The sequence below is a fragment of the Domibacillus enclensis genome, assembly GCF_900156125.1.
GTDB lineage: Bacteria > Bacillota > Bacilli > Bacillales > Domibacillaceae > Domibacillus > Domibacillus enclensis.
Window position 1 is genome coordinate 1 of record NZ_FTLX01000003.1, and the last position, 56,533, is coordinate 56,533.

General features: G+C 46.0%; 65 protein-coding genes, 1 other RNA gene and 1 riboswitch (1 of these 67 cut by a window edge). Of the genes, 51 read left to right on the forward strand and 15 right to left on the reverse strand.

Going from position 1 to position 56,533, the window contains the following annotated elements; translation table 11 throughout:
* From BW952_RS06710 to BW952_RS06765, 12 genes are all read left to right on the forward strand, one after another.
* Positions 1–1,278 (forward strand): thiamine pyrophosphate-dependent enzyme (locus BW952_RS06710; protein WP_076496236.1); only part of this gene is annotated, 1,278 nt, incomplete at its 5' end.
* 15 nt (positions 1,279–1,293) lie between these two features.
* Positions 1,294–2,187, forward strand: a complete 894-nt coding sequence (iolE, locus tag BW952_RS06715; protein ID WP_045851659.1) for a myo-inosose-2 dehydratase — start codon at positions 1,294–1,296, stop codon at positions 2,185–2,187.
* Positions 2,188–2,204: 17 nt separating this feature from the next.
* Positions 2,205–3,623, forward strand: coding sequence for a sugar porter family MFS transporter (locus BW952_RS06720; protein ID WP_045851658.1), 1,419 nt, complete (start codon positions 2,205–2,207; stop codon positions 3,621–3,623).
* Between the two features lie 30 nt (positions 3,624–3,653).
* A complete protein-coding gene (iolG, locus tag BW952_RS06725; RefSeq protein WP_045851657.1) occupies positions 3,654–4,685 on the forward strand; it encodes a bifunctional inositol 2-dehydrogenase/D-chiro-inositol 1-dehydrogenase in 1,032 nt (343 codons plus the stop codon).
* A gap of 29 nt (positions 4,686–4,714) precedes the next feature.
* Entirely contained in the window at positions 4,715–5,593 is an 879-nt protein-coding gene (locus BW952_RS06730; protein ID WP_045851656.1) for a sugar phosphate isomerase/epimerase family protein, read from the forward strand.
* A 4-nt stretch (positions 5,594–5,597) separates the two neighbouring features.
* On the forward strand, positions 5,598–6,443 hold the full coding sequence (gene iolI / locus BW952_RS06735) for a 2-keto-myo-inositol isomerase (RefSeq protein WP_045851655.1): 846 nt from the start codon (positions 5,598–5,600) through the stop codon (positions 6,441–6,443).
* 76 nt (positions 6,444–6,519) lie between these two features.
* Positions 6,520–7,668, forward strand: coding sequence for an MFS transporter (locus BW952_RS06740; RefSeq protein WP_045851654.1), 1,149 nt, complete (start codon positions 6,520–6,522; stop codon positions 7,666–7,668).
* Between the two features lie 89 nt (positions 7,669–7,757).
* Positions 7,758–8,780 carry a LacI family DNA-binding transcriptional regulator gene (locus BW952_RS06745; RefSeq protein ID WP_045851653.1) on the forward strand — a complete coding sequence of 341 codons (1,023 nt, stop codon included), beginning with the start codon at positions 7,758–7,760 and terminating at the stop codon, positions 8,778–8,780.
* 161 nt (positions 8,781–8,941) lie between these two features.
* Positions 8,942–9,919 (forward strand): substrate-binding domain-containing protein, encoded by a 978-nt coding sequence (locus BW952_RS06750; RefSeq protein ID WP_231581457.1) that lies wholly within the window; start codon positions 8,942–8,944, stop codon positions 9,917–9,919.
* 18 nt (positions 9,920–9,937) lie between these two features.
* Positions 9,938–11,683, forward strand: a complete 1,746-nt coding sequence (locus BW952_RS06755) for a methyl-accepting chemotaxis protein (RefSeq protein ID WP_045851652.1) — start codon at positions 9,938–9,940, stop codon at positions 11,681–11,683.
* 30 nt (positions 11,684–11,713) lie between these two features.
* On the forward strand, positions 11,714–12,103 hold the full coding sequence (locus tag BW952_RS06760; RefSeq protein WP_045851651.1) for a tautomerase family protein: 390 nt from the start codon (positions 11,714–11,716) through the stop codon (positions 12,101–12,103).
* 116 nt (positions 12,104–12,219) lie between these two features.
* Entirely contained in the window at positions 12,220–13,119 is a 900-nt protein-coding gene (locus tag BW952_RS06765; protein ID WP_052698496.1) for an S-layer homology domain-containing protein, read from the forward strand.
* Between the two features lie 52 nt (positions 13,120–13,171).
* Here BW952_RS06765 and thiT read toward each other — a convergent pair whose 3' ends face one another.
* A complete protein-coding gene (gene thiT / locus BW952_RS06770; protein WP_076496262.1) occupies positions 13,172–13,708 on the reverse strand; it encodes an energy-coupled thiamine transporter ThiT in 537 nt (178 codons plus the stop codon).
* 35 nt (positions 13,709–13,743) lie between these two features.
* Positions 13,744–13,842, reverse strand: a riboswitch (TPP riboswitch).
* Positions 13,843–13,887: 45 nt separating this feature from the next.
* Here thiT and BW952_RS06775 point away from each other — a divergent pair.
* The 4 genes from BW952_RS06775 (at position 13,888) to BW952_RS06790 (ending at position 16,936) form a co-directional block, all read left to right on the forward strand.
* On the forward strand, positions 13,888–14,181 hold the full coding sequence (locus tag BW952_RS06775; RefSeq protein WP_045851650.1) for an HNH endonuclease: 294 nt from the start codon (positions 13,888–13,890) through the stop codon (positions 14,179–14,181).
* Between the two features lie 136 nt (positions 14,182–14,317).
* Complete coding sequence (locus BW952_RS06780; protein ID WP_052698495.1) at positions 14,318–15,283, forward strand: lysozyme inhibitor LprI family protein; 966 nt, start codon at positions 14,318–14,320, stop codon at positions 15,281–15,283.
* Positions 15,284–15,459: 176 nt separating this feature from the next.
* Positions 15,460–16,275, forward strand: a complete 816-nt coding sequence (locus BW952_RS06785) for a DUF368 domain-containing protein (protein WP_045851649.1) — start codon at positions 15,460–15,462, stop codon at positions 16,273–16,275.
* A 178-nt stretch (positions 16,276–16,453) separates the two neighbouring features.
* Positions 16,454–16,936 carry an HXXEE domain-containing protein gene (locus BW952_RS06790; RefSeq protein ID WP_045851648.1) on the forward strand — a complete coding sequence of 161 codons (483 nt, stop codon included), beginning with the start codon at positions 16,454–16,456 and terminating at the stop codon, positions 16,934–16,936.
* Between the two features lie 127 nt (positions 16,937–17,063).
* Here the strand turns inward: BW952_RS06790 and BW952_RS19355 are convergent, their stop codons facing one another.
* On the reverse strand, positions 17,064–17,225 hold the full coding sequence (locus tag BW952_RS19355) for a hypothetical protein (protein WP_156149429.1): 162 nt from the start codon (positions 17,223–17,225) through the stop codon (positions 17,064–17,066).
* Positions 17,226–17,421: 196 nt separating this feature from the next.
* Between BW952_RS19355 and BW952_RS06795 the strand changes: the two genes are divergently transcribed.
* From BW952_RS06795 to BW952_RS06835, 9 genes are all read left to right on the forward strand, one after another.
* Positions 17,422–18,057 (forward strand): hypothetical protein, encoded by a 636-nt coding sequence (locus BW952_RS06795; RefSeq protein ID WP_139325427.1) that lies wholly within the window; start codon positions 17,422–17,424, stop codon positions 18,055–18,057.
* Between the two features lie 41 nt (positions 18,058–18,098).
* A complete protein-coding gene (locus tag BW952_RS06800) occupies positions 18,099–18,359 on the forward strand; it encodes a hypothetical protein (protein WP_045851646.1) in 261 nt (86 codons plus the stop codon).
* Positions 18,360–18,517: 158 nt separating this feature from the next.
* On the forward strand, positions 18,518–19,378 hold the full coding sequence (locus tag BW952_RS06805) for a glycine-rich domain-containing protein (RefSeq protein ID WP_076496238.1): 861 nt from the start codon (positions 18,518–18,520) through the stop codon (positions 19,376–19,378).
* 78 nt (positions 19,379–19,456) lie between these two features.
* A complete protein-coding gene (locus BW952_RS06810; protein WP_045851644.1) occupies positions 19,457–20,113 on the forward strand; it encodes a TVP38/TMEM64 family protein in 657 nt (218 codons plus the stop codon).
* A gap of 300 nt (positions 20,114–20,413) precedes the next feature.
* Positions 20,414–20,851: a MarR family winged helix-turn-helix transcriptional regulator gene (locus BW952_RS06815; RefSeq protein ID WP_045851643.1), complete on the forward strand. Its 438-nt coding sequence runs from the start codon at positions 20,414–20,416 to the stop codon at positions 20,849–20,851.
* A 38-nt stretch (positions 20,852–20,889) separates the two neighbouring features.
* Positions 20,890–21,525, forward strand: coding sequence for a nitroreductase family protein (locus tag BW952_RS06820; RefSeq protein WP_045851642.1), 636 nt, complete (start codon positions 20,890–20,892; stop codon positions 21,523–21,525).
* 20 nt (positions 21,526–21,545) lie between these two features.
* Positions 21,546–21,845, forward strand: a complete 300-nt coding sequence (locus BW952_RS06825; protein WP_045851641.1) for a putative quinol monooxygenase — start codon at positions 21,546–21,548, stop codon at positions 21,843–21,845.
* A gap of 170 nt (positions 21,846–22,015) precedes the next feature.
* Positions 22,016–22,960 (forward strand): oxygen-dependent tRNA uridine(34) hydroxylase TrhO, encoded by a 945-nt coding sequence (trhO, locus tag BW952_RS06830; RefSeq protein WP_082084648.1) that lies wholly within the window; start codon positions 22,016–22,018, stop codon positions 22,958–22,960.
* A 278-nt stretch (positions 22,961–23,238) separates the two neighbouring features.
* Positions 23,239–24,807 (forward strand): Vga family ABC-F type ribosomal protection protein, encoded by a 1,569-nt coding sequence (locus tag BW952_RS06835; protein ID WP_045851640.1) that lies wholly within the window; start codon positions 23,239–23,241, stop codon positions 24,805–24,807.
* Between the two features lie 53 nt (positions 24,808–24,860).
* Here the strand turns inward: BW952_RS06835 and BW952_RS06840 are convergent, their stop codons facing one another.
* Genes BW952_RS06840 through sspK form a run of 3 tightly spaced genes read right to left on the reverse strand, consistent with a single transcriptional unit; the run spans position 24,861 to position 25,409 of the window.
* Positions 24,861–25,049, reverse strand: coding sequence for an H-type small acid-soluble spore protein (locus tag BW952_RS06840; protein ID WP_045851639.1), 189 nt, complete (start codon positions 25,047–25,049; stop codon positions 24,861–24,863).
* A gap of 4 nt (positions 25,050–25,053) precedes the next feature.
* Entirely contained in the window at positions 25,054–25,236 is a 183-nt protein-coding gene (locus BW952_RS06845; RefSeq protein ID WP_045851638.1) for a hypothetical protein, read from the reverse strand.
* A gap of 17 nt (positions 25,237–25,253) precedes the next feature.
* Complete coding sequence (sspK, locus tag BW952_RS06850) at positions 25,254–25,409, reverse strand: small, acid-soluble spore protein K (protein WP_045851637.1); 156 nt, start codon at positions 25,407–25,409, stop codon at positions 25,254–25,256.
* 224 nt (positions 25,410–25,633) lie between these two features.
* Between sspK and BW952_RS06855 the strand changes: the two genes are divergently transcribed.
* Entirely contained in the window at positions 25,634–26,077 is a 444-nt protein-coding gene (locus BW952_RS06855) for a HEAT repeat domain-containing protein (RefSeq protein WP_045851636.1), read from the forward strand.
* A gap of 55 nt (positions 26,078–26,132) precedes the next feature.
* Here the strand turns inward: BW952_RS06855 and BW952_RS06860 are convergent, their stop codons facing one another.
* Complete coding sequence (locus BW952_RS06860) at positions 26,133–26,849, reverse strand: gamma-glutamyl-gamma-aminobutyrate hydrolase family protein (protein ID WP_052698497.1); 717 nt, start codon at positions 26,847–26,849, stop codon at positions 26,133–26,135.
* Positions 26,850–27,117: 268 nt separating this feature from the next.
* On the opposite strand from BW952_RS06860, the gene BW952_RS06865 reads away from it, so the two are divergent.
* Entirely contained in the window at positions 27,118–27,453 is a 336-nt protein-coding gene (locus tag BW952_RS06865) for a YflT domain-containing protein (RefSeq protein WP_045851634.1), read from the forward strand.
* 48 nt (positions 27,454–27,501) lie between these two features.
* On the opposite strand, the gene BW952_RS06870 is transcribed toward BW952_RS06865, so the two are convergent.
* The 4 genes from BW952_RS06870 to BW952_RS06885 all read right to left on the reverse strand — a co-directional run bounded on the left by BW952_RS06870 (position 27,502) and on the right by BW952_RS06885 (position 32,397).
* Positions 27,502–29,475 carry a sensor domain-containing protein gene (locus tag BW952_RS06870; RefSeq protein WP_045851633.1) on the reverse strand — a complete coding sequence of 658 codons (1,974 nt, stop codon included), beginning with the start codon at positions 29,473–29,475 and terminating at the stop codon, positions 27,502–27,504.
* A gap of 196 nt (positions 29,476–29,671) precedes the next feature.
* Positions 29,672–30,625 carry a sensor domain-containing diguanylate cyclase gene (locus BW952_RS06875; RefSeq protein WP_045851632.1) on the reverse strand — a complete coding sequence of 318 codons (954 nt, stop codon included), beginning with the start codon at positions 30,623–30,625 and terminating at the stop codon, positions 29,672–29,674.
* A gap of 15 nt (positions 30,626–30,640) precedes the next feature.
* The gene (locus tag BW952_RS06880) at positions 30,641–31,441 is read right to left on the reverse strand and encodes an alpha/beta fold hydrolase (protein ID WP_045851631.1); all 801 of its coding nucleotides are present in this window, start codon (positions 31,439–31,441) and stop codon (positions 30,641–30,643) included.
* A gap of 74 nt (positions 31,442–31,515) precedes the next feature.
* On the reverse strand, positions 31,516–32,397 hold the full coding sequence (locus BW952_RS06885; protein WP_052698494.1) for an exonuclease domain-containing protein: 882 nt from the start codon (positions 32,395–32,397) through the stop codon (positions 31,516–31,518).
* A gap of 118 nt (positions 32,398–32,515) precedes the next feature.
* Between BW952_RS06885 and BW952_RS19360 the strand changes: the two genes are divergently transcribed.
* From BW952_RS19360 to ssrS, 18 genes are all read left to right on the forward strand, one after another.
* Positions 32,516–32,692, forward strand: a complete 177-nt coding sequence (locus tag BW952_RS19360; RefSeq protein ID WP_169714089.1) for a hypothetical protein — start codon at positions 32,516–32,518, stop codon at positions 32,690–32,692.
* A gap of 13 nt (positions 32,693–32,705) precedes the next feature.
* Positions 32,706–33,641, forward strand: a complete 936-nt coding sequence (locus BW952_RS06895; RefSeq protein WP_045851629.1) for a TRM11 family SAM-dependent methyltransferase — start codon at positions 32,706–32,708, stop codon at positions 33,639–33,641.
* A 124-nt stretch (positions 33,642–33,765) separates the two neighbouring features.
* Entirely contained in the window at positions 33,766–34,791 is a 1,026-nt protein-coding gene (gene desA, locus BW952_RS06900) for a Delta(5) desaturase DesA (RefSeq protein WP_045851628.1), read from the forward strand.
* A 67-nt stretch (positions 34,792–34,858) separates the two neighbouring features.
* Positions 34,859–35,992, forward strand: coding sequence for a sensor histidine kinase (locus BW952_RS06905; RefSeq protein ID WP_045851627.1), 1,134 nt, complete (start codon positions 34,859–34,861; stop codon positions 35,990–35,992).
* Positions 35,989–36,588, forward strand: coding sequence for a response regulator transcription factor (locus BW952_RS06910; protein WP_045851626.1), 600 nt, complete (start codon positions 35,989–35,991; stop codon positions 36,586–36,588). The genes BW952_RS06905 and BW952_RS06910 overlap by 4 nt, the downstream gene beginning before the upstream one ends.
* Before the next feature lie 94 nt (positions 36,589–36,682).
* A complete protein-coding gene (locus tag BW952_RS06915; RefSeq protein WP_045851625.1) occupies positions 36,683–36,976 on the forward strand; it encodes a hypothetical protein in 294 nt (97 codons plus the stop codon).
* A gap of 301 nt (positions 36,977–37,277) precedes the next feature.
* On the forward strand, positions 37,278–37,907 hold the full coding sequence (locus tag BW952_RS06920) for a GTP pyrophosphokinase (protein WP_045851624.1): 630 nt from the start codon (positions 37,278–37,280) through the stop codon (positions 37,905–37,907).
* Positions 37,908–37,962: 55 nt separating this feature from the next.
* Complete coding sequence (locus tag BW952_RS06925; RefSeq protein ID WP_231581455.1) at positions 37,963–38,850, forward strand: peptidylprolyl isomerase; 888 nt, start codon at positions 37,963–37,965, stop codon at positions 38,848–38,850.
* A 154-nt stretch (positions 38,851–39,004) separates the two neighbouring features.
* Complete coding sequence (locus BW952_RS06930) at positions 39,005–40,231, forward strand: molybdopterin-dependent oxidoreductase (RefSeq protein WP_231581453.1); 1,227 nt, start codon at positions 39,005–39,007, stop codon at positions 40,229–40,231.
* Positions 40,232–40,328: 97 nt separating this feature from the next.
* Positions 40,329–41,132, forward strand: coding sequence for an SGNH/GDSL hydrolase family protein (locus BW952_RS06935; protein WP_045851623.1), 804 nt, complete (start codon positions 40,329–40,331; stop codon positions 41,130–41,132).
* Between the two features lie 45 nt (positions 41,133–41,177).
* Complete coding sequence (locus tag BW952_RS06940) at positions 41,178–41,798, forward strand: TerD family protein (protein ID WP_269430741.1); 621 nt, start codon at positions 41,178–41,180, stop codon at positions 41,796–41,798.
* 462 nt (positions 41,799–42,260) lie between these two features.
* Complete coding sequence (locus BW952_RS06945; protein WP_045851622.1) at positions 42,261–42,680, forward strand: organic hydroperoxide resistance protein; 420 nt, start codon at positions 42,261–42,263, stop codon at positions 42,678–42,680.
* A gap of 16 nt (positions 42,681–42,696) precedes the next feature.
* Positions 42,697–43,176 carry a glutathione peroxidase gene (locus tag BW952_RS06950; protein WP_045851621.1) on the forward strand — a complete coding sequence of 160 codons (480 nt, stop codon included), beginning with the start codon at positions 42,697–42,699 and terminating at the stop codon, positions 43,174–43,176.
* The gene (locus BW952_RS06955; RefSeq protein WP_045851620.1) at positions 43,173–43,631 is read left to right on the forward strand and encodes a MarR family winged helix-turn-helix transcriptional regulator; all 459 of its coding nucleotides are present in this window, start codon (positions 43,173–43,175) and stop codon (positions 43,629–43,631) included. The genes BW952_RS06950 and BW952_RS06955 overlap by 4 nt, the downstream gene beginning before the upstream one ends.
* A gap of 144 nt (positions 43,632–43,775) precedes the next feature.
* A complete protein-coding gene (gene asnB / locus BW952_RS06960; protein ID WP_094031956.1) occupies positions 43,776–45,593 on the forward strand; it encodes an asparagine synthase (glutamine-hydrolyzing) in 1,818 nt (605 codons plus the stop codon).
* Between the two features lie 59 nt (positions 45,594–45,652).
* Complete coding sequence (locus BW952_RS06965; RefSeq protein ID WP_045851618.1) at positions 45,653–45,952, forward strand: hypothetical protein; 300 nt, start codon at positions 45,653–45,655, stop codon at positions 45,950–45,952.
* An 84-nt stretch (positions 45,953–46,036) separates the two neighbouring features.
* Positions 46,037–46,351, forward strand: coding sequence for a pyrimidine/purine nucleoside phosphorylase (ppnP, locus tag BW952_RS06970; protein ID WP_045851617.1), 315 nt, complete (start codon positions 46,037–46,039; stop codon positions 46,349–46,351).
* Positions 46,352–46,390: 39 nt separating this feature from the next.
* Positions 46,391–46,592: non-coding RNA, 6S RNA (ssrS, locus tag BW952_RS06975), on the forward strand.
* A gap of 44 nt (positions 46,593–46,636) precedes the next feature.
* On the opposite strand, the gene BW952_RS06980 is transcribed toward ssrS, so the two are convergent.
* Positions 46,637–46,798, reverse strand: a complete 162-nt coding sequence (locus BW952_RS06980; RefSeq protein WP_076496240.1) for an aspartyl-phosphate phosphatase Spo0E family protein — start codon at positions 46,796–46,798, stop codon at positions 46,637–46,639.
* Between the two features lie 211 nt (positions 46,799–47,009).
* Between BW952_RS06980 and BW952_RS06985 the strand changes: the two genes are divergently transcribed.
* Positions 47,010–48,221 carry an ATP-binding protein gene (locus BW952_RS06985; protein WP_052698492.1) on the forward strand — a complete coding sequence of 404 codons (1,212 nt, stop codon included), beginning with the start codon at positions 47,010–47,012 and terminating at the stop codon, positions 48,219–48,221.
* A gap of 39 nt (positions 48,222–48,260) precedes the next feature.
* On the opposite strand, the gene BW952_RS06990 is transcribed toward BW952_RS06985, so the two are convergent.
* Complete coding sequence (locus tag BW952_RS06990; RefSeq protein WP_045851616.1) at positions 48,261–48,638, reverse strand: nucleotide excision repair endonuclease; 378 nt, start codon at positions 48,636–48,638, stop codon at positions 48,261–48,263.
* A gap of 67 nt (positions 48,639–48,705) precedes the next feature.
* Between BW952_RS06990 and BW952_RS06995 the strand changes: the two genes are divergently transcribed.
* A complete protein-coding gene (locus BW952_RS06995; protein ID WP_045851615.1) occupies positions 48,706–49,188 on the forward strand; it encodes a DUF456 domain-containing protein in 483 nt (160 codons plus the stop codon).
* 25 nt (positions 49,189–49,213) lie between these two features.
* On the opposite strand, the gene BW952_RS07000 is transcribed toward BW952_RS06995, so the two are convergent.
* Positions 49,214–49,444, reverse strand: a complete 231-nt coding sequence (locus BW952_RS07000; protein WP_045851614.1) for a cold-shock protein — start codon at positions 49,442–49,444, stop codon at positions 49,214–49,216.
* A 78-nt stretch (positions 49,445–49,522) separates the two neighbouring features.
* Complete coding sequence (locus BW952_RS07005; protein WP_169714090.1) at positions 49,523–51,208, reverse strand: methyl-accepting chemotaxis protein; 1,686 nt, start codon at positions 51,206–51,208, stop codon at positions 49,523–49,525.
* A gap of 342 nt (positions 51,209–51,550) precedes the next feature.
* Between BW952_RS07005 and BW952_RS07010 the strand changes: the two genes are divergently transcribed.
* From BW952_RS07010 to BW952_RS07025, 4 genes are all read left to right on the forward strand, one after another.
* Positions 51,551–53,710 carry a malate synthase G gene (locus tag BW952_RS07010; RefSeq protein ID WP_045851613.1) on the forward strand — a complete coding sequence of 720 codons (2,160 nt, stop codon included), beginning with the start codon at positions 51,551–51,553 and terminating at the stop codon, positions 53,708–53,710.
* Positions 53,711–53,760: 50 nt separating this feature from the next.
* Positions 53,761–54,528 carry an IclR family transcriptional regulator gene (locus tag BW952_RS07015; protein WP_045851612.1) on the forward strand — a complete coding sequence of 256 codons (768 nt, stop codon included), beginning with the start codon at positions 53,761–53,763 and terminating at the stop codon, positions 54,526–54,528.
* Positions 54,529–54,884: 356 nt separating this feature from the next.
* Positions 54,885–55,373 carry an amidase domain-containing protein gene (locus BW952_RS07020; protein WP_045851611.1) on the forward strand — a complete coding sequence of 163 codons (489 nt, stop codon included), beginning with the start codon at positions 54,885–54,887 and terminating at the stop codon, positions 55,371–55,373.
* A 230-nt stretch (positions 55,374–55,603) separates the two neighbouring features.
* On the forward strand, positions 55,604–56,272 hold the full coding sequence (locus BW952_RS07025; RefSeq protein ID WP_045851610.1) for a CAP domain-containing protein: 669 nt from the start codon (positions 55,604–55,606) through the stop codon (positions 56,270–56,272).
* Between the two features lie 22 nt (positions 56,273–56,294).
* On the opposite strand, the gene BW952_RS07030 is transcribed toward BW952_RS07025, so the two are convergent.
* A protein-coding gene (locus BW952_RS07030) for a lysine N(6)-hydroxylase/L-ornithine N(5)-oxygenase family protein (RefSeq protein WP_045851609.1) crosses the window boundary here: on the reverse strand, positions 56,295–56,533 show its end. It continues 1,039 nt past the right edge of the window; only the last 239 of its 1,278 coding nucleotides appear in the window; the start codon falls outside the window, past its right edge — the gene reads right to left on this strand; the stop codon is at positions 56,295–56,297.

Consider the following 56,533-nt stretch of genomic DNA (forward strand, 5'->3'; position numbering starts at 1 on the left):
AAGCCGGCGGTGGACCGTGAGCTGCAGGGCGCAGCGGAGCGCATCAAGGCAAGCAAAAAGCCAATGATCATTGTCGGCGGCGGTGCCCGCTATTCAGGCGCACGCGACATCTTAAAGCAACTTTCGGAAAAACATAACATTCCGCTCGTGGAAACACAGGCAGGCAAGTCAACGGTGGAGTGGTCGTTTTCGAACAACCTGGGTGGCGTTGGCATTTTAGGCACCGCGGCAGCGAACAAAGCGGCACGCGAGACCGACTTGATTATCGGGATTGGCACACGCTACACTGATTTCACTACATCGTCGAAAACACAATTTGATTTCGAAAAAACATCATTCTTAAACATTAATGTGAGCCGGCTGCAGGCATACAAAATGGATGCCTTCCAGGTGGTTGCAGATGCCAAAACAGCTCTTGAACAGCTGGCGCCGTTTTTAGAAGGTTATGAGACGGAATATGGCTCTCTCTTGACTGAGTGGAAAACGGAGTGGCTGAACGAACGTGACCGCCTGGCTGGCATCGAATTTACGCGTGACGGCTTTACACCTGAAATTAAAAACCATTTCACTCAAGAAACGATGAATGAATATGCCGATGTGCTCGGAACGCAGTTTACACAAACAGCGGCATTGATCGCAGCGAATGAAGCGGTAAGCGACGACAGCATCGTTGTCGGCTCAGCCGGCTCGCTTCCTGGAGACCTGCAGCGGCTCTGGAATTCCGATGTGCCGAACACGTACCATTTGGAATACGGCTATTCGTGCATGGGCTATGAAGTAGCGGGTACATTTGGAGCGAAACTGGCACACCCGGACCGTGAAGTATACTCTGCCGTTGGAGATGGGAGCTTCCTTTTACTTCACTCGGAGCTTGTGACAGCGATTCAATACGATAAAAAAATCAACATTCTTTTATTTGATAATTCTGGCTACGGCTGCATTAACAACCTGCAAATGGACCATGGCAGCGGTACCTATTTCTGTGAATTCCGTACGCACGACAATCAGATTATGAACATTGATTACGCCAAGGTGGCTGAAGCATACGGGGCGAAGACGTACAAAGTGAACAATGCGGAGGAGTTAACCGCCGCGATTGAAGATGCGAAAAAGCAGACGGCATCAACATTGATCGATATTAAAGTGCTGCCGAAAACGATGTCAGACGGCTACGATGGCTGGTGGAACGTCGGAGTAGCGGAAGTATCGGAATCAGACAGCGTGCAAAAAGCATACGCTGCGCGGGCAGAAAAATTAAAAACAGCGAAGATTTATTAAGGAGGCGCATCGGTCATGAAAGATCTGTTATGGGGCATTGCTCCAATCGGCTGGCGGAATGACGACATTCCGGAAATTGGCGCAGAAAACACGCTGTCGCACTTGTTAAGCGATATCGTTGTGGCAGGATTTGACGGGACAGAAGTCGGTGGCTTCTTCCCGGAGCCGGCCATTTTAAACAAAGAGCTAAAGCTGCGTAACTTGAAAATTGCCGGCCAGTGGTTTTCAAGCTTTATTATCCAGGACGGCATCGAGCAGGCAGCAAAGGACTTCCATGCGCACTGCGCGTATTTAAAGGAAGTGAACGCAGCAGTCGCGGTTGTTTCCGAGCAGACGTACAGTATTCAAGGAACCGACCGAAATGTCTTTGCGGACAAGCCGCATTTTACAGATGCAGAATGGGACACATTGTGCAGCGGGCTGAATGAGCTCGGCCGGATCGCCGATGAATACGGCTTGAAGCTCGTTTTTCACCATCACCTCGGTACAGGCGTGCAGACGCTGGAGGAAATCGACCGGCTGATGGAAGGAACGGACCCGAATCACGTTCACCTTTTGTACGACACCGGACACATTTTCGTCTCAGATGGCGATTATATGGCGCTTCTTGAAAAGCATATGAACCGGATCAAGCACGTTCATTTCAAGGATGTTAGAGAACAGACGATGACAGGCTGCCGATCAAAGAATACGTGCTTTAGAGATGCTTTCTTAGCGGGTATGTTTACAGTGCCTGGAGATGGATGCATTGATTTCAGACAGCCATTTGCTTTTCTACAGGAACACGGCTATAAAGGATGGATTGTGATCGAGGCCGAGCAAGATCCGGCCGTTGCCCATCCGCTTGAATACGCATTGATCGCAAGCCGCTACATTAACGAATCATTGCTCAAGCGCGTGGAGAATTAAAAAGAGGTGTATGGAAAATGAACGATACAGCAGCTCCAACATCATTTTTACGTAAAATTATTATTATTTCAACATTAGGCGGCCTTTTATTCGGTTACGATACAGGCGTCATTAACGGCGCTCTTCCTTATATGACAGAGGAGCTTGGATTAACGTCTCTCACTCAAGGTCTCGTGGCCAGCTCGCTGCTGTTTGGTGCAGCAGTCGGTGCAGTGTTTGGAGGGCGGCTGTCTGATTACAACGGACGCCGGAAAAATATTTTGTATCTCGCCATTTTGTTTTTCGTGGCAGCACTCGGCTGTACATTGGCGCCGAATGTCACGATCATGGTCATTTCCCGCTTTTTCTTAGGACTTGCGGTAGGTGGAGCTTCGGTCACTGTTCCAGCGTACCTGGCTGAAATGTCACCGGCTAAACGCCGCGGACGCATTGTGACTCAGAATGAATTAATGATCGTCAGCGGCCAGCTGTTGGCTTTTGTTTTAAATGCCATCCTCGGCACAACAATGGGGCATATTGACGGCGTATGGAGAATTATGCTGGCAATTGCGGCTCTTCCTGCTATATTCTTATTTATCGGCATGCTGAAAGTGCCGGAAAGCCCGCGCTGGCTCGTATCGAAGCAGCGGAATGAGGAAGCGCTGCAAGTGTTAAGCAAAATCCGTACAGAAAGCGAAGCAAAAGCAGAGCTTGAAGAAATTAAAGCGAATTACGAAGCGGAAACAGATGTAAAGCAAGCTGGATTTAAAGATATGGCAACGCCCTGGATTCGCCGTATTATGTTTATCGGCATCGGGATTGCGGTTGTTCAGCAAATTACAGGCGTCAATTCTATCATGTATTATGGAACGGAAATATTGAAGGACGCGGGATTCACAACGGAAGCAGCCCTTGTTGGGAATATTGCAAACGGTGTCATTTCGGTTTTGGCTACATTTGTCGGCATCTGGCTGCTTGGCAAGATCGGACGGCGCCCGATGCTGATAGGTGGTTTAGCAGGCACAACGATTTCGTTGCTCCTAATGGCTGTTTTTTCTTCAGCTCTTGAAGGATCACCTGCACTTCCATTTGTCGTCCTGTCTTTAACAGTTACATTCCTTGCCTTCCAGCAAGGAGCGATCTCACCGGTTACCTGGCTGATGATCTCCGAAATCTTCCCACAGCAGCTGCGTGGATTCGGAATGGGCTTAACGGTATTTTGTCTTTGGATTGTCAACTTCTTTGTTGGGCTTTTGTTCCCAATGATGCTGTCAGGTGTTGGGCTGTCAGGAACATTTTACATCTTTGTGGCGCTTGGGATCGGCGCAATTGCCTACGTCGCAAAATACTTGCCAGAAACAAAAGGCTTATCGCTCGAACAGCTTGAGCAGCAATTCCGCAACCACGGAAAAAAGCCTGAAGAGAAAAAGGCAGAAGTATACAGCAAGCGCGCGTAAACCATTTATTATTTGAGGAGGAAACAGATCATGACATTAAAATTTGGCGTAATCGGCACAGGTGCAATCGGCCGTGAGCATATTAAACGGATCACTGACAAGCTTGCAGGAGGGAAAATTGTAGCGGTAACAGACGTAAATCTCGATTCTGCCAAGCAGGCTGTCGAGCAATACAGTCTTGACGCAACCATATACGAGGATGATCAGGCGCTTTGTCAGGATGAAAACGTCGACGCGGTTTTGGTCACAAGCTGGGGTCCGGCTCATGAGCAAAACGTATTAAACGCGATTGAAGCAGGGAAATATGTTTTCTGTGAAAAGCCGCTGGCCACAACGGCGGAAGGCGCTATGCGAATCGTTCAAGCAGAAATGAAGCATGGAAAAAAACTGGTACAGGTCGGCTTTATGCGCCGGTACGATCCTGGCTACGTTCAGCTGAAGAACGCGATTGACGCCAATGAAATCGGTGAGCCGCTCATGGTCCGCTGTGTGCACCGCAATCCGGAAGTGCCTGAAACATACGGGACAGAAATGGCGGTTGTCGATACGCTCGTTCATGAGATTGATGTGCTGCACTGGCTAATCAACGATGACTACAAATCGGTGCAGGTGCTGTACCCGAAAAAAACATCTCGTGCGCATGCAGGGTTAAAAGATCCGCAAATCATTATTTTGGAAACGAAATCAGGCATCATCATTAACGCAGAAGTATTTGTCAACTGCCATTACGGCTATGATATCCAGTGCGAAGTCATCGGTGAGGACGGTGTCGCGTATTTGCCGGAGCCGGCTAGCCTCGTGACACGAAAAAGCGCGCAGCTTTCCCAAAGCATTATGACAGATTGGAAGGTCCGTTTTATTGATGCTTATGACGTCGAGCTGCAGGACTTTATGGATTCAATCAAGCAAATAGGCGAGCCGAACGGTCCAACTGCCTGGGACGGCTATATTGCTGCTGTGACAACAGATGCGTGCGTGAAAGCACAGAATTCCGGTCAAAAAGAAGACGTGGCGCTTGAAGAAAAACCAGCGTTTTACGATAACAAAGCAGCTGTGAATTAATTCGAAAAAAGAGACAGGAGGAACAAACGATGAAACTAGCACTTGACCCGACCATGTATGCCGATCTTTCGTTAAAAGAAATGGTGGATAAAACAGCCGAGCTCGGCTATGACTATATTGAGCTGTCTCCGCGCGAGGACTTTATTCCTTTTTACAAGTATCCAAAAGTGGACGCTGCCAAAATTAAAAATCTGAAGCGCTACTGCCGTGATGCCGGTGTTCAAATTTCTTCTGTCCTTCCTGTACATTATTGGGCAGGACCTGAAGAAGACCGCCGCCAGGCTGCGGTTCGCAACTGGAAACGGGCCATTGAAGTCGCTGTTGAGCTGGAAGTGGATCTCATGAACAGCGAATTTAGCGGATCGAAATACAATCCGGTTGTGTGTGAGGAAATGTTTATCCGTTCCATGGATGAATTGCTTCCTATTTTTGAAAAAGAAGGTGTGAAGCTGAATCTGCAGGCACACCCATACGACTTTATTGAAACAAATGCCGGCGCAATGGACATGATTCATGCGCTTGATAAAGACTGGATCAACCTTGTGTATTCAACGCCGCACACGTTTTATTACGATGAAGGAAAAGGCGATATCGACAAAATGTTTGATGAAGCAGGCGACCGCCTGACGCATATCCTGTTTGCAGATACGTTTAACCACATTGCTTCTGACGGGCTTCGCTACATTTTAAATCCGCCAGCTGTAGAAGCAACTGTTCACCAGCACTTGAACATTGGCGAAGGAGAAGTAGACTTTGACGCGGTTTTCCGCAAGCTGAAGGAAATGAAGTTTGATGGCATTGCAACGAATGCCGTGTTCGCCTGGAAGGATAAAGCGGACTGGTCAAGCAAGCTGATGCTGAACAAAATGAAAGAAGGTCTCGGTTTAACTGAGAAAGTGGAGGGATGATCAGATGAAACTATGCTTTAACCAAGCGACGACGCTTGAAAACTCAAACCTGGCAACGGATTTAGCACTTTGTGAAAAGCACGGCTACGATTATATTGAAATCCGCACGATGGACAAGCTCCCGGAATATTTGGAAACGAACTCTCTTGATGATCTGGCGGACTTTTTCCAAAGCAATCATATTAAGCCGTTAGCGTTTAACGCGCTTGTGTTTTTCAACAACCGTGACGAAAAAGGCTATAGCGCGATTATTGCGGAGTTCAAAGATATGCTTGAAAAAGCAAAGGTTCTTGGCGTTCAGTACATTGTGGCTGTGCCGCTTGTAACCGAAGAGAAGTTTTTGAAAGAAGACATTAAAAAGAGCAGTGTGGACGTTTTAACGGAGTTGTCCGATTTGGCTGCGCCATATGGCATTAAGATTGCAGTGGAATTCGTCGGACATCCTCAGTGTACGGTCAATACGTTTGGACAGGCGTATGAAATCGTTGAAGCGGTGAACCGTGACAATGTTGGACTCGTTTTTGACTGCTTCCACTTTCATGCAATGGGCTCCAAGCTTGAGGATCTTCAAAAAGCGGACGGCAAGAAAATCTTTATTTTGCACGTCGATGACACAGAAGACTTCCCGATTGGCTTTTTAACGGATGATGACCGCGTCTGGCCGGGACAGGGTGCGATTGATCTGGATGCCCTTCTTTCCACGCTGAAGGAAATCGGCTATGATGGTGCAGCTTCTGTTGAGCTGTTCCGCCCGGAATATTACCAGCTGGAAGCTGAAGAGACGATTCGCACAGCCAAGGAAACAACAGTCAACGTCGTAAGCAAGCATTACGCTTTTCAAGAAGCGTAAATAAGCGTGATGATGGCGCGATTTCAACGAATCGCGCCATCATTCTATCCTTTGTTCAACGAGTGGAAGTGGTAAAGTGAAACGGTGGAATCAGCTGCTTTTTCTACTAATTTCGTTTTTATTTTGGTTTTCTCATTTTATTTACATTCCTATGCTGTCTCCATACATTGAACGCATCGGCGGCACGTATTCGATGACAGGCATCGTCCTGGCAAGCTATGGACTCATGCAGTTTCTTTTCCGTCTTCCGATCGGCATTGTCTCGGATCTGCTCGGGAAAAGAAAACGATTCATTGTACTTGGAATGGCCATCAGTACCACAAGCTGCCTGGTCTTTGCGTTAACTGAAAGTGTGGGATGGGTGCTGTTTTCCCGATCGCTCGCCGGTGTCGCTGCTGCATTCTGGGTCGTCTTTACGATTTTGTTTTCAAGCTATGTGACAGAGGACAAGCTGCATCGTGCAATGGGGAGTTTATCATTTGCTGTTGTGTTTGCACAGCTTCTTGGCATGGCGATGAGCGCTTGGATTGTGGAGGAATGGGGTGATCATGCTCCTTACTGGATCGGAGCCGTTTTAGGCGGACTTGGATTGTTGCTTTCTTTTTTTATTGAGGAATCGAAAGGACAGGAGAACCGCAAGCCGCTTAACGTACGGGAAATGGTTGTTGTGCTGAAGGAGCCTGCTCTGCTGAAGGCATCAAGCTTGTCTATTTTGGCACATGGCATCATGTTCACGACGATCTTCGGTTTTACAACCGCTTACGTGCTGTCTGTTGGATTCAAGCCCGGAGACGTTACATTACTCGTCTTCGCTTTCATGATTCCGCACGCCCTTTCCACGATTTTAAGCGGAAAGACGTTCGTCCCGCTTTTTGGGGCATGGCGGACGCTTCAGGGCGCATTTCTTGTTGCGGCCATGTTCACCTGTCTTATTCCTTTTGTCGAATCGCTGGGGGTGATGCTGCTGCTTCAGATAATGAACGGTTTTGCTCTTGGCCTTTTGTTTCCTTTGTTTCTCGGAATGGCAGTCGAAAAGATAGAGCATGAAAAACGGGCAACCGCTATGGGAGCCTATCAAGCACTTTATGCGGTTGGCATGTTTACAGGCCCTTTTCTTGCAGGTCTTCTTAATTCTATTTTTGGCCTGGAGGCAAGCTTTTTCTTTTCTGGCTTCATGGGCGGAGCGGCGTTTCTTCTTTGTTTGCTGTGGGAAAAACAGGAATAAGTAAGCGATTTGTTATCCGTACAGCAGGTTGTTCGCTATAATAGAAAGAAAAGAGTTCTTGTTCAGAAGAAAGTGGGTGGGCAATCAGAATGAAAATGAGTGATGTAGCAAAAAAAGCAAGCGTTTCACCGGCCACGGTATCACGGGTGCTGAGGCAGCCGGACCTCGTCAACAAGAAAACAAGAGAAAAGGTTCTTCGAGTCATTGAAGAACTGAATTATAAGCCGCACATGATCGCCAGCCAGTTCCGGACACAGGAAACAAAGACAATATTGGTTATTGTTCCGGATATTACCCGTCCGTTTTTCTCGGAAGTGCTGCGTGGCATTGAGCATACAGCGGTGAAAAATGGCTATCAGGTTATTCTTGGCGATACGGAAAACAATATTGAAAGAGAAAAAGAATATGTGGAATTAATGTACAAAAAGCAAGCGGATGGTGTCCTTCTTTTAACAGCCCGGATGGACAGCAAAAGCCTGAAACAGCTGGCGGATTCCTTTCCGATGGTGCTTGCATGTGAGTATGTGGATGAGCTGGACATTCCGACGGTGTCTATTGACAACATAAGCGGTGCCCGGAAGCTGACCGATCATTTAATCAACACGGGTCATAAAAAGATCGCTTATATTTCCGGCCCGATGAATGTCATTTTAAGCCGTGACCGTTTGCGTGGCTTTCAGCAGGCAATGGCTCAATATGATCTTCCAGTAGATCCTTCTTATATTCAGGAAGGCGATTATGAAATTGAATCCGGCTACAATCAAATGGTCAAGCTTCTTGCTCTCGAGGATCCTCCAACTGCGGTATTTGTCTTCAATGATGAGATGGCTCTTGGAACAATTAAGGCTGTCCAGGATCATGGTTTAAAGGTACCGGAGGATATTGCGGTTGTCGGCTTTGATAACTTGAAAATGGCGACCATTTTCAGTCCGCAAATGACGACCATTGACCAGCCCAAGTACGAAATTGGCCAGCGTGCAACGGATATGCTGCTGACATTAATGAAGGGCGGTTCTTTGAAAAAGAAAAAAATTGTCATGAAGGATGAGCTGATCATTCGTGAATCATGCGGATTTTTACAAAAAAACGCTATGATTAAGCCGCTGAATTAATTTGTCAGCTGGTTCGCTGCTGAGCCATGGAAAAATGAAATCGATCACATTTTTTGATTTTCTGGTTTGTAACAGGCTGCGCTTATACAGTGAAAAGTGCAGCCGTATTTTCACAATTTAGGACCCCTTTAAGTAAGCGCTTACTTAAAGGGAGAGAGGTGATGTTTATGCGGCTTACTGGCAGTCAATCGATTACAGCGTTCTTTTTTCTTCTTTTATTTTTGCTTTCCGGATGCGCGTCTCATTCTGCTTTACCTGCTGTAGAAAAAGAGGAGAAAGAGACAACGAAGCTGCAGATCGGGGCTGTTTTTGCTGATGGTCAAGATCCATGGCTTAGCTTCCTTATGAATGGCGTAAAAGAGTATGAAGACGGGAACGAGGAAATGGAAGCGGTGTATACGGATGCTGAAAACGATTCGAATAAACAAATCGAGCAGGCAGAGGAGCTGATTGCACGAGGCGTTGATTCCTTGATGGTCACGCCGGTGGATATGGTAGCGGCTGAATTAATTTTAGAAAAAGCAGCCAGAGCTGACGTTCCGGTTGTGCTGGTTAACAGGGAAAGTTTAGAAACAGAAAGTGTTTATGTAGGATCAGATGCCTTTTCTTTCGGCGTTATGCAAATGGAAGAGGTCGCAAAACAGCTTGGCGGCAAAGGAAATATTGCGATTATGAACGGCCAAATTGGCCACCCGGCCCAAAAGCAGCGGACAGAAGGAAATAAAAGCGTGATTGAGCAGCACAAAAGCATGAACATTGTCCTCGAAGGAACAGCGGGCTGGAACCGGGAGCAGGGAAAAGAGCTGATGAAAAACTGGCTTGAATCCGGTCAAAACATTGATGCGGTTGTTGCAAACAACGACGAGATGGCGATTGGAGCGATTCAGGCCGCCGAAGAAGCCGGTGTGCTTGATCAGATCGTCTTTGCAGGAATTGACGGGACACCGGATGCCTTGTCGTTTATTCAGCAGGGCAAGCTCGCAGCCACTGTTTTTCAAGATGCAAAGGGCCAGGGGCAAGGTGGAATCGACGCAGCCTTGCAGCTTGCGAAAGGAGAGAAGCCAGAGGCAACAACCTATATACCGGGTGAATTAATTCTCAAGGAAAATGTAGATGTATACGTGGAGAAATGGAAATAGGGGCCGAGGGGGGAGGACATGCGTAATCTAAAAAAAGAACGGCTATCCGGCAGGCAGGGATGGTCCATTAAAAAGAAAATAACGGTGAGTTTTGCGGCAATCGGGCTTCTTTTTATCGCGGTCATGGGCATTTTTTGGAGTCAATTAAAGGAGCTGGAACGTTCAAGTTCAACGCTTTTAAATGAACAGGTACAAATATTGCGAAGCACCGATCAAATCCAAATACAAGCCGCTTCACAAATTAATCTGCTCCGTTCCTTTCTTTTATCGGGAAATGAAGAATTAATTGAACAAATGGAAGCAGCCAATGCATCTATTCAGGAAATGATTGATGAAGCCCGGTCCTTTTCTTTGAATGAGAAAGACCAAGACTCTCTCAGGAAAATAGAAATTATGAATAAGTTGTTTTTAGATGCGGCGTACATTGCGATTCCGTATCAAAATGGGGATTTGCCGGTGAAGCTCGTTTCCTCCTTTGCGGACATTTCAAGCGAGATGGCGGTGAGGATGGCGGAGGAGTCAAATGTACTGGCTGAATCGATGAATGAATCCGTTCAGGCTGAAATAACAGCAAACGAGAAGTTAACGGATCGGCTGCTGGTCGTGATCACGGCGGCCGCTTTATTGACGCTGACTGCTCTTTTGTTGGTGGGCATGGCCGTGTCTAAAATGATTGTTCGTCCCATTACCCGCATTTCCGCAGCAGCACGAAGAATAGCGGCAGGGGATCTTGGAGATGAGCCGATCAGCATTCACAACAAGGATGAAATGGGCGAACTAGCCGATTCATTCAATAAAATGAGAGAAAACTTGCGTCACGTGCTGCAGCAGCTGAGCAGCAACGCCGGACAGCTGATGACCATGAGTGACGAAATGCGTGCCGGGACAGAACAGACAAGCAAGGCTGCTGAACAAATTAGCGAGTCTGTTCAAGACATTGCGGCCGGTGCAGAGCAGCAGGTCAGCAGCACCGCAAAAGCGGCACAGGTGACCAAAATGATGGCTGGAGGAATGGACCGGGCCTTCCATTCCATTTCGGCTGTGACCACTGTCACATTGCAGGCGAACGAAAAAGCATCTGACGGGAAAAGGGTCGTTCATTCGACCGTGAACCATATGCAGCAAATTCAAGAAAAGGTGTCACAAACATTTCAAACTGTTCATTTGCTGAGTGAAAAGTCGAATGAAGTCGGAGCGATCTCAGAGATGATCACCCAAATCTCAAATCAAACAAATTTATTAGCTCTAAACGCAGCCATTGAAGCAGCGCGGGCAGGCGAGCATGGAAAAGGGTTTGCGGTCGTAGCCGATGAAGTGCGGAAGCTCGCCGTTCAATCGGGGGATGCGACAACGAGTATACGTCTCATTATTGAAGAAATTCAACGCGAAACGAAAAAAGTCGTGGACTCGATGAAGCAGGGCAAGGAAGCGGCGGATGAAGGTATAAGTCTGGTGAATGAAACGGGTGAAACGTTCGGTGAAATTGTCGGGATGGTAGAAACAGTCGCCAAACAGTCGGAAGACGTTTCATCCGTCATAAACGACATACGGCAAGATTCAGCGCGGATGGTCGAGCTCGTCAACAGCGTCGCCGCTGTATCTGTCCAGTCCGCTGACAGCAGCCATAATGTTGCCGCCGCTTCAGAAGAGCAAACGGCTTCAATGGAGGAAATTGCTTCTTCAACTGAATTGCTGCGGAATATGGCGTCAGAGCTGCAGGAAACAGTTCAAAAATTTAAGCTTGAAAAAAGAAAATTCACTTAAACGGTAACCAAATGAAACGGAGGAATACGTATGCCATTATTGCGTTTTGATCTAATTGAAGGAAGAACCGAAGAAGAGGTAAAACAATTGCTGGATGCAGCGCACCGGGGAATGCTGAAGGCGTTTAACGTGCCGGAGCGCGACCGTTATCAGATCGTGCATCAGCACCCCGCACACGAAATGATTGTCGAGGACACCGGCCTTGGATTTGTACGCTCAAACGATGTGGTGATGATCAGCATAACGAGCAAGCAGCGGACAGAAGAACAAAAACAAAATCTATACACGTATATTGTGGAGGAGCTGCAGACAAGCTGCGGCATTGATCCAAAAGAAATAATGATTTCGATTACTGTTAATGGCGACGCCGATTGGAGCTTCGGCTTCGGAAAAGCACAATTTTTAACGGGAGATTTGTAAGGAGTGAGCCCGCCTTCTTCAGGCTAAACGAAGAAGGCGGTTTTTTTAAATAGGACTGAATTTGTCTTGAGACAGCGTTCTCCATGTTATAATTTAATCAAAGGAGGCTGTTTGGCATGAATAATTGGAAGCGCTTTAATTTAGCGGCAGTTATTGTGCTGGTCTTGAGTTTGTTCGGAGCTTCTGCATCAGCGGTTACTCATCCGTTTACAGATGTATATGCAGCGGAGGATCGTTATGGAGAAGCAGTCGGGTTCCTGTATGAAGCGGGTATTGTGAACGGCAAAACGAACACCGTGTTTGATTTGTACTCACCCATTAGCAGAGGGGACGCTGCGGTGATGATTGCGAAAGCTTTGTCACTTGACCCGGCGTACGCACCTGATTCCGGATTTACGGATGTCAACCCTCGGATCAAGGGCTACGTTGATGCGATGAAAGCGGCAGGGTTCATTTCAGGATACGGGGATGAAACATTTCGTCCAGCCGAATTTTTAACGAGAGGAGCGGCGGCCAGTTTGCTTGTTCGGGCTTTTGATATTCCGATGACGGAAACGGATGCCCCGTTTACGGACACGGGAGGCGTATTCAAGCCATACATTGATGCGATGTATGGAGCGGAGCTGACCAAGGGCGTGTCTGCCACGAAATATGGCCCCCATTTTTATGTGAAACGCGGTGATTTCGCTGTCCTGCTTCATAAAAGCATTCACTATCAGATGAAGCACATGTATACGCCGGTTATTGACACGGCTGTTGTTGATGCAACAGCGGTTAAGCTCACTTTTGAAGCGCCGGTGCCGGATGTGTTGCCGCCAAAATACATCGTCGGGGAGCACCTGGACTTGAGCGTCCGCTTTGATGGAAGCGACAGTGCTGAGCCGCTCATGATTGAGTATTATGCGTTTTCGGCAGACCGGAAAACGCTCATCCTGACTGTGGATTTTACTGGAAAAAGCGGTGAGGTCATCGCAATCGATCCTGAAAAAGAAATGCGCACGCCATTTGATTTTTAACGGAAAGAATGTCCGGCCCTTTTCGGCGCGGACATTCTTTTTCTTTCTTCTGTCAACGCACATGAAAAAGGCGGGGCGCTGTTTTCCAAAGCAAAACAAGGACTATGGAGCATAAAATAAATGTGAAAAGAGCTGTGCCGCCATTAACAGCCAGCGAATAAAGAGCCGCGGGCATTCCTTCCGGTGCATATTCGGCAAAATACACCCAGCCGGCAAGAAAGTGCCAGAAATAGCGGGCGATCGAACCGATGAATACAGCCAGCACGATCAAGCGAGCGGACGTTGAACGGTTTGTAAACAAGCCGGCAAGTCCCACAAATGAAAAGGCGATGAAATATTCAATAAAGGCTTGAAGCGGCGTTAAAATATAAGCGTCTCCTAATGCAATTTGCAAGAGTCCCCAAATAAAGCCGGATGCCATTCCGACCTTCCAGCCCCAGCGAAGGGAAACGATAAAAACAGGCAGCATGGCAATCGAAACAGACATCCAGGGTCCGATATTAATGGCTGGAATCAAATCAAGAATAAAAGCCAGTGCCGCCATAACAGATGCTTCAATTAACGCTTGCAGCGGTATGTTGCGATTCACTTTTTTTCCTCCTTTCTTAAGCCATACGCGAAGAAGGAGGAAACGCTCCACATCCCTGCGCCGGCATGATCCGACAGGTTCCATGGGTCCAGATCGTGTCTGTTCTCAGCCCGAAGACTCCCCATGTGGTCTCGTTCATTTTAGCAAAGAGTGGAAGCTGGTACAATAGGAGAGAGGTGATGACAGTGAAGAAATCAACCTGTGAGCTGTGCGGGCGTAGTCCAGTTGATACAACGGTTCATCATTTAATTCCCCGGGAAGAAGGCGGGTCACACGGGCCGACTGCTGCGTTATGCCGGACGTGCCATAAACAAATTCACGCCCTTTACAGCAACAAAGAGCTAGCTGTGAGGTTTCATACAATCCAACAGCTGCGAGAGGACGAAAAAATCAGCAAGTATATTAAATGGATTCGAAAGCAGCCAGCTGAAACGATATTGCGCGTCCGCAAATCAAACCGTCAAAAAAAGTAGGCATTCCGTTTTGAAAGACAGGAGCGTCTTTACAAAAAGAAGGGATTTTATCACTTCTTTTTATTCATTTTAATAAAGCTAAATGATACGATAGGGCTATCAATGAATTCCCGTGAGAAATGAGAGATGATCTAGTATGAAAAAAATGCTATGGAGCGCAGCGGCACTGTTTTTTCTGGCAGGCTGCAGCAATGAATTGTATGAAGAAGCGATGAAGAAAGGAAAACTGGCGCTGGCCGATGCGGATTTCGATAAAGCGCGTTCGTCTTTTGAACTGGCACTGGAAGAGGAACCGGATGATCCGGATGCTTCGCGCATGGCAGAGCAGCTTCGTTTGCTTGAAAAAACGGAAACGGCAGCTGAAGAAGGGAACTGGTCCGAAGTATCCAAACAGGCCTCACTTCTATTAGAAAAAGACAATTTGCAGAGCCAGTTGAAGGAACAGGCGGAAGAATACACAGCTGCCGCGGAAGCAGAAACGAAAGCAGCTCAAAAAGTGGCAGAACAGCTTGCCGGAGTGCAATCGAAAGTATCGGAAGGAAGCTATGAGGAAGCAAGTGTACTGCTTGATGAACTAGAGGCGGATGAATCCTTGCAGGCTGCTCTTTTGGCACAACAGGAAGAAGTGGATGCGGCAAGATCGGATATAGAAGCTTCTAAAAAGGAGCAGCAGGATAAAGAGCAGGCGGAAGCTGTTCAAGCAGCGGCTGATGCCGCAGCTGCCACAGCTGTAGCAGAAGCAAGTAAAGGCTGGACGTATGAAGATCAACTTGATGATTTAAGCGGCCGGACAGCAGACTTTGATTATATTGTCGAAACAGGAACAACTGCGCAGGCACTTGAAGCGGAGCAAACCCGTTACAAACAATGGGATAATTTGCTCAATGAAATTTACGGAACGTTAAAAAGTGAACTGCCGAACGATGAATTTGTCCAACTCCGGGCCGCACAAAGAGAATGGATCACTTATCGTGATGAATCAGCAGCAGAAGCAGCTTCTTCTTACGCCGGAACCGACTGGGAGGACGTGCAGTATAAGATGACGCAGGCGTATTTAACAGAAATCCGCTGCTACGAGCTGGTTGATCGATATATGGATTAATCGAGAGTTAAGCAAGTTATGAGGAGAGAAGAGGCAAAAAATAGCCTGAACGCAATGTTGCTCAGCAGAGAGAGGTGATTCGTTTTCTTTTGCTGAGAATATGTGTAAAATGAAGTCTTGATCCTGGTGATATTAGAGAGTGGGATTCCGATTTTATAAAAAGGGAGTTTGAATGGATGGAATGGAAAAATTTGTACCGGGGCGCGGCGATGGGGATAAGTGATTTAATTCCCGGTGTAAGCGGGGGGACAATCGCTTTTGTTCTCGGTATTTATGAACAGCTGCTGGCTGCAATTAGCGGCTTTTTCAGCAGAGAATGGAGAAAGCACCTTGCTTTTTTAATTCCGCTTGGTATCGGCATGGCAGGCACCATTTTATCACTCAGCCGGGCAATTGAGTATTTGCTTGCACATTATTTTGAACCGACACAGTTCTTTTTTCTCGGCTTAATTATTGGTGTTGTGCCATTTATGGTGAAACAGGCCAACGTAAAAGAAACCTTTAAAGCAAGTCATCTTCTCGTTCTGTTAGCGGCTGTTTTGCTGCTTGCCTGGATGGCGTTTGTGAATCCTGGCAGCAGAGAGATGGGAAGCGAGCTCGAGGCAGGTGACTTTGTACTACTGTTTTTCTCTGGCTGGCTTGCGAGCATGGCGATGCTTCTTCCTGGCATCAGTGGCTCCTTTTTACTGCTCCTCATCGGCGTATATCCAGTTGTGATTAATGCATTATCAACATTTAACGTGCCGGTGATTGCGGCAGTCGGTGCAGGTGTGATGCTCGGCTTTGTGATCAGCAGCAAAGCGATCCGCTTCGCACTCAGCCACTTTCCTTATATGACCTATGCGCTGATCATCGGCTTGATCCTGGGCTCTATTTTCACAGTCTTCCCGGGAATTCCAGCCAGCGGCAGCGCGGCGGCTGCAAGTGTTGTAACGTTCGTGCTCGGCCTCGGGTTGACGTATGCAATCGGAAAAAAAGAACCCGCCTCTTAAATTCAGCAGACTGCCTGAGCGATTCGCCGGGCAGTCTTTTTATGATTAGGCTCTGTTAAAGAACAATGTTGATAATCGATAACTTGCCATACACTTGCTGCTTAAAAGCATATAAAAGAGTTTTTTATGTTCATATTTAATTAACGATGCAAGTCACTTTAAGGGTGGGGAGAAGGAAATGGACTATTATCTCGTCTTATTTTTTTGTTTTGCTATTACCCTTCATAATATTGAAGAAGCAATTTGGCTGCCTGAATGGTCACAGCAGTCTTCAAGGTTTCAAAAGCCAGTTACTTCAAGTGAATTCCACTTTGCTGTTATTTTTATAACTATTTTGGCTTATTTATCTGCATTTAGTTTTTTATATGTGCCAGAATCAGATGCTGCGAAATGGATTTTTATTGGATTTTTAGGTTCAATGATTATTAATGCTATTTTTCCGCACCTTCTGGCAACCGTCTTAATGAAAAAGTATGCACCTGGACTTCTCACTGGCTTATTACTTAACCTTCCAGTAAATTCATTCATTATCTATCAGATGTTTTCAAATCATTTAATTGTATGGAAGGAGTTAATCCTATCAACAATTGCAGTAGGAATGATCTTGTTGGCACTTATTCCTTTTTTGTTTAAAGCTGGCAGCAAAATAACTCCTTCTTAATATATTGATTGAAGAAAAAAGGGAAACGTCTACAATTGGTTTCCCTAAATTTCGCTAAAATTATCACCCTCAATGTATAACAAAGCTTATGATCAAATGGAGCAGGTTCATGGGAGATCCAGATCGACTAGGCAGAGAAAGTTGTCAGACAAGAGTGAACCAAAATGCCGATTGCGATCACCAGCAAAAGAAAATGCGTGACCTGCAGCTGCTTCTCCCGCTTGGTTTTGACAAAAAGAGCTATCCACAATACTGCCAGCACATTATTTAAAATAAACGCTGCGGCCATTTTCATCGCTCCCTTTTCTTTTATTGTGCATAGACGAAACGTCCAGCACAAGGAGTGCGTTAGATTTTCTGACGCATGAAAGCAAACTCCCGAGAATTTGCCTCGACAAATGAAAAGAGAATCGTCTATATTTAAAGTATCCCAAATTTTCCAAAAAGGAAACAGTGGAGATGACAATGAAAACGGCGGTGAAGAGATGCAAGCTACAGGAAAGAAGGAAGTAAATACAGGCGCATTAAATGTGAGCAACCAATTAATGAAGAAGCTGGCGCTTGAAGGAAGCCGGGATGAATGGACGGTCCGAATCCGCCATACAGTGAACAAAGGGACCTATAAGGGCAAAAAGCAAGACGGGCATGCGTTTGAAGGAAATGGTCTTCATGTGTATTTAGATGACAGCATGCGCCGAATTACAATGATTAAACGGGAAAAAACGAAACAAGCCCATACATCGAAAAAAACGGTCCTTGATCAAGTCATGGACGAAATGGACATTCTTTTAACGAAGCTTCATGAATATGAGCAGCGCATTACAGAAGAAGTCAGCCTGGCGGATAAAAACATGAACGCGTTGTATCACGAAATCGAAACTGCTTCGTTTAACGCAACAACAGGCTTTCAATATGTGAAAGAGCTGCAGACGGAATTGCGCAAGAGACGTCTCGTCAAAGGAGAAAAAGTCCGCTTTTTAGCTGTAGCAGAAGACATTGACATTGTGAAAGGGCGCGTTCAAGAAATGAAGAAAAAAGCAGAGCGCCTGCAAAAAAAGCAGGAGGACTACACAGCCGGGTGGCCACAGTCGCTGAATGACGTTCTGTCAGGAAATGATTAGAAAATGTGAATCTTCAATAATAGAAGGAGGTTTAGCGCTTTATGATTGAAGACGTTTGGGATCGAATAAAGACTTATGAAGGGCAAATGTTTAAACAGAAAAAAGGAAAGGAATTCAGCTATTCAATAAAAGGGAATATTCTATTTCTAAAAACAACTAATCGGTCTATCACTAAAAAAGTAGTAGAGCAGGCATTGAAATTAGTCCCATTAGAGTCCACTGTACCTGTACAGCACTTACAGGCTCCCTCATATCTTTATGGAATTTTAATGGATGATAGAGTAAGAGGAGATAAATGGTAAGCGGCCATTTCGGATATCCTCGCAATGTCCATCACAACCATTAAAAAGGAGGGTTTACCCTGGAAATCTTATTCATCATAGCTGCAGGCATGGTCTTGTTAGCAATTGTGTCGGGGATGATAAATAGAAGCAGAACGAAAGAAATAGGCGTTCAATCATTGCCCCAGAAGCCCTACGCTGAATTGGCAGAATCACTTGGAATCCGTCTTCCAGAAGCGGAGCCGTTGAAACAGCAGCTGTGTGCGGCATGGAATTCGAGGCTGGAAGCTGACGTGAAAAAGCGGCTGCTTCAAAAGGGTGTTATGACGGAGGAGGAGTTTGGATGGCATCTTTTGGAGCTGAAACGGTTCTTTCTGCTGTCGGCTTTTATGGTGAATGTGCCGATGTACAGCAAAAAGGTGGATGCAATCTGGCACGAGATGCTTTTGTTTACGAAAGAATATGCGGATTTCTGTGAGCAGTTCACCGGCCACATGATTCATCATCAGCCGTCGGTTCACTCTGGGAAGAATAGAACAGACCATCAGCATGACCGGGCCGTTTTTGAAATGGTGTACAGTGTCGTTTTCCAGATCGATGAAGCGGCCGAAGCGATACAGGGCCCCTTTAAGCATGCTGCCTGGAGGAAAGAGTTTGTTGACAAGCTGAAGAACATGCCAAAAGAGGAGCTGGCAGCTTTTTATCAAAGTGAATTTTTTCAAAACAGCAATCAGTATCAAGAGCTGAAGCAGACCATTGCTTCGAAGCTTTGTTCATTAACGGAAAGAGCGAAGCAGCGGCCTGCGCCGAGCCGGGATATGCATTATACGTATGATCCATCGCTTCTTGTTTTATCGGCTGCCATGGGTGAAGAGAATGATCGCGAGAAGCACCATGATTCATCTTCAGGCACTTATTCTTCCTGCCATAGCCGGGACGACCACCACCGCGACTCACACCATTCGCATCATGACGGACATGACAGCGGTTCATCAGACTCAGGCAGCTCCTGCTCCAGCTGTTCAAGCTGCAGCAGCTAAGGAGGAAACGGCAAGAAAATCGTGTTATAATGAAGGATATGTGAATGTCACAGTGAATTCACACAGAAGAGGTGTTCAATGAGCAAAAGAGTGATCAGTCTTATTTTTATTGCAGCGATTGTCATTGCTGGAATTACGCAGAAGGATCTGCTTCTTGATATCGTTAATGAAGGCGGCACATATTCCGTTTTGATCAGCATGCTGCTCGTCTCGATTTGTGTATTTGTACCGATTATTCCGTTTCCGGTACTGGCCGGGTTAATTGGCGGCATCTTCGGAGCGGGGCAGGGCGTGTTAATTACACTGGGCGGTTCAATGATCGGCACGATGCTGTTTTTTTATATTGCCCGCTACGGATTTAAAGAGTGGGCACAGGCCAAAATTGCACATCATCCGCAAGTAAAGGAATACGAGGAAAAGCTGAACAAAAATGCGTTTCTGGCTATTTTGCTTGTCCGGGTCGTGCCGATTGTCCCATCGCCTGTTGTGAACGTGGTATGCGGCTTAAGCCGAGTGAACGGGCTGGTGTTTTTCATTGCGTCAACAATTGGAAAGGTGCCGAACATTCTCCTGCTTTCGTTTGCCGGAGCCAGCTTTTCAGAAAATAAATGGTTTTCGTTCGGATTGTATGGATTTTACGTGCTTATTATTATGATCGTCAACTATGTGATTGTATCGAGAAAGATGAACAAAGAAGCGAATCAGGAAGCTGGTGTGAACATCACGCCGAAGTAATCTTCCTAAGCGATAAAACCAAGCAAGGCATTCAGTTTGAGAATGCCTTGCTTGGTTTTTTGTTTTCTACGGTTTTATCGCCGGTAAATGTCATGTATCGCCGATATAGAGTATCCGAACGCTGATAAAATAATATACCGGCGATGGGAAGCCACATATCGGCGCTAGATGGAGGATACCGGCGTTACATCCGGTCTTGCTGCAAGACTCTTTTAGTTGACTTTCTTTTTCCGCTGCTTTATATTAGTTGATGTATCAATTATTGACCCATCAATTAAATGTGATTGGCAGGCAGGAGGTATGGATTTGTCCGGATTAGGCAGTCAGGATGAAAAGATCGTTTTTCAATTGCATGAAATTAATAAAAGAATTGTGACGAAGTTTGAACGATGTGCCGGCATTAGCCAGTCACGCCTTGAGCTGCTGCATGTGCTTTATGAAGCGGATGAAATGAGCCAGGGCGCCCTTCAAAAAAAGGTGAACATCGACAATGCCGCTGTGACAAGACATTTAAAGCAGCTTGAGGAAAATGGAACGGTGACACGGCGCAAAAACCCTGAGGACAACCGGGTCACGTTTGTGCGGCTTACAGAAGAAGGACGAAACCGGATTGTGGCCTACTGCGAAGAAAAGCAGCGGTTCATTACAACCGTGCTAGAGGGAGTGTCATCAGAAGAACGCTCGCAGCTGATGAACGTACTTGCACGGGTTCAACAGAATGTTGAAAACATAAAATAACGAGCAGAATAGATACGTACGGAAAAGGAGAATGATGTATGAATAAAACAAAACTAAACGACTTTCAAGAAATTATTACAGGGCGCCGGTCAATCCGGTATTATGATCCGACAGTGAAAATCAGCCGGGAGGAAATGAAGGAGATGTTAACCGAGGCTTCTCTTGCGCCTTCTTCTGTAAACCTTCAGCCGTGGCGCTTCCTGGTCATTGACACACCGGAAGGAAAAGAAACGCTTGCACCTCTTGCCCGATTTAACCAGTCACAAGTGGAATCGTCATCTGCCGTAATTGCCGTTTTTGTGGACATGAAAAGCGATGAATACCTGGAACGAATTTATGAAACAGCCGTTGAAAAAGGCTTTATGCCAGAAGACGTGAAAAATCAGCAGGTACCGGCAATTAAAGGCTATTTTGACGCGATGACACATGATCAGCTAAAGGAAATGAACCTGATTGATGCCGGTCTTGTTTCCATGCAGCTGATGCTGGTGGCCCGGGCGCATGGATATGACACGAATCCAATCGGCGGGTATGAAAAAGCGCAAGTGGCTGATGCATTCGGTATGGATAAAGAGCGTTATTACCCTGTTATGCTGATCTCGATCGGGAAAGCAGCCAATAAAGGATACGCGTCCGTCCGCCTGCCAATTGATGAAATCACGGATTGGAAATAAAAAATAAAGGAGAATGAACTATGATTATTATACATGCCGGTTTTCAAATTAAACCTGATCAGGAAGCAGCATTTTTAACAGAAATCCGTTCACTTATTCAAGAATCAAGATCGGAATCCGGGAACATTTCGTATGATTTGATGAAAGATACGGAACATGACCACGCGTACACGATGGTGGAGGTCTGGAAGGATGCAGAAGCGGTCGGAAGCCATAATGCAAGTGATCACTTTCAAGCATTTGTCAGCAAGGCGCCGCAATACTTGTCAGCGCCGCTTTCAATCAAAAGCTTTGAAGGAAATGAACTCTCGAATGAATGATCCTGATCAAAAAGGGCCGAACGAATGCGATGCTTTTCGCAAAGTCGTTCGGCTTTTCTTTTGCTCAAACCCCCGAGCTCTTCATTTCATGGATTGAAGCAGAAAATCCCCTGACTTTCGTGAATCATGATATGATACGAAAAGAAAAAATAAATGGAGGAATTAGATTGATGTACAGAGTATTGCTTTATTATCAGTATGTGCCAATAGAGGACCCCGAGGCGTTTGCGGCTGATCACAAGCAGCTATGCCAGGAGCTTGAGTTAAAAGGGCGTATTTTAATCGCTCATGAAGGAATCAACGGGACGGTGTCCGGCACAGTGGAACAGACGAACCGCTATATAGATCATATACAGGCGGATGAGCGCTTTACAGATATGGTGTTTAAAGTGGATGAAGCAGAAGGACACGCGTTTGCTAAATTAAAGGTCCGCCCGCGCAAAGAGCTCGTGACACTTCGCCTCGAAGACGACATTAATCCGCTGGAAGTAACAGGTGATTACCTGGAGCCAAAAGCGTTCCTAAAAGCGATGAAAGAAGATAATACGGTTATTCTGGATGCGCGCAACACATACGAGCATGAGCTCGGCCACTTTAAAGGAGCGATCCGGCCGGAAGTGGAAACGTTCCGGGAGCTGCCGCAATGGATTCAAGACCACCGGAGCGAGCTTGAAGGCAAAAAAATTCTCACGTATTGCACAGGCGGCATCCGCTGTGAAAAATTTTCCGGCTTTTTAAAGCAGGAAGGCTTTGACGATGTCGGCCAGCTTCATGGAGGCATCGTTTCTTACGGAAAAGATCCGGACGTCCAGGGTGAAAACTGGGATGGCCAGTGCTTTGTATTCGACGACCGTCTTCGTGTGCCGGTCAATAAAGTAAACCCGCTCGTTGTCGGCCGGGACCTGTTTACCGGTGAACCGTGTGAACGCCATGTCAGCTGCGGCAACCCGGAATGCAATAAAAAGATTTTGATGTCTGAAGAAACCGAGCATGCGTATTTGCGTGCTTGCTCAGATCATTGCCGGACTCATCCGCGCAACCGCTATGTGTCAGAGAATGGGCTGACGGCTGAAGACGTACAGAAACGATTGAACGCACTTCTTCAAAACGTCTAAGAAAAGCCTGTTGACAATAAGTGCGTTTTCATTTACAGTTGTGCCAATGATAGAAACGGAAGGGTGACCCAATCGAATGAAGTTCTAATCCTGTTTTTGAAGACGATCGAACTGAACTTTTTTTAAAAGCAGTATCACACTTTTTTGTGATGCGTTCAATCGATCTTTTCAGAAGAGGATAGAGCAAATTCGATCAGGGGAGATCCCTGCTTTTTTGCGATGCCTCTCTTTCTGAAAAGAATGAGGGGCCTTTTTGTGCCCTGAAAGGGGATGAGAAAATGAATGTACTGGAAGCTCGTCAAATACGGATGGAGATAAAGGATCGAACGTTATTGTCTGTCGACCAATTACATGTTAAAGAAAAAGACCGAATCGGCTTAGTCGGTAAAAATGGCAGTGGGAAAACAACCTTGCTGCACATTTTAGCGGGGGCATTAAAGCCGGATCAAGGAAGCATCCAACAAAAAGGCACGGTGGACTTGCTGCCGCAGCTGAAAAAAGTGGACGCCGCAAAAAGCGGCGGAGAGATAACACAGCGGTATGTAAATGAAGCCCTGGTTAAAGGGCCAAGTCTTCTTCTGGCCGATGAACCGACAACGCATCTGGACAAAGAGCATATTGAATGGCTGGAAAAAAGTCTGCTTCAATGGCCGAATGCGTTTATCGTTGTGTCTCATGACCGTGCGTTTTTAGACGCTGTCTGCACAACGATTTGGGAAATACAGGATGGGTGTATTAACGTATATAAAGGGAATTTCTCTGCTTACGCTGCTCATAAGGAAACCGAACGGCGTCAGCAGAAGTTGGAATTCGAAAAGTACGAGAAAACAAAAAAGCAGCTGGAGCGGGCGATTGAAGCAAAGCAGCAAAAAGCCGAGCGCGCAGTGAAAAAGCCTGCATCAGCCGGTTCTTCTGAAGCACGGAATGTAAAACCGTATTACGCCAAAAAACAAAAAAAGCTGCAAACAACGGCAAAATCGCTGGAAACAAGGTTGGAAAAGCTGAATAAGATTGAAAAGCAAAAAGAGCTGCCGCCGGTACGAATGAATATGCAGCAGCAGGAAAGCTTAACAAACAGGGTTGTGATACGGGCCGAGCAAACAGCAGGAAAAGCCGCAAATCGAGTGCTGTGGAAAGCGGCGGATTTCCTTGTGAAGGGCGGAGAAAAGGCAGTCATCCTTGGACCAAATGGCAGTGGAAAAACAACGCTCATTGAAAAAATCGTGCATGGAGATGCCGGCATAACCATTTCACCAGCAGCGGCCATTGGGTATTTCAGCCAGCATATGACGATAATGAATTCAGCTCATACGATCATTGATAATGTAAAGGAAACGTCTCATCAGGATGAATCCGTTATTCGCACAGTTCTGGCCAGGCTCGGCTTCAGAAGAGATGATGTGTTTAAAAAGGTAAACATATTAAGCGGCGGGGAACGGGTGAAAACGGCCCTTGCGAAGCTTCTTGTCAGTGACATGAATGTGCTGGTGCTGGATGAGCCGACGAATTTTTTAGACATTGATGCGGTTGAAGCGTTAGAGTCCCTTTTGAAGGAGTATGAAGGGACGGTTGTCTTTACGTCGCATGATAGGCGTTTTGCCGAACAGATCGCCACAAAAGTGCTGGCGATTCAAGACCAGACATTGGTCGTTTTTGAAGGAACATTGCTTGAATATCAGGAACGAAAAAAACGAACGGTCCACGTCGCCGAAGAGGAAAAGCTGCTCCTAATTGAAACAAAACTGGCTGACGTGGTCAGCCGGTTAAGCATTGAACCATCAACTGAACTGGACCATGAATTTCAGCGGCTGCTGGCTGAAAAGAAAAAACTGCTGGAAAGAGAGTGATCTTTCCAGCAGTCTGTTAAGCGGGTGAGAATGGGATAATGGGCAGTCAGTCGTTAATGGGTCACTTCCACTAAGTCTTCAATGCCAACTTCTGTCCGTTCTTCGCCGGGCCCGCGCAAATGAACAGTGGCCAGCTTTCCGTCTTCGTGGACACGATCGATCCACACAGACACGCCATTAAATTGAACCTCCACGTCTGAAGACGGGGTGGAGACGATTTGTTTTGCACGCTGTACGTCCATTCAGTTACCTCCAGGGAAAGTGATGATCGTTCTGTTTATCGGATCTTTTTTTTCTTAACTGACTCAGCTCAGCCAATTCCCTGGCATATTCTTCATTAACAGAATCTGCTGGTATTTTCAACTGCTTCGGGGTTTGAGAAAGACCGCTGGCACCGCGGCTTCCTGTTTTATGCTCGTCTTTGCCCATTTTTCACGCTGCCTCCTTTACTCGGTCCGTTCTGCTGATGCTTTCATTCGTTCCTGTGGATGAGTGTTAATGGTGCCGTCCGCCCGTTTAGAGGCGAATTCGGCTTTAGCCCGCGCTTTTCCTGCTTCGCCCTTCATGGATGAAACAGAGAAATTCTTTGCCTTGTTCCTCATGTTTTCTCCTCCTGCTGCAGCTGAAATGTGCGTTTCCGCCTTCATAGTATGGGACAAAACAGCAAAATTATGAGAAGGGCTTAAAGTGGAAAGGATGGGTGCATGGTGAAAAAGAAAGCAGGGAACACTCTGAATAAAGTCAATTTGTCACTCAAGACGTGGTATAATGGCAATTGAACATTATTTTGTCAAAGTGAATTTGGCAACGAAGGAGTTTGAATTGGTTGACTAACAAAGAAGTAAAAAGCGAGATGCCCCCGAATTTTAAAGAATTAAAAAAAGAAGCGGACCGGACGTCTAATTGGCGCGGGCGCATGGATGCGGTTGAAGAGCTGGGCCAGTGGAAAAACGACCAGACAATTAAGCTGCTTAAGAGAATAATGGCAGCTGATACGGTTTATAAGGTTCAAGTTGCGGCTTACCGTGAACTGAAAAAATGGGGAGAAGATGTCTCCGAGCCGAAACAGAAAAAAAGTGACGCGATCAAAGGCGTTTCAAAAATATTGCTTCGCATTAAAAAAAGTCTGCCGCAGGACCATACATTTGAACAGTTTGAAGAAAAGCTGAAAAAGATGAGACTTGATGTGTACGACACGTATGAAGGGGAAAAAGGCGCTGAATTTGATCAGTGGCTGAAAAGCACATGGGAAGACCTTCCTGGAAAATAATTCTTCATCCATTCTCTTTTAAGCGCACCTCGATGAATCAATCGGGGTGCGCTTTTTAGCGGCAAGCGGAATAAACAAGATGAGAGAAAAGTCTGTTCATCTCATTGCTTTCTGGCACCATTGATTCGGGATGCCACTGCACGCCGATTATAAAATCCTTTCCCTCCATCTCCACTGCTTCAATTAATCCATCCGAACTGTGACCCACATCGACAAGTCCTTTGCCCAGCCGGTCTATTCCTTGATGATGCAAGCTGTTTACGTTGACGCTCGGGCTTTTCAATATAGCCGCCAGCCTGGATTGAGGTGAAAGAGTTACGTGGTGGACCGGAACGGAGCGATGGCTTTTTTGGTCGTGTAAAATCGGGCTGCTCCGCTGGCTCGGCAAGTCTTGCCAGAGTGTCCCGCCAAGCGAAATATTCAATAGCTGAAGGCCGCGGCAAATGGCCAGAACCGGCTTCGGCTTTCTTAAAAGAGCCGTTGTCAGGTTTAATTCAAATTCATCTCGTTCCTGAAAAACAAATCCCAGCTTTTCATGTGGAGGCTGACCGTAATGAGCAGGATCAACGTCTTCACCGCCGCTTAAAATAAAGCCGTCGCACAGCTTGAGGTAGGACGGAATCACATGCAGTGGAACGGGCGGCAGAAGGACCGGTATGCCTCCGCTTGAAAGGACAGCCCGGTGATAATCGTGATGAACATATACGCCTTCTGTATTTAACGTCTTATGGATAAACGCACTCGTAATGCCAATGACAGGGGCTTTTTTCACCATACACCTCCTTTGCTTATGCGCAGAGCCTTCAAGAGCAATATCTTTAGTAAAAGAGGGAAATACTCTAATATTATCGTATTCGCAAGCTGCTTTTTCTGTGAGAAGAAAGCGGATTAGCAGAAGGTGGACAGGCGCAATTCTGCGTTTACGGTTCGGGTCAAAAGTCTCAAATTGACTTCTTTTTGTTTTAATCGATGGTGAAGAGTGAAAACTACTAAGGAAGGTGAAACGAAATAAGCAACGCAAAAAGGAGAGAAACATTATTATGACACTTGTAAAAGAATATTCAACAGTCGAAGAAGCGGTACAGGCCGCTAACACGCTTTATTCTAAAGGAGTAGCAAACGATGATGTGTATGTCCTTGCGCACGAAAAAGACGTAACGGACGATGTCGCAGACCACTCAAAAGCGGAAAAAATCGGTGTGGATGATACAGGCGTCGGAACGGCTTTTAAAAACATGTTCCGGAGCAAAGGGGACACACTGCGCGCCAAAATGCAGGAAGTGGGACTGTCCGCCGCAGAGGCAGACCGCTATGAAGAACGGCTCGACCAGGGGAAAATCTTGCTCATCTCAAACAACGATCAAGTTATTTTATAAGACGAAGCTAAAAAGGCGAACCGGACTGCAGCCCGGTTCGCCTTTTTCTTATGCATTTAAAAGAAACTGGCAGTCTTTTTCAAGCAGCGGTTTGTAAAAGTAGTAGCCTTGAATATGAGAGCATCCATGCTTCGTTAAAAATGCGAGCTGCTCGGCTGTTTCCACACCTTCCGCAATATATTGCAGGTTTAATTTTTCCGCCATTAAAATAATCGTCTCCAGCACCGCTTCTCCATTATCATCGAGCTCAATTTGGTCAACAAAGTGCTTGTCGATCTTCAGCTTATCCACCGGAAAGTTGCTTAAATAAGAAAGGGCTGCGTACCCCGTGCCAAAATCGTCAATCGATATGCGAATTCCTGCATCACGCAGCTTTCGCAGGTGGCTGTTGACGTTATCAGATGAAAAAAGCTGAACACTTTCGGTAATTTCAAACTCAATTTGGGCAGGATCAATCGCATATTCTTTGAGCTTAGCCTGCACAAAATCGATAAACCGTTCATGCTCAAGTAAAAAGGAAGATAAATTAATGGAAATAATACCGGAAAAGGCATAAGCTGTTTTCCATCTTTTTAAAACGTTGAATACATAGTCGATGATCTTTTCCGTTAAGGAATAAATAAACAGCTTTTCTTCCGCAATATGAATAAATTCAGCAGGGGAGATAAAGCCGTATACCGGATGGTTCCACCTGGACAAGCATTCAAAGCCGATGATTTCTTCCGTCGACGCATCCACCTGAGGCTGAAAAACGAGGAAAAAATCCGTGCCAACTTCAATGTGGCGCAAATCATGCTCAATCTGACGCAGACGAATTAACTCATCCTGAATATCTTTTTTAAAAAGCTCAAAGGAAGAAAAAGGGCTTAATTTGGCTTTTTTGACCGCCATATTTGCCTGGTCTAATGCAGAAGCAGCAGTGACTGTCTGGTCCGCCGAAGAAACAACACCGATGTTTACCTTCAAGGCAACCGCAGGCAGGTCCTTGAGTGGAATCGGCCCGGATGCTGTTTTTAACAAATCGTGAGCCATTCGAATGATTTCAGGCGCAGACAGTGCTTCCGGAATAAATAAAGCGAATTCATCAGCCCCGATACGGGCAAGATCATAACTGTCCGCAACGGCTTCATCCAGTTTCTTTGCTAAATATACAAGCGCTTCATCACCGCGCTCATAGCCATACACTTCATTAAAATGCTTGAACTGGTCAATATTCAAGCAAAACAAGGTAAAGGGCTGCTTTGTTTGTTCACGTTCAAGCAGCTGTACAGAAATCATCCGACGATTGCCGATGCCTGTTAAATGGTCGAAAAAAGCAAATCGTTCGACCCGCTCGCCGATTTGACGTTCTGTGCCAGTCGGCTGAAAAAAAACAGCCAGGCCGCCTTTGTAATACGGAAACAAACAAATATGATAGGAATTACCGGTATTCGAGACATAATCGTACAAGGTGACCGGCTTTTTTTCTGTCATCGCCTGCTCGTAATGGCTGCTGCTGGCTTCCTCGAAAAAGTGAGGAAAGAAATCTGTTATATTTTTCCCGGCTAGAAAATGCCCCGGGTATTGCAGCAGAATTTCTGCCTCGGAATTTACATAGGAAAAGGTCCAGTTGTCATGTAACAGAAAAAAAGGCATGGAAGGAGCCGGTTTTTTTTCAGGAAGAGCTGCTTGGATACGGTCGCATTCTTCATGTGCTAGAATGGCACCCTGTATCAATCCGTGTTCGATGATTGGCTTAACAGAAAAAATAAATGGTTTTGCTGGCATGTCATGGCTGACATACGTATATTGGTAGCTTTCTTTCAGTCCATTCAGCACTTCGTGAACATGGTAAAGATCATCTGTGCGGTTCATCATTTTCAGTAGTTCAATGTAATTCATGCCGCATTCCATATAAAGGGTGGAATTACAGCCAGTGGCTGCTTTTTCACGCCAAATAGTATTCACAGCAAAGATGGTGCCATTCCGGTCCATCAGTGCGGTTTCGGCAGGAATGGCGTCAATAATTCCCTGATAAAACACGCTGCCACCTCTTTAAAAGTAAGTTTCGATTTTAGCTAAAGCAAGATACGCTTTTTTTTTTCGAAAGATATTCTTTCGTCTATATAGTATTCAATAATCATAATTCATTTATGATTATTTTGACACCTTTTTTTATCAATGAAGTAGGACTTTATCAGTGATGATATAAAAATAAGACAAGCAGCTGCTGCCTGTCTTATTTTAAGGCTATTCGATTTCGTCCTTCTTTTTTTGCTTGATACAATGCCTCGTCCGAGCGGGACATAAGAGAACTGATCGTGTCACTTTGCCGAAAAGACGCAACGCCGATGCTGACCGTAATAGGTGTGTGGAACCATTTTCCATTCTCTATATTGAACCGGATGTGTTCAGCCGCTGTCTGTGCCTGCTCGGCTCCCATTTGAGACAGCAGAATAGTAAACTCTTCACCGCCCATTCTGGCTGTTACATCTTCTTCGCGCGTTTCACTTTGCAATTTCCCGGCGAGCTCCTGCAGGACGGCATCCCCGACCGGGTGGCCAAATGTATCATTTACTTTCTTAAAATGATCAATATCAATGAGCAGGATAGAAAAAGGCGTGCCGTCCTTTTTGGATTGATTTACATACCGCGTCAGCTGCTCCTGAAAGTACCGGCGATTTTTAAGACCGGTCAAGGGGTCCGTTACGGTCATCTCTTGAAGCGCTGCATTCAGCACGAGCATCTCCTGCTTTTTTTCCTCATATTCGCTTAACAGATGCTGCAGATTCTCATAGGCCTGACTCGTTTCTTGAAGCATCCGTTCTGCATTTCGGCGTGCCTGGAGAAGATCATTTTCATACTCATGCCGGAGTGTCATATGAACAATAACACATTCAAAGCGGCCTTCGCGTTCAACTGCGTTCAGGAGGACCGGTATGTCACCGTTCTGAAGCTTAAACGTTAAATACATTTCGTTCACATGCTTGTAGGATGCCATAATGGGTGTGAAAAACGTCTGGTAATACAGCTTAGAAGCGACAGTCAGTATCGAATGAATATGCCGGCCGGTTAATTCCTGGCTCCTGCTTGCCCCAAGCATATAACAGAAGGTTTGGTTTACTTCAATGATATAGCCGTCCGGCTTCATAACGAAGTACCCGCATGGTGCCATGTTTAATTGTTTGTCCATAAGTACGCTCCTGCCCTAGTTCGCTAAATACGTTTGAATGCGATCAATTAATTCCTCAGGGTGGCTGATCTGCGGATTATGACCGGTTGCCTCCATTAAAATAAACTGGCTGTTCGGTATAGACTCATGCACGAACGATCCGACATGTACAGGTGCAATCGTGTCCGAACGAGTTTGTAAAATTAAGGTAGGGACAACGATGTTCGCAAGCTCCTTCCGCATGTCTGAAAAAAACGTTACTTCTGCAAATTGACGGACTATTTTCGGGTCATTGGCCGTAAGCGTTTCCTCAAAGGCTGTCGTCAGCTGTGGACGGTCTTCATTTTTCATAGAAATAGGGGCGAGATAGCGTGCCCATTCCTTGAAGTTCTTCTCCATCATGTCCAGCAGCGCCTCCACATCCTGGCGTTCAAATCCTCCATTGTAGTCTTCGTCGTTTAAATAGCATGGGGAAGGACCGATCATGATCAATCGGTCAATCAGGTCGGGCTTTCTTATAGAAGCGAGAGCCCCAATCATGCTGCTGACGGAGTGTCCAATGAAGGTCACCCGCTGAAGCTGAAGGGAATCACATATGTCGGTAATGTCTTCCGCATAGCCATCAAGTGACTGATAACGATCAGGCGTGTACGCTGACTTATCTGATCCGCCAAAGCCTGTGTAATCAAAAAGGACAACGGTAAAGTTCTCCTGGAATGCAGGGGTGATTCTTTCCCAGGTCCGCTGATCGAAGCCGAAGCCGTGGGCAAATAGCAAGGTTTGCTCGCCGCTTCCAAAAACGCGGACATTGTTTCGTTTTATGATATCCGTTTCCATCATTTGATCCTCTTTTTTCATGCTTATTTTTTGCCATTTTACCATATTTTCATAAAGATAAGCGTCTTGCTTTATTATTTATGAATGGTGTCGAAAAACTTTTTTTCGGAGACCAGCTTAACCGGTGCTCCTTTTTCCTGCCAGTTTTTCGCTTTTTGAATTTGAGCGGATACATGGCCGTTCCGGTATTTTTCCGCGTCTGTGTCCCCGACGATTAAATAATCAGTGTCTTTTTTTACAGAAAGGTGGACATTCCCACCGAGGCCTGTGACGAGATCCGCTGCTTCTTTTCGCTTCATGGACGTCAGTGTGCCAGTGAAGGCGATAGACTTTTGGAAAAAAGGATGATCGCTCACTTGCTTCTGTTTTTGCTTTCGTCTCGGAAGCGGGCGTATTTTCTTAAATGAATCGCCGTGTATATAACCGAATGCGTAATTTGCTTCTTTTAAGAACTGGTCGAGCGACGAATGGTGTTTCATCATATGATTCACAATGACGGCACACGCGACGGCGTCTTCTAGCGCATTGTGGTGGTTAAAGGTAAAGTTAAAGTGGCCAGCGACTACATTTAATTTATTTGACGGAAGCGTTAAAACGGATTTGGCCAGCATACACGAGCAAAAATAAGGGTTGTTCGGCAGCTGCAGCTGGTGTTTTTGCGCTGTACCGCGCAGGACGTTAATATCAAATTGAGCAAAGTGGGCAACGATCGGGTCATCACCGATAAATGCGAGCACTTCGTCAAATATATGAGAAAAGGATGGTGCATCTCGCACATCCTCCGGGCGGATGCCATGAACGGCGATGTTCCGCGCATCAAACCGCTCATGCGGATTGACAAGCGAATAGTAGGTTCGGTCAATCTTTCCATCAATGACTTTCGCAAGGCCAATGGAACAAACACTGCTGCGGCTGGCATTAGCTGTTTCAAAGTCAAGCGCAGTGAAGTTTTTCAAATGGATCATTCCTTCGCATGGATTAGAATAGAATAAGTGTACTGTTTTTAAACGGTAAAAACAACAGAGGCCCATGTATGGTACACTGATGAAAAAGAAGATCAGGCAGGTGTTTTATATGATTCGACTCGGCTGGGCTCTTACGTCCATTGGCTTTATTTCCATTATTTGCGGGCTACTTTATCCGTTTGATGTTATTACAAAGGAAACATTTCTTGTCCTGCTTATTGGCGGGGCGCTGGTCATGTTCACCGGTACAATGGTGCGCACGTTTGCGATTTTAAAGAAAAAATGAAAAGAGGCTTAGCGTGAACGAATATATTTATACAGCGAATTACAGCGCAGAAGACCGGGAGCTTGCCGGAATGGAGCTGCGTGCTTTTTTTGGAAAACAAGCGAAAGGGCCGATTGTTAAAACAGACGTGGACCTGGAGCTGAACCGAAGTCCATTTATGAGAGAAAAAATCTCCGTTATCCTTCATGCCGATACCGCAGAGGACCTTATCCGAAAAGCGGGCGAGATCGACCTCGGTGATCAAACCTTTAAAGTGATTTTTGTGAAAATAAACGATCTATCGCCAGAGGATAAAGTCGATTATGCGGGCCGGATGGAGATGGAACGGGCGATAGGATGGGAAATAGTCGGGGAAGCTGATTTAAAAGCGCCTGATCGTTTATTTGGGGTTGTGGCATTTGGCGGGCGCTGGTATTTGGGGCATTATGAGAAAAATCAGCGCGTGTGGGAAAAGCATGTGAAAAAGCCGCGGGAATATTCAACGGCGCTCAGTGCCCGGGACGCACGGGTTATCGCGAATATTGCGGTGCCGAAGATCGAAGGATTCCGGGCGATTGATCCGTGCTGCGGCATCGGCACAGTGCTGGTCGAAGCGCTGTCGATGGGAATAGAGATCGAAGGGCGCGATATTAATCCAATCGTTGTCGACGGATCACGTGAAAATTTGGCTTACTTTGGACTAAAAGGAAATGTGACGCTTGGAGGGATTGAAGAAGCGTCCGGGCAATATGATGCGGCGATTATCGATATGCCCTATAACCTGTATACGCACGCTTCCCCGGAGGAACTGCAGTCCATCCTAACGAATGCCCGGCGGATTGCGGATCGATTAGTGGTCGTTTCCATTGACCCGATTGAAGAAATGATTCAACAGGCAGGCTTTGTCATTCAAGATGAGGCGATCGCTAAAAAAGGCACGTTTTCGAGACGGATTTTGCTTTGTACATGACCTTCCTGGTCTGTTATCATGACCTGAATATGACACTTGTCATAAAAGTCACATGACGGGTGCTACTGCACAAGCTGTTTTTCCTCCGCTATACTTAGAATAGAAATTGAGCGGAGGGACGTTTATGAGTAAAGAAAACACGAAGATCTTACGAAAACAAGTAGCTCCTTATGAAAAATCAGATACGCAAAAAAGCATCTTTCAATTAATTAATACCGTTGGGCCGTTTATGCTCGTCTGGTACCTGGCTTATCAAAGCCTGGAAATTTCTTATCTGCTGACACTCGGACTGGCTGTTGTCGGCGCCGGCTTTATTACCCGGATTTTCATTATTTTTCACGACTGCTGCCACCACTCCTTTTTTAAAAACCGGAAGCTGAACCGTATCGTTGGAACATTGACAGGTGTTCTCACGCTTTTTCCTTATGATCAGTGGCAGCACAGCCATAATGTGCATCACGCAACAAGCTCCAATCTAGACAAGCGCGGAACCGGTGATATGTGGATGATGACGGTAAAGGAATACTATGCAGCACCGATGAAAACGCGCATCGCTTACCGTTTATATCGCAGCCCGTTCGTTATGTTTGTGATCGGACCGATCTGGGTGTTTTTAATCACCAACCGTTTTAACGTAAAAGGCGCCCGCAAAAAAGAACGCATGAATACGTATTTGACAAATTTTCTTTTGCTTGGCGGCGTGTTATTGATGAGCTGGCTCGTTGGCTTTGAAGCATTTCTTCTTGTGCATGGACCGATGTTCTGGATCGCGGGTGCTATGGGTGTATGGCTGTTTTATGTCCAGCATACATTTGAGGATTCTTACTTTGAAGAAGATGAAAACTGGAGCTATGTGAAAGCGGCCGTAGAAGGAAGCTCTTTCTACAAGCTGCCGAAGCTCCTTCAATGGATGACGGGCAACATCGGCTTCCACCACGTTCATCACTTAAGCCCGCGTGTACCGAATTACCAGCTCGAAGCTGCGCATTCGAATTCGGAGCCGCTTCAAAATGTTCCAACCATTACGCTTTGGACGAGTATCCAGTCAGTGAAATTCCGTCTTTGGGATGAAGCACAGGATAAGTTCGTCACGTTTAAAGACGCGAAAAAAACATACGGCGCCTTCGAGAAGCAGCGCGCCGTTCAGTAACCAAAAAAGCTGTCCTTATGTGAGGGCAGCTTTTTTATGTTAAAATAAGGACAAAAAAGGTGTTTTTATGAAAAAAAGGTTGGCTGCATTGCAAAGAAGTTCAGGGCTGTCTCCTTACATTTGGAGTATTTTAAGCTTTTTGCCCTTTTATTTTATTTTTCAATCTTCCTCTACGATTGAAATTGTTGTCGGCATTTCATTGACGGTGCTGTTTTTTATCAGCTTTCGTTTTGCGTTTCTTTCATCAAAGTGGCCGGTCTATGTGTGGGTGTGTATACTGGTTGCGATTTCGGTTACGATGACGATCTTATTTCAATTTATTTATTTTTCATTTTATATTGCTTATTATAACGGCAGTATTCGTAACCGGGCCGCTTTTGTGACAGCTTATGTCGTTCATTTAATCAGCACCATTGCTTCTATTAATTACAACCTGGTTGTGCAGGACCCGCTGTTTATCCAGCAGCTCCCGATTATTATTATTGTGTTTATTAGCATTATTCTCCTGCCGTTCACACTGTATAATCGCAAAAAGCAGGAAAAGCTTGAAACTCAGCTGCAAATGGCGAACAACCGCATCTCGGATCTGGTCAAGCAGGAGGAGCGCCAGCGGATTGCCCGTGATCTGCACGATACGCTCGGACAAAGGCTGTCGCTGATTGGATTGAAAAGCGATCTTGCCCGGAAATTGATTGAAAAAGACCCGGAGCGTGCGAAAATGGAACTGATTGACGTTCAGCAAACCGCACGAAGCGCATTAAACGAAGTGCGGAATCTGGTTTCCTCCATGCGGAGCATTCGCGTGAATGATGAGATTGTGCTGGTTCAGCAAATGCTGAAGGCTGCTCAAATTGAATATACAGGGGCACCCTCTTTTCAGCTGGAAAACACATCCTTGTTCGCGGAAAATGTGCTGAGCATGTGTATGAAAGAAGCAGTAACGAATATCGTGAAGCACAGCCAGGCGTTTTCGTGCCACATTCAAATTGAACAGCTTGAGGATGCCATTCTGATGACGATCAAGGATGATGGCGTTGGGCTGAACCGCTATGACGTCGGAAAGGGCAGCGGTCTGCCGGGGATGCGGGAACGACTTGAATTCGTGAATGGCAGCCTGGAGGTTCGATCTGAAAATGGAACGACGCTCGTCATGAAGGTGCCGACGAACGTATCACAGCATGAAAGAGAGGGAATGGAATGATTCGAATTGTCATTGCAGAAGACCAGCGAATGCTGCTCGGCGCTCTTGGGTCACTACTAAGCCTTGAAGACGATATGGAAGTTGTCGGCCAGGCGGCAAACGGCGAAGAAGCCGTTTCGATTGTGCGCGAGCTGCAGCCGGATATATGCATTATGGACATCGAAATGCCGATTAAAACAGGGCTTGAAGCAGCTGAAGAGCTGAAAGCCGATGCGTGCAAGGTCATTATCTTAACGACATTTGCGAGAACCGGCTATTTTCAGCGGGCGCTAAAAGCAAAGGTTAGCGGCTATTTACTGAAGGACAGCTCCAGTGAAGAGCTCGCAAGCTCCATTCGGAACATTATGAATGGACGCAAAGTATATGCTCCGGAATTAATGGATGACTTTTACAGCGAGGAAAATCCGCTGACGGAGCGGGAAAAAGACGTCCTTGCGCTTGTGGCAGAAGGAAAAAGCACGGGGGAAATCGCGAAGGAGCTTGAGCTGAAAAACGGAACGGTCCGCAATTATATTTCAACTATTTTTGATAAATTAGAAGTGAAAAACCGAATTGAGGCTATTGCGCAATCGAAAGAAAAAGGCTGGTTTAAATAACCCGGCCTTTTTTATATGGAAAAAAAGAAATGATTGCTGTTCGGTGCTCATAGGATAGAAAGGCGGGTGTAAAGAGGAAGGGAGGAGACAAGCAATGAGCTTATTTTTAGGCATCGGCATCGCGGTAGCCGGCTATTTCATCGGCGATGGGCTGAAGAATTGGAAACATCCATCAGAAAAGAATTTTTTCGATCATTTTAAAACAAAGGATCAGCCGGAATTGATCGAAGCAGGCGAGGTGCACCGGTTCATTGGTACACAGAAGGGTGATATAAAAGCCTTTCTGGAAGAGCATCCGGATATTCCTTCGATCAAAATAAACAGGAAGATTTACTTTTCCAGAAGCAGACTGCGTGAATGGCTGGCAGCCCAGCAGCTTTCTTCTTAGAGATAGAGGTGAAAAGCCGAACGATCTCGCGAAACAGCAGTCGTCCGGTTTTTCTTTGTTAAGGTGAACGGTTTCTTGAAGGCTATCGCCGATAAAATGAATATACCGCTGATATCCACCTGTCGATCGCTGATATCTTCAACATATCGGCGATCCATCCTTTATATCAGCGATAAATAGCAAATACCGGCGATACTGTCGCTGTATTTCCCTGGCTGTCCTCATTGATGTATTTTCATTCAATTTTCACCGTCTTTCAGTAAGATTGCGTTGCAGTAAATCAAAAAAGGGACGTGTGAAGATGAAGGAAGAAATAGAGGAATGGAAAAAGCTCATGCTCGTTCATAAATTTGCGATGGATGAAGTAAACACGAAGCTGCACATTTTAAATGAGGAGTTTCAGCATATTCATCAGTCCAACCCGATTGAACATATGAAGTCACGATTGAAGAGTCAGAACGGCATCGTTCAAAAGCTGGAGAGGAAAGGATATACGCTTACACCGGAAAATGCACGCCGTCATGTGCACGACATCGCAGGCATCCGGATTACCTGCTCGTTTACGTCGGATATTTACCACGTATCCCGAATGATCCAGCAGCAGCGCGATTTAACGGTTGTTCAGTCAAAGGATTACATACAGCAAGCAAAGCCGAACGGCTATCAAAGTCTTCATCTGATTGTCGAGGTCCCCGTTTTTTTGGCCGCTTCAACGGAAAAAACACTCGTTGAAATTCAATTAAGAACAGCCGCGATGGATTTTTGGGCAAGCCTTGAGCACAAGCTTTTTTATAAATTTGACCGGGAGATTCCACCAGCACTTCGAAGTGAACTGAAAAGCGCTGCCGAGACGATGAAGGCACTGGATGAAAAAATGGAAGCCATCAAAAAAGAAATGGATTTTTTAAAAAGCGGACAGGTTTTCACCTGATTTTCACTTTTCTTTTCTACACTAAAGATACAAATGACAGGTTAGGAGCGAGAAGATGAAGATGTTGAAAAACGGCAGGACATATGTATGGGCAAGTATTATTGCATTGGTGGCAGCAGCGGGCTTCTTTTTTGCGGCAGTTGGCGGCAGTGCGGAAACGGTGGCCGAAGTAGGCGGGACAAAAATTACAAAAGACGATTTGTACGATACGCTGGCGGAAATGTACGGGGCAGACGCCACATCCTCTTTAATTGCGGATCAGCTGGTCGCGCAGGAAGCAGCTAAGGAAAAGGTTGAAGTAACCGAAGCTGAGATTCAAGAAGAGCTGGATGCAACGATCGAGTCATACGGCGGCGAAGAGGCGTTTCAAACAGCGCTCGAATCAAGCGGCATGACAGAAGAAGAAATGAAGGAAGATATTACTGTCTACTTGCAGACCGTCAAGCTGCTTGAGCCGAGAATCGACATTACAGACGAAGAAATCAGCACCTACTTTGAAGAAAATAAAGACAGCTTTGCCACAGCCGAGCAGGTGGAAGCAAGCCATATTCTTGTTGAGGATGAAGCAACAGCGAAGGAAGTGGCGGCGAAACTGGCGGAGGGAGGCGATTTTGCTGAACTGGCGAAGGAATACTCTACTGACACAGCGACGGCAGAAAGCGGCGGGGAGCTGGGCTTTTTCGGCACTGGCGAAATGGCAGAAGCTTTTGAAACCACTGCTTTTGCTTTAAACGTCGACGAAATCAGTGACCCCGTTCAAACCGACTATGGCTACCATATTATTAAAGTAACGGACAAACAAGAAGCGAAAGAAGCAAATGTAGAAGAAAGCAAAGAAGAGATTAAAGAAGCATTGATGCAGGAAAAGCTCTCAGCAGAATACACGACCTGGCTTGAAGAAAAGCAGGAGGAGTACGATATTTATAACTCATTTGAAGAGTGACGAACGGCGATAAACATACATGAACATTCAAAAAAGCTGCACGGCCCCTAGGGTCGTCCAGCTTTTTCTTGTTTCCTATTTTCAGAAGCAAAACCAAATTTGAGATGAAGGGACAATCAGCGTACACTAAAGAAAAGCAAAGAGGGTGCAACCTTTGAAAATAAACGAGTTCTTTCGTTTTCGCCTTTCATTTGGGAAACAGCTGATCCGGCTTCATCATACAAACGCACTGTTTTTTCTTTTCCTCACTGTCACAGGATTTTTCCTTTTTTCGACGGTTTTCCGGTCTTCTTTTCCGGAATTGCGGGTATGGGTTAAAGAAAGTCATATTTGGGTCGGGTTCTTTTCTTGTCTGCCGGTGCTTTTTTATGTACCGAAAGCGAGAAAGCACTTACATGCACTGCGCAAGAAAAAGCCAAACCGAATGAATGTGTACATTGTGGCCGCTATATTGATCACGTTCATCGGCTCGGGGCTGGTTCTGACGTTTCACCGTCAATTTCCGCCGGTCGTGAATACGTGGTCATTGTTTCTTCATGATGCCGCTACATGGCTTGGTGTCCCCTATGTGATCTTTCATAGTGTGACGAGGAGCAAGTGGTTCAAGCGTCTAACGGCGAAGGCACCGCAGAAAAAGGAGATAGGTGCACCTGTTGTCATAGATGAAAAGCAACCGCTATACAAGCGGAGAACCGTGTTGAAAATGATCGGAAGCACGGCGATTGTGCTCGCTTTTTTGCCAGCCGTCATCAAGTGGGTGAATCCCTCTTTTTCGTTAAACGGCTCGACTAAACCGGACGGCAACCGCCTTTCACCGCTTCCAACTCCTGATGCGAAGTCAGCTCCCCCTATTGGCGGCGGACGCCGGGGTGATTTTCGTTATTATACGGTAACCGAGATTCCTCAAATCACGAATGATAACTTTCAGTTTCGAATTGATGGTTTGGTTGATCGGAAGGCATCCTATCGGTGGGAAGAGTTCGTTGCATTAAGTCGAAGTGTTCAAGTAAGTGACTTTCACTGTGTGACAGGGTGGAGCGTGTATGATGTGACGTGGGAAGGCATTCCTTTGAAAACGTTTCTTGAGCAGGCAGGTGTACAAAGCAAGGCGAACTATGTCAAGTTTTATTCGGCTGACGGCGTCTATACAGACACACTGTCTATTGAACAGGCCTTGATGAGTGATATGCTGGTGGCGGTCTTAATAGATGGTGAATTGATCACGCAGCAGAACGGAGGGCCCGTCCGGTTGATTACGCCTAAAATGTACGCGTATAAATCGGTGAAATGGCTCAACCGGATTGAACTGATTGAGAAAGAGCACATCGGCTATTGGGAGCAGCGCGGCTATGATAAAGATGCGTGGGTTAAATCGTTGTGAAGCAAAGGGTAAAAAGCAAAACGGCCACGAATAATAAACCAGCAGGATGACAATACTGAATGGTATTTCAGTATAAAGGGAGGACACGGTATAGAACATGAAAGGGATCGCCGCCATTTTGAGTGTTGTAGCAGCGTGTGTGGCAGGATTGGCGATTTGGATGTATTATCCGCACTATCAAATCGAGCAGCTGAAGCAGGGGCCGCAAACTCTTGCAAGCGAACCGAAGGATACGTACGTTGAGTATTTTCGCAGCAATGAAAAGCAGACACTCAAGCACGTAGCGATTGGGGATTCGGTTATTACAGGATTCGGCGTACATCCGAAAGAAAATTTAGTTAAAACATTTTCAGAAAATCTCGAAGCATCTATTCAAAAGGATGTTCAGTTTCAAAATGAAGGAATCAATGAGATTACAAGCAGTGAGTTAAATGAGCTTGTTCAGAGCGGGCGCTTTGATAAGCAAATCATGCAGGCAGACATTGTCACCCTTAATGTTGGCGGAAACGATATTTTACAGCTCGGCTTTGAAGAAGGCTTTTATGAGGCGATTCAATCCTTTGATTCACTTCAATCAGCATTTAATCAAAATTTAACAGATATTATGGAAAGAGTTCATGAGTTGAATCCTGAAGCGACCGTTTTGCTGCTTGAGCTGTACAACCCGCTTGATAAAGATTTTGAGCTTTATTCCTTGGCAGATCGTTTCTTGCCGAGATGGAACGTTCAATTTTACGAGCTGGCAGCCAGTCATGATTATGCAGTGGTGGTCGATACAACGGACGTCATCAATAGTGAATCGCCGGAAAATGTATCAGAGGACGGCATTCACCCAAGTGAACTGGGCTATCATGCCATTGCAGATCAAATGCTCAGCCAGCTTCAGCGGCAAACAAGATAAAAAAATGGCGGACTTTTTGCTTTACAGTGAAGGTCCGCTGCTATCCTGCTTACGAAAAGGAGAGGGTATCATTTGAAATCAAATCGGCTGAAACAATCGATCAAAGCAGCTCTTGGCTGGGATGGGAGCGCTTCCTTATTTGACCTGGATATGATGGCATTTTTACTGGATCAAGACGATGTTCTTTCTTCCTATGAGCATGTTGTTTTTTACAACCAGCTAACGGCATTTGACGGCGCGCTGCTTTTGTCCAATGACAATCAAACAGGCGCAGGCATTGGAGACAATGAAGAGCTGTTTATTCAGCTTGCAATGCTCCCGGCAGATGTTGATAAAATCGTGATTGCGATCGCCCTTCATCAGTCAGGCAGCCGGACATTCCGCGACGTGAATGAAGCATTTGTCCGAATGATCAATGATGAAACAAAAGAAGAGATCGTCCGTTATGAGCTCGGGGAAGATTTCTCGGAAGCGGCGGGCGCCGTTATTGGCGATGTGCGCAGAGCGGAAGGCGGCTGGCGGATCGTGCTGACAGGAAGCGGGGCTATAGGAGACTTTGAGGCTATTTGCCGGCAATACGGGCTTACTCAATTTCCGGAAGGCTTTTTTGATAAGAAAAAATCGATGAATAAATTATCACCTGTACATATGGACAAGCTTCATTGAACTACTCTCACTTATAGAAGTGGGAGATTCCTGCGAACACCGGCGTAACCGCCCGTTATTTAGCAGGCGCTATCCGTCATCCCGACGGTGAACATACACGTTTGTACGGTGGACTCCACCACCTAGCGCACGGCTTGGTTTTCGCTTTTCGGCTAGGTGGGCGTGTTAGAGCGTTGAAGATTTTACGTGACAGACGCATTTCCTGTCACAACCTCTTATCTTCAGTTTTCAAAGAACAACTGTACCTATCCAGTGTAGTACATTTGTTTGGTTTTTGCAACATTTTGGCTATCGCCAACCGACATTCATCTCCCCCTTATCGCCGGGCTTTACGCCCTTCCTGCGATTGAAGAGGGAGTCTTCTATCGGGAATGATAAAAAAGCATTAAAGTTGCATCCGTCATTTAAATCGTGTACGATTAAATCGTAAAAGATCAAAAAAACAAAAAAGGAGTTTTTATGATGAAACCACTTTATGAGACAACGATTATTAACACAGGCGGACGTAACGGCGAGGTGCATTCACCGGACAATATTTTCAACCTGGATGTTGAAAAGCCGGCAGCGCTTGGCGGTAATGCGACAACGGCTACAAATCCGGAGCAGCTGTTCGCAGCAGGATACAGTGCCTGCTTTAACAGCGCACTTGAACTTATGCTTGAGCAAGGCAAGGTGGACTTTGAAAGCAGTGAAGTGACAGCGACGGTTTCACTTTACCCGGATAAAGAAGACAAAGGGGTAAAGCTTGGTGTTGTTCTTGAGGTTTCCATTGCCGGAGTCGATCGTGAAACAGCAGAGGAATATGTGAATAAAGCACACCATTACTGCCCGTACTCAAAAGCAATCAGCGGCAACGTAGAGGTTGAACTAACGGTAAAATAAGAGAGGAGTTGAAGGAATGGCGACGGTATACGATTTCGATGTGAAAATGCCTGGTGGAGAAATGGTGTCTCTGAAAGAATACGAAGGCAAGCCATTAGTGATTGTCAACACAGCAAGCAAATGCGGATTCACGCCTCAATTTGGCGGGCTGCAGTCTCTTTATGAAAAGTACAAAGAGGATGGACTGGTTATATTAGGGTTTCCTTGCGACCAGTTTAATAATCAGGAATTTGACGATATAAAAGAAACAACGGATTTTTGCCAGGTGAACTATGGCGTGACGTTCCCGATGTTCGCCAAGGTAGATGTGAACGGCGACCAGGCTGAGCCGCTTTTTGACTTTTTAACGCAGGAGAAAAAAGGGCTGCTTTCCAAAAAAATTAAATGGAATTTCACCAAGTTTCTCGTGAATCAACAAGGTGAAGTGGTTGAACGGTATGCGCCGCAGACGAATCCTGAAAAAATAGAAGAGGACGTCAAAAAGCTGCTGTCATGAAGGATTTTTTATCATTAAACAGCCAGCTTTGCTTTGCGGTGTATGAAACCGCCAGCGAATTCACGAAGCTTTACGCCAGTGTGCTGCAGCCATTCGGTCTCACGTACACACAATACCTGGTGCTTTTGTCCTTATGGGAAAAGGATGCGGTGACAATGAAGGAGCTCGGCGCCCGTCTTCATTTGGGCACTGGTACGCTGACACCGATGATTTCCCGTATGCAGGAAAATGGCTGGATTCAGAAACGGCGTTCAACTGAAGACGAACGAAAAGTATTTGTTTACTTAGAAGACAAAGCCAGACAGCAGCAAATGGCCATCACGCAAAAAGTGGCGGAGGAAATTCAGCTGTGCAATATTCAAGTCGAGGAATATAACGAGCTGATGAAGCGCTTGAATGACCTCCACCATAAATTACAAGACCGGACAGATCATAAGAAGCTGGGCCGTTCGTGACAAAACAAAAAGCATAAAGCCGGATGACTGCGATATTTTCGCATGATCGTTCGGCTTTTTTGAGCGGGGAAAATCTTTTGTCCCGGCCTCCTGTGCTTTTTTCTGCTTGAACCGCATATGGTAATAGTGGAAAGGATGATGCACATGTGCGGAATAACAGGTTTTGTACAGTTCCACAAGGAGATAAATAATGAACGGGAAACGGTTCGGCAAATGGCGAAGACGCTCGTAAAAAGGGGACCCGATGATTTTAATACGTGGACCTCTCGTCATGCGGCCTTTGGCCATACACGGCTCGTCGTTGTAGATCCGGCGGGCGGCGTACAGCCGATGACCAGATCCTCCTTTACGATCGTTTACAATGGAGAACTATACAATACAGAAGAAATTCGCCGTGAGCTCATCAAGTGCGGCCATTCTTTTCAAGGCCATTCAGATACAGAAGTGCTGCTTCACGCCTATATCGAGTGGCGTGAAAGCTGCTTGTCACGCTTGAATGGCATTTTTGCTTTCGGTGTATGGGATGAAGCGCGAGAAGAGCTGTTTATGGCGCGGGACAGGCTCGGTGTGAAGCCGCTGTTTTACTCGGAAAAGGGCGGTATGTTTATTTTTGGCTCAGAAATAAAAGCGTTGCTTGCCCATCCGACTGTGCAGCCGGAGCTCGATGGAACGGGCTTAATGGAGCTGATTGCCATTGGACCCGGCCGTACACCAGGACAGGGTGTATTTAAAGACGTAAAAGAGCTGCGGCCGGCTCATGCGTTGACACTGAAACGGTCCGGCCTGCACATCTGGCGTTATTGGAACGTCGAGAGCGCCCCGCATACCGAGTCGCTTTCCGATACGGCCATGCATGTGCATGATTTGCTGAAGGATGCGGTTACCCGGCAGCTGACGGCTGATGTACCGGTTTGCACCTTTTTGTCCGGGGGAGTAGATTCAAGTGCCATCAGCGCCTTTGCTGCCGATTTTTTTGATCAGCCGCTTCATACGTATTCGATTGAATATGAAGATAACAGCCGCTTTTTCAAACAAAATCTGTTTCAGCCCGGGGAAGACCGGCCGTGGATTGAGAAAATGCAGCAGCACATCGGCTCTGTCCACCATACGAAGGTCATTGAGCAGGAAACCCTGGCTTTCTTCTTGAAAGACGCGATGCGGGCAAGGGATTTACCAGGAATGGCCGATGTGGATTCCTCTTTATTATGGTTTTGCCAGGAAATCAAGCAAGACTTTACCGTTGGCTTGTCAGGCGAATGCGCCGATGAGATTTTTGGCGGCTATCCGTGGTTTCACCGCGAGCAGCAAGAAGCCGGATTTCCGTGGATCACCTCCATGAATGAAAAAGCACAGCTGTTGAACGGCAGATGGAAGCATGTTCTTCCGTTAAAGGAGTATGGTCAGGAACAAAGCAAAAAGCTTCGCGATGAAACTCCTCAGCTCGATGGAGAGGGAGAGGTGGATCAGCGCCGGAGGGAATTGTTTTATTTGAACATCGTGTCGTTTATGCCTGCCCTGCTGGAACGTAAGGACCGGATGAGCATGGGCGCAGGCCTTGAGGTGCGGGTGCCGTTCGCTGACCACCGGCTGGTTGAATATGTATGGAACATTCCGTGGGACATGAAAATGGCGGACGGCAGGGAAAAGGGGATTTTGCGACGGGCGCTTGACGGGGTGCTCCCGGCGGATGTTCTGTACCGTAAAAAAAGCCCGTACCCGAAAACACATCATCCCGCCTACACGGCATCGGTTTCTCACATGCTTTTGGACATCCTGAAAAAAGACTCGCCGCTGCTGGAGTTTTTTTCGAAGACAGAGCTTGAAAAGCTGGCGAAAACCGGTGGTGCGTCATTCAAGCATCCGTGGTTCGGCCAACTGATGACCGGGCCTCAGCTCGTTGCCTATTTTGTGCAAATGCACTTTTGGTTTGATGAATATGCTGTGAGATTTTATCACAAATAAGATGTTTTTAAAAAGGAAATCGGGGAATATAATAACCAACAAGAAAGGAGTGCTGAACGATGAAAACAAACAAGATGACATGTGTATACAGAAGCGGGCATGGAGAGTGGAAGCAGGGCCAATCGTTTGAAGAAGAATTGAAACTCGGCGAAGGCACTCACTTTCACATTAAGTGCGGTGAAACGTCTAAATTTTACGAAATGGTCTCTGACCGCTATTTAACGGATCGGAAGGACCGCAAAAAAACCTTCTACAAATTTGAAACACCGGATGGCTACAAAGCCGGTGACCGCTTTTTCAGCGTCGCCAGCATCGACCACCGGAATCAGGATATTACATTTGATATTCATAGCGAATAAATGACAGGGTGCCTTTTTGAAAGGTGCCTTTTTCAATTTTCAGATTTATGGTAAAGTTAAGTGATCAATGTTGAGAGGAAGATGATGATGCAGTTTAAAGGTGTAACGGTTGATAAAGCAGCCAATGTTTATTTTGATGGCAAGGTGACGAGTCGCACGGTTTATTTCGAAGACGGCTCCAAAAAAACGCTGGGGATCATGATGCCCGGTGAATATGAGTTTTCAACAGAGCTAAAAGAAGAAATGGATATTACAGCCGGGAGCCTTGAGTACAAGCTGCAGGACGGCGACTGGCAAACAATTGACGGCAGCGGTGTTTTTTACGTGCCGGCAAATGAATCATTCCAGCTGAAAGTGCAAACAGTCGTGGATTACTGCTGCTCCTACCTAGCAGAATAAAACAGCTTGCCTTTTGGAATGAAAAGAAGTAAGATACGTATACAGCTGCGTTGTACGTGTTTTTTTAATTAAGTTTTAACCTTTAAGCTGTAACAGGGAGTTTAACATTAAGACGGGATTGACAGGCCTCTGCCCATGCGGCAAGGAGGACAGACATGAACGTTTTTGCGAACACCCACTTTGAGGAGTGGTGGTTTAAAACTTTCTTATTTTTTGACAATACGGCAAAGGCGGCATGAAAAATCAGCTCTGTGAGGAGCTGATTTTTTTTATGCCTGTTTTTGATTATTGATGAAGTTGAACTTCATTCATCAGCTCGTCCAGCTTTTGGCTGTAGCGGATCGTTTCTGTGTGATTAAGCCCTTTTGTTGTACCTGCAGTTATCATGGCGTGGCGCACCGTTTTAATTTTTTTCATCAATTCTTCATTAATCATTAAAGCATTCATTTCCAAACCTCCAGCATCACGTTCGTTTCTCTTTATAAAAAGGAACAGCAACTAGTATATAAAAAAAGAATGAACTTGAAAACACTTTCGACAAAACATCTAACAACATTACAGCGATGTCGAGATTTAACGAATGAAAAAAGTAGGTTTTTGACAGAAAATTGCGTAAAATACAATAAAAGAAGAGCGAGTAAAAAAGAGGGATTAAACGATGATTTACACAGGAAGGCTCGTAACAGTTTCGGTTTGCGCCTTAATGGTGCTTGTGCATCTGCTTTTTTTTGAAGGAGAAATAAAAAATGAAGCCGTGATTAATTTGGCGGCGTTTTGTTTAGCGTATTTCCTGGGCTGGCAGTACGACCGGATAAAAATAGAAAACAAGCGCACGGAGGAAGGGGCAGAAAGCTATAAGCAGCTGGTGGAGCTTTTGCCTGACGCTGTATTTATTCATGAAGGTGAAACCATTTTATATGTTAATAAAGCGGGAGAGAAGCTGCTGGGCGCCTCCCAAAATACAGACTTAATTGGAAAATCGATTTACCAATTTATTAAATCAGATTATCAGCAATTGTCATTAAGGCATATACAGCAGGTGTATAGGAGCAAGGTGCCTGTGATGGACACCGAAAAAGAACTTATTACGTTAGACGGACGTGTGGTTCCGTGCGGGGTTTCCTCATTGTTTATGCCGTTTCAAGGAAGAGAAGCCCTGTTATCCATTGTAAAAGACTTGACAATTCAAAAAGCACAAACAGCCCAGCTTGTGGAAAAATCTGAAAAGCTGGCACTGGTTGGACAGCTTGCAGCGGGGATCGCGCACGAAATAAGAAATCCGCTCACATCAATTAGAGGGTTTCTTCAATTGTCACACAGGCAAGGAGAACACCGGGACGACTATTTTGAAATTATGATCACGGAGCTTGATCGAATCAATTTGATTGTCAGTGAGCTGCTCGGTGTGTCAAAGCCAGTAGATGTCGTGTATAAAAAACAGGCAGTGACAACGATGCTTGAAGATGTTGTCGCTTTAATTCAATCACAGGCGCTAATGGATAATGTTCAAATCCATGTCAATATGGAACCGGATATGCCGCTTCTTTACTGCGAGGAAAATCAGCTGAAGCAGGTCTTTTTGAATGTGCTGAAAAATGGGATAGAGGCGATGCCAGATGGCGGCACGATTCAAGTGGAAATGAAACGGATCAAAGGATTTATCCAAATTCAAGTAAAAGATGAAGGATCCGGCATATCCGCTGAGCATATGCCAAAGCTTGGTGAACCCTTTTATACAACGAAGGAAAAGGGGACGGGTCTCGGTCTCATGACATGCATGAAAATTATTGACAGCCATTGCGGAGAATTGAACATTTCCAGTGAAAAAGAAAAGGGAACAACGGTCGAAATAAAGCTGCCCGTTGCATAATCAAAAGCCGGCTCCCTCAAGAGAGCCGGCTTTTTAATCTTACGAACGAAAGAATGCTTTGTCTGTGTTGTATTTCGCTTCGAATGTATTAATGATATATGTTTCGTATATGTCGCGTTCCATCGGGCTGTCGACAACGAGCACGACAATTTTGTGCACATCATCCCGGTGGTTTTTAATATCTGAAACAGTATCCTCAAAGTGTTTGCGAATCCGCATGCGCAATTTACGGGCTTTTCCAACAAACATTAAACGATCCTGTGCATCATAAAACAAAAAGACACCCGCTTTATCACGCGGAATTTTATGATAATCTGTAAATCCGTATTCCCGGGCAATGGCCGCTTCGCTTGTATCTTCTGGAATTCGTTTTCTCGTTAAAATGTAGTCAGCCTGAGGCAGTTCAATTGTAATCAATGTGAATCACTTCCTATTCTTTTGCATAATGGTACAATGCTATCATAACAGAGAAGAGGTGTTTTGTGTGTCTATTTTCATTTGGACCGTTATTATCTTGCTTTTTATCGTCAGTTTTGCCGGCTTTATCTTTCCGATTGTTCCATCTGTGTTCGTCCTGTGGGCGGGCTTTGCCCTGTACTATTTTGGCATCAGCCGGGAAGAATTATCCGTCGTGTTTTGGATTGGCATGCTGCTTCTGACCATTTTGATGTTTTTAGCTGATTTTCTGGCTAATAGCTACTTCGTCAAAAAATACGGTGGCTCTAAATGGGGAGAGTGGACGGCTGTCATCGCGATTATTGCCGGGTCCTTTATTATTCCGCCATTTGGCATTATCGTTGTTCCATTTTTAGCGGTCCTCGTTGTCGAGCTTTTGATCCTGAAAAACATCAAGCAGGCCTTTCTCGTGGCGTATGCGACACTAGTGGCTTTCTTGAGTGGAACCTTCGCCAAAATCATCATTCAGTTGATCATGATTGGCTGGTTTTTTATCGAAGCGCTCGTTTAAAAAGAAAAAGCGGATTCCAGTGGAATCACGCTTTTTTTTGTTCGGCGTCTGCCGGTTTACGAAACGTATTGTTTTGCAGCGAGTTCGTGTGCCGGGTTCCGTTCTCCATTTCGCTTCCGCAAAAAGGACACGACGGTGAATCATCTTCTGAAAAGTTTTTTCTCATCCAGCCTTTGCAGCCATCCGCCGTGCATTCCCACGTCTCGATGTCAACGTTAGGCAATGGCTCCGTACGGTTTTTGCTGTAATAAGACATTAACGTCACCCCCGGGGTTATTGGTCAATCTTGTCTATTATCTCACACTTTAGGGGTTTCTGATACATTTTCTTCGTATTATTTCAACTTAAACTGGCTAACCGCCTGCTGAAGGTCATCCGCTAAATGGGCAAGTGATTGAGCCGAAGCAGCAATTTCCTCTGTCGTAGCCAGCTGTTCCTCAGAAGCGGCAGAGCTTTCCTGGCTGGCCATGACACTTCGTTCAACGGCACGATTCGTGCGGTCGATCGCCAGTACAATGCTGTCGCTGCTCGAGGCAATCTCGTGTGTAGAAGCGGTGGTTTCCTGAACACGGTTTTTTACTTCATTGATTTTGGCATGAATATCACCAAAAATGGCTGTCACGGTCTCAGCTTTTTCGATACCCTGTTCTACTGCTGCCACATTTTGCTTCATATTAGAAGCTGTTTGCTGCACATCTTGCTGAATGTGGCGGACCATTTGCTGAATTTGCGAAGCAGAGTCCTTGGACTGTTCCGCTAATTTGCGGACTTCATCCGCTACAACCGCAAATCCTCTGCCATGCTCTCCGGCACGTGCCGCTTCAATCGCCGCATTTAAGGCAAGCAGGTTTGTTTGGTCAGCAATCGCCGTAATCATGTTAATAATGGTTCCGATTTCGCTGGATTTCTCGTCTAGCGCCTGGATAGAGTGATGGGTTTCACTAACCGACTTGGAAATAAAGCTCATTTGCTCTGATACTTCCTGAACCGCAAGCTGGCCTTCGCCTGTTTTGTCAGAAGCGTGTTCCGCCTGTTTATTCATCTGGTCGCTATTATGATTCATTGTTTGAAGAAGGCTCGCCATTTCTTGAATAGCGGCAGATATTTCATTCATGTTTTGCTGCTGGATTTCCGTACTGCCTGCAGATTCTTGTGAAAGATTTGCGACAGTTTCTGCTGCAGCTGTTCCTTGTTCGGCACTCGCTGCGAGCTCCTCTGCATTGGACGAAACGTGCAGCGTGACAGTGGACGTTTTTTCAATTAAAGCATGGATGTGATCCTTCATGTCATTCGTTCCGGCAGCGAGAGCAGCAATCTCATCCTTTGATTGAATGGGCAGAGGGACTCCGGTTAAATCACCTGCGGCCAGCTCATTTACCCGGCTGTTAATTTGCCGGGTGCGGCGGACAAGACTCCGGCTGAATAGGGCGGCAACGATGAGAACAAATACAATCGTCCCGATGGTTCCAATCCAAACGAGTTTATTGATAAAGCTATACGTTTCATCGGCGTCGCCTTTTAACGTGGCAGCCATTTCTTCATTTGACATCGTCACGGCGCGCAGCTGGTCTGTAGCGGCAGAAAACAATTCTCCGCCGGCGCGCAGCCCGTCCATTGCCGCTTCATACTCTCCATTTTGAATAAGCACGGTATTTAAGCGCACCCGTTCATCGAAAGCTGCCCAATTGGAAACGAATCGTTCAAATGCTTCCTGTTCTTCAGGCGCCATATTCAGTGAAAGCATTTCGTCGTTTTTATCGCTGATCAAGTCAAGTGTTTCCAATGCACGGTCGGTTTGCGTCGGGTCTTCGTTTAATACGGCCGTCAGCATGCTGACCCGTGTGTTTTCCGTCATCGTAGACAGCTGAATTAAATTGGTTGAAATCGCAAGCCCTTTGTCATGCATGTTTTCCAAATCCTTGTTCATTTCAGTTAAACCGTACAGACTGAAGCCGATCATTAAAAAACAGGGTAAAAGCACGGCGGCAAAGATTGCTGTTAATTTTCCACGGAGTTTCATTTCCATTCCTCATTTCTGCTTCTTCTCTTATAATTATATTATACTGGATAAATAGAACTATTGTATGCTCAAATGTTAACAAAGTATAAACAGTACAATTTTGTTATACTAGAGAAAAGTGAAAAAAAGGAGAAATCATGAGCGACGTTATTTTTCAAGTGATCGTCTGGGCTGTTGTTTTTATTGCGCTCGTTAAGCTGTATCCAATTGTTATGAAAATGTGGAAAAAATAAGAGAAGGCTTTCAGAAAGGAGTTGAAATTTTCTGAAAGCCATGCTACTCTTTTTTTACAGCTTTTTATGAAACGCTGTTGCGTAATACGAAACAAGGGGGAAGGGTTAAATGGGTAATTATGTTGAATCGGGTTCGTTACAGGTGGATCAGCAGCTGTTCGATTTTATGAACAGCGAGGTGATTCCGGCGGCAGGGGTGACGCAGGAATCATTTTGGGAAGGGTTTGGGCGACTTGTCGCTGAAATGACGCCTGTGAACCGCAAGCTCTTACAACGTCGTGATGAACTGCAGGAAAAAATACATCAGTGGCACCGATCGAACGATTTCGATTTTGAAGCGTACAAATCTTTTTTACAGGAAATTGGCTACTTAGAGCCGGAAGTGGAACAAGTCCATATTACGACGAAAAACGTAGATGAGGAAATTGCTCTTCAAGCAGGTCCGCAGCTCGTCGTGCCGGTGAACAATGCCCGGTATGCGATCAATGCCGCAAATGCACGGTGGGGCAGCCTGTATGATGCGCTCTACGGAACAGATGCCATTTCCGAATCGGATGGCGGTGAGAAGACCGGAGGCTACAACCCGGTGCGTGGTGAAAAAGTCATTCAGTTTGCGCGTCGTTTCCTTGATCAAGCAGCACCGCTTGCTGAAGGAACGCACCTGGAATCCATAGGGTACCAGGTGGACAACGGCCAGCTGGTCGTGTCAATGAAGAATGGAAGCAAAACAGGCCTCCGCCATCCGGAGCAATTAAAAGGAATGGCGGAAACGGGCATTTTGCTCCAAAACAACGGTCTCCATTTTGAAATACAAATTGATCCGAACCATCCAATTGGCCAGTCGGACCCAGCTGGAGTAAAAGACATTCTAATGGAAGCAGCTGTCACAACCATCATGGACTGTGAGGATTCCGTTACCGCTGTGGATGCAGAGGATAAAGTGCTCGTTTACCGAAACTGGCTTGGCTTGATGAAGGGTGATTTAACTGCTTCATTTGAAAAGAACGGAAAATCAGTCAGCAGAACGCTGAATGAGGATCGCTCTTACATGTCTACAACGGGTGAGCCGTTCACCCTGCACGGCCGGTCCATGATGTTTGTGCGGAATGTCGGTCATTTAATGACAAACAGGGTCATTTTAGATGGAAATGGGGATGAAATTTTTGAAGGGATTTTAGACGGTGTCATCACGAGTGCCATTGCCAAGCCGTCCGCGCTCGGACATCTTGCGCTGCGAAATTCAAGAGCCGGATCCATCTATATCGTAAAGCCGAAAATGCATGGCTCAGAGGAAGTGGCGTATGCGAATGAGCTGTTTAACCGCATTGAGGATTTACTCCAGATGCCGCGTTTTACATTGAAAATTGGGGTGATGGATGAAGAACGCCGGACCTCGCTGAATTTAAAAAATTGCATTGCCGCTGTGAGAAATCGAATTGTGTTTATTAACACGGGCTTTCTCGACCGGACCGGAGATGAAATGCATACGTCTATGGAAGCCGGTCCGATGATGAGAAAAGGCGCGATGAAAACGTCGGCGTGGCTTGCTGCCTATGAAAAATCGAATGTGGCAAACGGGCTTGCTGCAGGCTTTCAGGAGCGCGCGCAAATTGGCAAAGGAATGTGGGCGATGCCGGATTTAATGGCGGATATGCTGGAGCAAAAAATCGCTCATTTAAAAGCCGGTGCAACGACCGCATGGGTGCCTTCTCCAACAGCAGCCGTTCTTCATGCGCTTCATTACCATAAGATGAATGTGTTTGAGGTGCAAAGGGAACTGGAGCAAAGTGCAGCAGGCTTCCGGGATGAGATTTTACAGATTCCGGTGGTCACAAATCCGGATTGGACAGCGAATGACATTCAGCAGGAGCTGGATAACAATGCGCAAGGCATCCTCGGATATGTGGTCAGATGGGTCGAGCAGGGCATCGGCTGCTCGAAGGTGCCGGATATAAATAACGTTGGTTTAATGGAAGACCGGGCAACGCTGCGCATTTCAAGCCAGCACGTCGCGAACTGGCTGCACCACGGGATTTGTACAAAGGAACAGGTGCTTCAAACAATGAAGCGGATGGCGGCAGTTGTCGACAAACAAAATGCGGGTGACCCGGGCTACAGACCGATGGCCTCGAATTTTGATGAATCCGTTGCATTCAGCGCTGCATGTGACCTGGTGTTTAAAGGATATGAGCAGCCGAATGGCTATACCGAACCGATTTTGCACAAAAAGCGGCTGGAAGCAAAAGAAAAGTACAGGATTACAACTTAAAGATCAGCTGGCTGCGGCCGGCTTTTCTTTGTCCAAGAAGGTGAGTGGAAATGGAAAGAGAAAATGTGGTCAAGTCCGTGGCGCGTGCGCTCGATATTATCGGCCTTGTCAGTTCATCCAAAACGGGGCTCGGTGTCACCGAGATCGCGAACAAAATGGATATCAATAAAAGCTCTGTGTTCAGAACGCTTGCGACACTGGTGCAGTATGGGTATATCGAGCAAAATGAGGAAACGGGACGGTACAGAATCGGCTATGCTTTTTTAAATGTCAGCTCGAAGCTGCTTGATTCACTTGATGTAAGAGCGGAAGCACAGCCTGTTCTTCGCCAGCTGGAAGCGGAGACGAATGAAGTCGTGCACCTGGTTGTCTATGACCGGGGGGAAGTGGTGTACATTGAGAAGCTTGATGGAAACGAAGCGCTTAGAATGCATTCAAAAGTCGGCAAACGAGCACCGGTTCATTGCACATCTGTTGGAAAAGCGATTTTAGCCTACTTGCCTGTGCCAGAAGTCGTTGACATCATTAATCGAAAAGGGCTTCCGGTTCATACAGAGCACACGATCACAACAAAAGAAGCGTTTTTGGAAGAGTTAAGCGTTGTGAAGAAGAATGGATACGCATTGGACCTTGAAGAAAATGAGCCTGGTATCCGCTGCATTGCGGCGCCGGTGTTCGATCACAATGGCACCGTAGCTGCGGCTGTATCGATTTCGGGCCCTACGCTGCGCATGACAGATGAACGTCTCGTTCCGCTGCAACAAAGAATGATCAAAGCAGGAAAAGAAATCTCTGAGCGTCTGGGATGGAAAAGATAATCGCTCGTGTTGACTTCGGGAAGAATAGCTGATATAATTAAAAATTCATTGAGAGATCGTAACTTGGAACGTTTTAATCAAATTCTGGCATTCTGCTAGTGTTGACTAGACTTATTCACACTGGAGCAGCTTCGGAGCTGCGAGGACTTAAGAGAAGGCAGGGCTTAGGTCGTTTAGGTACATCAAAAACGATAATGTAGAATTAATTATACCGCGGCGGTTTAATGTGAGATGAATGGAGTTTTCATCTACTAAACGTTGTGAGTTACCTTATAAGTGAACAAAACCGGGCTGAATGCATCAGTCCGGTTTTTCTATGCCCTTTTTTGCATACGATGTACAAAGGGGGAATGAACATGTATAACCGCGAAGCTGCCGTTCAGTACGCTCAAACCTGGTGGAACAGCCGCAACCCTGCTTTTCCGTCCTTTGCTGTCGACTGCACTAATTTTGTATCCCAATGTCTTCGGGCAGGGGGTGCTCCTATGAGAGGCTATCCAAATAGAGAGAATGGATGGTGGATCGGGGGCGGGACGTGGAGCTTCAGCTGGAGTGTAGCCCATTCATTGAGATGGTATTTAGAAGGATCAAAAAGCGGGTTAAAAGCAACAAAAAAATCATCGGCTGATCAGCTCTGGCCGGGTGATGTGATAATTTATGATTTTGATGGAGATGGACGAATGGATCATGCGGCCATCGTCGTAAGCAGCCAGGGAGGGGTGCCACTTGTGAATGCCCATACAGCTAATAGCCGGAACCGCCACTGGAGTTATTCGACATCCCCTGCGCATACATCTGGCATTCGTTATTATTTTTTCCATATTCATGAAGACACATCGCTGTGACATTTATGACAGCATGATTACACTTTTGATATTCACGGAAATCGTGCTGCTTGTAAAAAAGGGGAAAGGACTGGCACTGCATGGACTGCGCTGCATGGACAATTGAGGAAACTATCATTATGAAATGAGTCTATCATTTTCCAACCTAAAATCTATTGCGGGTGCGGTTCGTTTCGGGATATAGTAATCACGCAGCCCGGGCAGAACTAAAAAACGCAGGAGGTTTTACCTTGAAAACGAATATACGCATCGCCGCAGTAGCAGGCTTGATTTCCGTTGGACTATTTGGAGCGGGGCAGGCAGACGCAGCAGCGCCAACTTGCAACGTGACGAAAACGGTTCATTATAAAGCATATAAGACGCAACAGATGAAGCAGCCAGTTGTCCAGCAGCAGGAAAAGGCACCAAAACAGGAAGCGCCAGCTGAAGCAGCTCCACAGCAGGAAACACCAGCAACACCGGCAGCTGAAGCTGCACCGCAGCAGGAAACGCCTGCACCGTCAGAAACAGCAGCAGACGCTGGTTCTGTAAATGCTTTTGAGCAGGAAGTAGCAAAGCTTGTCAATGAAGAACGGGCGAAAGCAGGATTACAAGCCCTTCAGTTAGACACAAAGCTCAGTGAAGTAGCTCGCGCAAAATCGCAGGATATGAAGGACAATGGATACTTTTCTCACCAGTCGCCAACGTACGGATCGCCATTTGATATGATGAAGCAATTTGGCATTACCTATAATACAGCGGGTGAAAACATTGCAAAAGGCCAGCAAACGCCGGAAGAAGTAATGGAAGCCTGGATGAACAGCGATGGCCACCGCAAAAATATTTTAAGTGCCGACTTTACACATATTGGTGTCGGTTACGTTGATGGCCACTGGACACAAATGTTTATTGGGAAATAATAAAGCTGGCGGGAAATGATCATCATTTCCCGCTTTTTTGCGTGGGCGAGGCGGAAAAGCGTTGAAAGACGGTTTCCTGCTCCAGTTGAAAAAGCTCCTCGCCTGCAATCGTGTTCAGAATCACCTGGTTGCGGCGCACGGAAAGGCCGAGGTTGGTTGCGGCTGTTCCTGATGCCATTTCCAAATTGGTTAATGAAAAGACATGATTGTCTCTGTTGTCCTTCCAAACAATTCTGTAGGCATCATCGATTTGAAAATACG

Bases quoted from the DNA above. Each gene is read 5' to 3' on its own strand.
- iolE (WP_045851659.1), top strand. From the start codon at position 1,294: ATGAAAGATCTGTTATGGGGCATTGCTCCAATCGGCTGGCGGAATGAC.
- BW952_RS06720 (WP_045851658.1), top strand. From the start codon at position 2,205: ATGAACGATACAGCAGCTCCAACATCATTTTTACGTAAAATTATTATT.
- iolG (WP_045851657.1), top strand. From the start codon at position 3,654: ATGACATTAAAATTTGGCGTAATCGGCACAGGTGCAATCGGCCGTGAG.
- BW952_RS06730 (WP_045851656.1), top strand. From the start codon at position 4,715: ATGAAACTAGCACTTGACCCGACCATGTATGCCGATCTTTCGTTAAAA.
- iolI (WP_045851655.1), top strand. From the start codon at position 5,598: ATGAAACTATGCTTTAACCAAGCGACGACGCTTGAAAACTCAAACCTG.
- BW952_RS06745 (WP_045851653.1), top strand. From the start codon at position 7,758: ATGAAAATGAGTGATGTAGCAAAAAAAGCAAGCGTTTCACCGGCCACG.
- BW952_RS06750 (WP_231581457.1), top strand. From the start codon at position 8,942: ATGTTTATGCGGCTTACTGGCAGTCAATCGATTACAGCGTTCTTTTTT.
- BW952_RS06755 (WP_045851652.1), top strand. From the start codon at position 9,938: ATGCGTAATCTAAAAAAAGAACGGCTATCCGGCAGGCAGGGATGGTCC.
- BW952_RS06760 (WP_045851651.1), top strand. From the start codon at position 11,714: ATGCCATTATTGCGTTTTGATCTAATTGAAGGAAGAACCGAAGAAGAG.
- BW952_RS06765 (WP_052698496.1), top strand. From the start codon at position 12,220: ATGAATAATTGGAAGCGCTTTAATTTAGCGGCAGTTATTGTGCTGGTC.
- BW952_RS06775 (WP_045851650.1), top strand. From the start codon at position 13,888: ATGACAGTGAAGAAATCAACCTGTGAGCTGTGCGGGCGTAGTCCAGTT.
- BW952_RS06780 (WP_052698495.1), top strand. From the start codon at position 14,318: ATGAAAAAAATGCTATGGAGCGCAGCGGCACTGTTTTTTCTGGCAGGC.
- BW952_RS06785 (WP_045851649.1), top strand. From the start codon at position 15,460: ATGGAATGGAAAAATTTGTACCGGGGCGCGGCGATGGGGATAAGTGAT.
- BW952_RS06790 (WP_045851648.1), top strand. From the start codon at position 16,454: ATGGACTATTATCTCGTCTTATTTTTTTGTTTTGCTATTACCCTTCAT.
- BW952_RS19355 (WP_156149429.1), bottom strand. From the start codon at position 17,225: ATGGCCGCAGCGTTTATTTTAAATAATGTGCTGGCAGTATTGTGGATA.
- BW952_RS06795 (WP_139325427.1), top strand. From the start codon at position 17,422: ATGCAAGCTACAGGAAAGAAGGAAGTAAATACAGGCGCATTAAATGTG.
- BW952_RS06800 (WP_045851646.1), top strand. From the start codon at position 18,099: ATGATTGAAGACGTTTGGGATCGAATAAAGACTTATGAAGGGCAAATG.
- BW952_RS06810 (WP_045851644.1), top strand. From the start codon at position 19,457: ATGAGCAAAAGAGTGATCAGTCTTATTTTTATTGCAGCGATTGTCATT.
- BW952_RS06815 (WP_045851643.1), top strand. From the start codon at position 20,414: ATGGATTTGTCCGGATTAGGCAGTCAGGATGAAAAGATCGTTTTTCAA.
- BW952_RS06820 (WP_045851642.1), top strand. From the start codon at position 20,890: ATGAATAAAACAAAACTAAACGACTTTCAAGAAATTATTACAGGGCGC.
- BW952_RS06825 (WP_045851641.1), top strand. From the start codon at position 21,546: ATGATTATTATACATGCCGGTTTTCAAATTAAACCTGATCAGGAAGCA.
- trhO (WP_082084648.1), top strand. From the start codon at position 22,016: ATGTACAGAGTATTGCTTTATTATCAGTATGTGCCAATAGAGGACCCC.
- BW952_RS06835 (WP_045851640.1), top strand. From the start codon at position 23,239: ATGAATGTACTGGAAGCTCGTCAAATACGGATGGAGATAAAGGATCGA.
- BW952_RS06840 (WP_045851639.1), bottom strand. From the start codon at position 25,049: ATGGACGTACAGCGTGCAAAACAAATCGTCTCCACCCCGTCTTCAGAC.
- BW952_RS06845 (WP_045851638.1), bottom strand. From the start codon at position 25,236: ATGGGCAAAGACGAGCATAAAACAGGAAGCCGCGGTGCCAGCGGTCTT.
- sspK (WP_045851637.1), bottom strand. From the start codon at position 25,409: ATGAGGAACAAGGCAAAGAATTTCTCTGTTTCATCCATGAAGGGCGAA.
- BW952_RS06865 (WP_045851634.1), top strand. From the start codon at position 27,118: ATGACACTTGTAAAAGAATATTCAACAGTCGAAGAAGCGGTACAGGCC.
- BW952_RS06875 (WP_045851632.1), bottom strand. From the start codon at position 30,625: ATGGACAAACAATTAAACATGGCACCATGCGGGTACTTCGTTATGAAG.
- BW952_RS06880 (WP_045851631.1), bottom strand. From the start codon at position 31,441: ATGGAAACGGATATCATAAAACGAAACAATGTCCGCGTTTTTGGAAGC.
- BW952_RS19360 (WP_169714089.1), top strand. From the start codon at position 32,516: ATGATTCGACTCGGCTGGGCTCTTACGTCCATTGGCTTTATTTCCATT.
- desA (WP_045851628.1), top strand. From the start codon at position 33,766: ATGAGTAAAGAAAACACGAAGATCTTACGAAAACAAGTAGCTCCTTAT.
- BW952_RS06905 (WP_045851627.1), top strand. From the start codon at position 34,859: ATGAAAAAAAGGTTGGCTGCATTGCAAAGAAGTTCAGGGCTGTCTCCT.
- BW952_RS06910 (WP_045851626.1), top strand. From the start codon at position 35,989: ATGATTCGAATTGTCATTGCAGAAGACCAGCGAATGCTGCTCGGCGCT.
- BW952_RS06915 (WP_045851625.1), top strand. From the start codon at position 36,683: ATGAGCTTATTTTTAGGCATCGGCATCGCGGTAGCCGGCTATTTCATC.
- BW952_RS06920 (WP_045851624.1), top strand. From the start codon at position 37,278: ATGAAGGAAGAAATAGAGGAATGGAAAAAGCTCATGCTCGTTCATAAA.
- BW952_RS06925 (WP_231581455.1), top strand. From the start codon at position 37,963: ATGAAGATGTTGAAAAACGGCAGGACATATGTATGGGCAAGTATTATT.
- BW952_RS06935 (WP_045851623.1), top strand. From the start codon at position 40,329: ATGAAAGGGATCGCCGCCATTTTGAGTGTTGTAGCAGCGTGTGTGGCA.
- BW952_RS06945 (WP_045851622.1), top strand. From the start codon at position 42,261: ATGAAACCACTTTATGAGACAACGATTATTAACACAGGCGGACGTAAC.
- BW952_RS06950 (WP_045851621.1), top strand. From the start codon at position 42,697: ATGGCGACGGTATACGATTTCGATGTGAAAATGCCTGGTGGAGAAATG.
- BW952_RS06955 (WP_045851620.1), top strand. From the start codon at position 43,173: ATGAAGGATTTTTTATCATTAAACAGCCAGCTTTGCTTTGCGGTGTAT.
- asnB (WP_094031956.1), top strand. From the start codon at position 43,776: ATGTGCGGAATAACAGGTTTTGTACAGTTCCACAAGGAGATAAATAAT.
- BW952_RS06965 (WP_045851618.1), top strand. From the start codon at position 45,653: ATGAAAACAAACAAGATGACATGTGTATACAGAAGCGGGCATGGAGAG.
- ppnP (WP_045851617.1), top strand. From the start codon at position 46,037: ATGATGCAGTTTAAAGGTGTAACGGTTGATAAAGCAGCCAATGTTTAT.
- BW952_RS06980 (WP_076496240.1), bottom strand. From the start codon at position 46,798: ATGAATGCTTTAATGATTAATGAAGAATTGATGAAAAAAATTAAAACG.
- BW952_RS06985 (WP_052698492.1), top strand. From the start codon at position 47,010: ATGATTTACACAGGAAGGCTCGTAACAGTTTCGGTTTGCGCCTTAATG.
- BW952_RS07000 (WP_045851614.1), bottom strand. From the start codon at position 49,444: ATGTCTTATTACAGCAAAAACCGTACGGAGCCATTGCCTAACGTTGAC.
- BW952_RS07005 (WP_169714090.1), bottom strand. From the start codon at position 51,208: ATGAAACTCCGTGGAAAATTAACAGCAATCTTTGCCGCCGTGCTTTTA.
- BW952_RS07010 (WP_045851613.1), top strand. From the start codon at position 51,551: ATGGGTAATTATGTTGAATCGGGTTCGTTACAGGTGGATCAGCAGCTG.
- BW952_RS07015 (WP_045851612.1), top strand. From the start codon at position 53,761: ATGGAAAGAGAAAATGTGGTCAAGTCCGTGGCGCGTGCGCTCGATATT.
- BW952_RS07020 (WP_045851611.1), top strand. From the start codon at position 54,885: ATGTATAACCGCGAAGCTGCCGTTCAGTACGCTCAAACCTGGTGGAAC.